Here is a 57,671-nt window from a genome sequence, read left to right as displayed (position 1 = left end):
CCAAAGGTCTGTTTGTCCCTCCCGCTTATTAAAAAAACAGTAGTATTTTCTTGGTTGTGCAAGGCATCTAAAAGTTGGTACAATTCTTCATCTGGAGATGCCTTTTGTGGGTCTTTGTGGAAACCTGCCAAGGTCCCGTCATAATCCAAGAACAATAATCGTTTCTTGGATTTTTCATATTCATTTTGAATGGAGGACAATATGCCGGATGACATTTTTTCGGAAATAAAAGCTTTGCCCAGATCTCTGTTCTCTTGCAATGCACTCATAAATTCATTGGCCCAAACCTCTACATTGTAGCGTTCCAATCTTTTCTGAAGAAAAGTGTTACGGGATATTTGCTCTTCCAAAGGCATGTTAAAGGCTTGCTTAAGTGTATCTGCTTGTTGTTCAAAGTTATTCGGATTTATCAACAGAGCTTCGTTCATTTCGTAGGCCGAACCGGCCATCTCGCTTAGAATCAGTACCCCAGACTTATCTGTTCGGGTAGCAATATACTCTTTGGCCACCAAATTCATTCCATCTCTAAGGGGTGTCAGCCATGCAATGTCGCTGGATGTATATAGGTCGATCAGGCTTTCAAAGGGAAGGGAACGATAGAAGTACCAAATAGGTGTCCAGTTCACCGTGGAAAGCTCACCATTTATTCTTCCTACCAGTTCGTCCACCTCTTTTTTTAATAATTGATATTGCGGAACGTTGGAGCGGGAGGGAACGGCAAGTATGATCAATCGGACTTTTTCCTTGTATTCTGGATACTTTTGAAGAAAGTACTCGAATGCGTTGATTCGCTTTGCTATTCCTTTACTATAATCGAGTCGATCTATGGATAGGATCAATTTGGTATCCGGGGCCGATGCTTTGTGGTTGTCCAAACGAACTTGTAGATCACTTCGGTTTTCTTTACTTTTTGAATCATGGTTAACAGCGGCATCCCTAAACTTTTTGTAGTCGATTCCCATGGGGAAAGAATCCACTTTTATGACTCTATTGTCCAGATAGATCTCGTTGAAGCTTACATCCAGACCGATCAATCTGCGGACGGAGCTCAAAAAATGCCTTTCGTAATCGTACGTGTGGAAACCGATAAGGTCCGAGCCCAACAATCCTTCCAGGATTTCTTCACGCCAAGGCAGGGTCCTGAAAATTTCGAAAGAAGGAAAAGGAATGTGCAGAAAGAAACCAATGGTCGTATCCGGTCGTTTTTCGCGGACCATTTGGGGAACCAACATCAATTGGTAATCGTGGACCCAAATAGTATCGTCTTCACTTGAGTTTTCTATAATGGCATCGGCAAACTTTTGGTTTACGGCCTTGTAGGTTTCCCAATAGGTTAATTCAAACTCGGAATATTCCAAAAAATAGTGGAACAAGGGCCAAATGGTACGGTTACTGAATCCATAGTAGAAACCATCCACTTCCTTTGCATTTAGTTTTACCTTGGCACACCCATTATCCTGCAATGCTTTGTCTATTTCATCCTCGAGCCCATCGGGAATATCCTCGTCCGTGAGCCCGGACCAACCGATCCACAGACTTTCGCCACCACTGTGCACAGATTTCATTCCAGTGGCCAAACCTCCAACACTTGGTACTGCATTGAGCGATCCATTGCTAATTTGTAATTGAACGGGTAGCCGATTTGAGATTATGATAGTTTTGCCCATAAAAGGATGATTTTTGAGGTGTTTTAATTTTTTGTTTCTTTAAAAATCGGGAAATTAGATCGCAAAACCAATTCATAAGAACCCTTTTGATACTTTTTGACCTATGGACAACTTGAATTACGGAATTATTGGAAATTGTAGGAGTGCGGCATTGATTTCCAAAGAAGGCTCCATTGACTGGTGCTGTTTGCCGCAATTTGATTCAGCTTCGGTGTTTGCGAAGCTACTGGATGAAAAAAAGGGTGGGAGTTTTGAGATATTAACGGGCGATAATTATAAAATTGATCAACAGTACCACAAGAACACCGCAATATTGGTAACGCGGTATGCCGATGGCGAAAATGTATTTGAGGTACACGATTTTATGCCCCGTCACCATAAGATGAACGGGAAATACATGGCCCCTCCGGAAATAGTCCGGTACATAAAGTATGTGTCCGGAAGTCCCAAGGTTCAATTTAAGTACAATCCAAAATTGGAATATGCTGTAGGCGAGACCGAGCTTTATATTAAAGAAGATTTTATTGCCAGTCTAACCCATGAGAGTAAATACGACACATTGTTCCTCTATACTTCTTTTAATAAGAAACATATATTGGAACAAAAAGAAACCACGCTTAAGGAAGATGGGTATTTTTTGATTTGTTACCATGAGAAAATATTAAAACCTACCACCCAAAAGATTGCTTTGGAACTGGAACGGACCAAAGTTTACTGGTTGGATTGGGTGGATAAGACCCCTACTTACAAGAAATTTAAGGATCAGATAATTCGAAGTGCCATCACTTTAAAAATGTTGACCTACGACAAAACAGGAGCAGTGTTGGCGGCAGCCACTACGTCGCTTCCCGAGACCATAGGGGAGGTTCGTAATTGGGATTACCGATTTTGTTGGATTCGCGATGCTTCAATGGCAATCAAGGTTGTATCCGAATTGGGACATAAAAATTCCGCCAAAAGATTTTTACAATTCATAATCGATTTAATGCCGGATAAGGATGAGAAGCTCCAGATCATGTATGGCATCAACAAAGAAAAAAAGCTGACCGAAATATCCTTGGACCATTTGGATGGTTATAAAGGATCCAAACCGGTAAGGGTGGGTAATGCAGCTTATATGCAAAAACAGAACGATATCTATGGGATTCTGATGGATGTGATTTACGAGCAGCTTCGAAATTTTAGCAATGATTTGGAAAATGGCGAGGAGTTATGGAACATTACCAAAGGTATTGTTTGGATTGTTGGCAAACACTGGCAGGAGCCGGACAAGGGCATTTGGGAGTTTAGGGGAGAGGATAGACATTTTACCTTTTCCAAGGTGCTCTGCTGGGTAGCTATAGATAGGGCTATAAAGGTTGCCAAAATGTTTGGTAAAACCCGAAAATTGGAACGTTGGACCGCCCTTGAACAAGAAATTAAGGAAGATATCCATAAAAATGCCTGGAACAATGACATTAATGCTTTTGTACAATCTTACGGTTCAAGACATTTGGATGCCTCCGTTCTATTGATGGAACCTTATGGGTTTATCCATGCAAGGGACCCAAAATATGTGAGCACGGTTAAGGCCATAGAAGATGGTCTTAGCAATGATGGTCTGTTGTATCGTTATAAGAACGAAGATGATTTTGGACTTCCTTCATCATCCTTTACCATTTGCACCTTTTGGTTTATCAATGCATTGTTCAAGATAGGCGAGGAAGAAAAGGCTCTCGAGTATTTTGAACGACTTTTGAGCTATAGCAACCATCTAGGGTTGTTTAGTGAGGATATCGATTTTAAGACCAAGCGGTTGTTGGGCAATTTTCCACAGGCCTACTCGCACTTGGCACTTATTGAATGTGCCATCAATTTTTCCAATAAGCAAAAAGATGAGCGGATATTGGAATCCATAGGGTAATAAAAAACGCCCCGATCGGGGCGTTTTCCAATTGTGGGTTCAAAGATCCCGGCAATTATTTGAATTAGTCAAAGGTATACCCATTGTCCGCGGCAACTTTGTCGGCAATCTGAGTCCTTAGATCGACCACGTTGGGTTGGTTCGTGTACTTGGTAAAGCGTTTTAGCCCCATAAGCATCATACGTTGCTCATCTCCTTCGGCAAAAGAAACTATAGCCTCTTTGCCTTTTTGTTGAATAATGTCCACCGCTCTGTACAAATAGAGTTTGGACATTGCTATTTGTGCTTTTTGGGAATCTTCACCAAAGCGTTTTGCGTTTTTCTCTGTTCTTAAAATTGCGGATTCGGCCATATATACCTGAATCAAAATATCGGAAGCTGCCATCAACAACATTTGATGTTTTTCCAAATCCGGTCCAAATTTTTGAACGGCGCTACCGGCAATCATCAAGAACACTTTTTTTAATCGAGCCACTAGGTCTTTTTCTTCTGAAAAAAGTTCTGAAAAATCAGGTGTATCGAAAGATGGAATACCCATAAGCTCTTCACCAACAGCAGTTGCTGGGCCCAACAGGTCCACATGGCCTTTCATGGCCTTTTTAACCAACATTCCAACGGAGAGCATTCGGTTGATTTCGTTGGTACCTTCATAAATTCTGGCAATACGCGCGTCTCTCCACGCGGATTCCATTGGGGTATCGGCGCTAAAGCCCATTCCCCCGAATATTTGGATACCCTCATCCGTGGTGTGCTGAACATGCTCGGAAACAGCTACTTTCAGAATAGAGCACTCGATGGCATATTCTTCAACACCTTTAAGTTCTGCTTCTTGGTGTGAGTTGCCACTGGCTTCGCGAATCGCAATTCTGTCTTCAATATTTTTTGCAGCCCGGTAGCAAGCGGCCTCGTCCACGTAGGCATTGGTGGCCATGTCGGCAATTTTAGCTTTGATAGCTCCAAAATTGATGATGGGTGTTTTGAATTGAATGCGTTCATTGGCGTATTTGGTTGCTTCTCCGATTACTCTTCGTTGTGCTTCCAAACATGCCGCGGCCAATTTAATTCTACCTACGTTCAAAGCATTCATGGCAATCTTGAATCCATTGCCTCTTTCGGACAGCATATTTTCGACCGGAACCTTGGTCTCGTTGAAAAATACTTGGCGGGTAGAGGAGGAGTGGATACCCAACTTCTTTTCTTCATCACCTAAACTGATACCGTTTTCAGGGTCGTTCTCAACAATGAACCCGGTAATGTTCTTGTCATCCTCGATACGAGCGAATACAATGAACAGATTACAGAACCCTGCATTGGAAATCCACATTTTCTGTCCTGAAATGCTGTAATATTTACCGTCTTCGGATAACACAGCCTTGGTTTTGCCGGAATTGGCGTCGGAACCTGCTCCAGGTTCTGTTAAGCAATAGGCCCCAAACCATTCTCCCGTGGCCAATTTGGGAACGTATTTTTGTTTTTGCTCTTCGGTCCCGTACAAGGTGATGGGCATGGTCCCGATACCAGTATGTGCGCCAAAAGCTGTACTAAAGGATCCTGTTGCACCGGAAATGTAGTCGCAGACCAACATAGTGGATACAAAACCCATTCCCATACCACCATAGGCTTCAGGAACCGCTATGCTTAAAAGTCCAAGTTCCCCCGCTTTTTTCATACACTCCTCGGTATAGGCGTAGTCTTTTTGCTCGAACCGCTCCCAATGTGCCCAAAGTTCGCGATCTACAAACTCCTTGGAGCTTTCGCGCATCATTTTTTGTTCTTCGTTCAGATCCTCAAGGGTGAACACGTCCTCACATTTGGTCTCCTTGACCAAGAATTGACCTCCTCTCAGTATGTCTTTTTCTTTAGTATCGCTCATGATTTTTTGTTGTTTAGTATTTTTAATTAAGAAATTCGAATATACCTGCAGCACCTTGTCCGGTACCTACACACATGGTCACCATACCATATTTACCTTTCATGTCCCGCTTTCTCATTTCATCAAAAAGCTGTACCGATAGTTTGGCACCTGTACATCCAAGTGGGTGACCCAGGGCAATGGCCCCTCCATTAACATTAACGATATCTTGGTTGAGTCCCAACTCACGGATTACGGCCAAAGATTGTGAAGCAAAGGCCTCGTTCAGTTCGATAAGTTCAATGTCATTTTGTTTTAAGCCTGCCTGCTTCAAAGCTTTTGGAATGGCTTTTACCGGACCAATACCCATAATTCTTGGTTCTACACCTGCTGCAGCATAGTTTACCAATCTAGCTATGGGTTCCAAATTGAGCTCTTTGACCATATCCTCGCTCATTACCATCACAAAAGCGGCACCATCGCTCATCTGCGACGAATTCCCGGCAGTAACGCTTCCATTTGCAGCAAAAACAGGTCTTAATTTGTTCAAAGTAGGAATGTTGGTACCTTTTCTTGGTCCTTCATCCTTGTTTACTGTGTATGTTTTGGTTTCCTTTTTTCCAGTTTCGTTCACAAAGGTATGTTCCACTTCAATGGGCACGATTTGATCTTGAAAACGATTTTCTGCTTGCGCCTTCAATGCTTTCATATGGGAGTTGTATGCAAATTCATCTTGGTCCTCTCTGGAAACCTTGAATTGTTGGGCAACGGCTTCTGCCGTAAGTCCCATTCCCCAATAATAGTCTTCGTGGCCTTCTTTTGCCGTGGCGTAATCGGGTGTTGGTTTGTAACCTCCCATAGGGATGTAGCTCATACTTTCAGCCCCTCCGGCTATGATGCAATCCGCCATTCCCGATTGTATTTTGGCTGTTGCTATGCCTATGGTTTCCAATCCGGATGCGCAATAACGGTTTACGGTAACGCCGGGAACATCTTCAATGTTGAGCCCCATTAATGAGATCAATCGTCCCATGTTCAATCCTTGTTCGGCTTCTGGCATGGCGTTTCCTACGATAACATCATCGATGCGTTTTTTGTCCAATTGGGGAAGCTCCGTCATCATATGCTCTATGGTCTCTGCGGCTAGTTCATCTGGTCGTTTAAACCTGAACAGACCTTTTGGGGCTTTGCCCACGGCTGTTCTATATCCTTTTACTATATATGCTGTTTTCATTTTTACTTTTGATTTTTAGGTTCAAGAAACAAGAGTCAGGATTTTGTGCCTTGGCCCTTTTGTCTTGATTCCTGTGTCTAGTTTCTCAATGGTTTTCCGGTTTTCAACATGTGTTGGATACGTTCCAGCGTTTTTCTTTCAGTACAAAGCGATAGAAATGCTTCTCGTTCCAAATCCAAAAGATATTGTTCGGTCACCATGGTAGCTTCAGAAAGGTCGCCACCGGCCATAACGTAGGCCAGTTTATCGGCAATCTTTTTGTCGTGCTCAGAAATATAATGTCCGGCTTCCATGGAATCGGTTCCTACCAAGAACATACCCAAAGCTTGTTTGCCCAGAACTTTTACATCTTTACGTTTTACAGGTTTGGTGTAGCCTGCATCTGCCATAATTTTGGCGTGTGCTTTGGCAGTTGCTATTTGTCGGTCTTTGTTTACGACGACTACGTCCTTTCCTTTTTGTAGGATGCCCAAATCAAAGGCTTCGTAAGCCGAAGTGGATACTTTGGCCATACCAATGGTCAAGAAATACTCTTGTAGCACGTTGAGTTCTACGTCATTTTTCCTGAAAGTATCGGAAGCGCGGAGTGCCATTTCTTTAGATCCACCACCGCCAGGGATCACACCTACGCCAAATTCGACCAAACCAATGTAGGTTTCGGCAGCGGCCACAACTTTATCTGCATGCATTGAAAGCTCACAGCCACCACCCAAAGCCATTCCGTGCGGTGCGGCTACGGTTGGAATGGATGAGTATCGCATGCGCATCATGGTATCTTGGAAGTATTTTATGGCCATGTTCAACTCATCGTATTCTTGTTCCACTGCCATCATAAAGATCATACCGATATTGGCCCCTACGGAGAAATTGGCAGCTTGGTTCCCTATGACCAACCCTGCAAAATCCTTTTCGGCAAGGTCAACGGCTTTGTTCAAGCCAGAGAGCACATCACCTCCAATGGTGTTCATTTTGGATTGGAACTCGCAATTAAGGATTCCATCGCCTAAATCTTCTATAACAACACCACTGTTTTTAAAAACCTCCTTGGTTTTTCGGATGTTGTCCAGAATAATGAATGCATCTTGACCTGGAACTTTTTCCATTGTCTTTTTGCTGATATCATAATAGTAGGTTGCCCCATCTTTTACGGTGTAGAATGAATCCACACCTGCAGATTTCATGTCGGCAACCCATGAAGCGGGCTCCAAACCTTCGGCTTTGATGAATTCCAATCCCTTTTCAAGGCCAACGGCATCCCAAATTTGAAACGGACCATGTTCCCAGCCGAAACCGGCCTTCATGGCATCATCTATTTTGTATAGCTCATCCGAAATTTCAGGAATACGATGGGTTACATAAGCAAAAAGGGCTCCAAAACTCTTTCTGTAAAACTCTCCGGCCTTATCTTTACCGCCTACCAATACGGGAAAACGCTCTATGACTTTATCAATGGTCTTGGTTAGCTCTAAAGTTGCAAACTTTGCACTTTTTTTAGAACGATAATCCATGGTGTCCAAATCCAAAGTGAGGATTTCGCTTTTACCATTGTCGCCTTTTACTTTTTTATAGAATCCTTGACCTGTTTTGCTTCCCAACCATTTGTTGTCCATCATGGTTTTGATGAAATCGGGCAGCTGGAACAGTTCGTGACGCTCATCGTCCTTACAGTTCTCACTGATTCCGTTGGCCACATGTACCAAAGTATCCAAACCAACCACATCCACCGTACGGAAAGTAGCAGATTTTGGACGACCGATTACGGGGCCTGTCAATTTATCCACTTCTTCCACTGTCATGCCCATTTCTTTTACAGCATGAAACAGACTTTGAATGCTGAAGATTCCGATTCGGTTCCCGATAAATGCGGGAGTATCTTTAGCCACCACGGAGGTTTTGCCCAAGAATTGTTCACCGTATCCGTTCAAGAAATCCAAAACCTCTTTTGAAGTTTTAGGTCCAGGAATGATTTCGAAAAGTTTTAGATATCGAGCAGGGTTAAAGAAATGTGTTCCGCAGAAGTGTTTCTGGAAATCCTCGCTTCTTCCTTCGCTCATAAATTTAATAGGGATACCGGAAGTGTTTGAGGTAATCAAGGTTCCCGGTGTGCGGTGTTTGTCCAGATTCTCGAACACTTGTTTTTTAATGTCCAAGCGTTCAACGACCACTTCAATGATCCAATCCACATCCGCCACTTTGGAAATATCGTCTTCCAAGTTTCCTGTGGTAATACGATCTGCGAATTTTTGATGGTAAATAGGAGAGGGTTTGGATTTTAAGGCAGCGGTCAAAGAATCGTTTACCAAACGATTACGAACCGCCTTGTCTTCCAATGTTAGTCCCTTGGCTTTTTCCTTGTCGTTCAGTTCGCGAGGAACTATGTCCAACAATAGTACCTCGACCCCAATGTTAGCAAAGTGACATGCAATGCCACTGCCCATTATACCGGAACCGATTACGGCAATTTTGTTTATATGCCTTTTCATGTGCGAGTTTGAAATTTAATTATTAGTTGTTTTTGAATATATTTTTTTGTCGGTAATAAGCTTGTTTATTGTGCTCATGGTCTTAAAAAAAACATTTAGATCTTCTTCTGGTACATGCTCTTTGACAACCTCGTTGAACCTGAGAACTACCTCTTTGGATTCCTCCCGTTTTTCAAGGCCCAAAGGGGTTAGAAAAATCAGGACTCCGCGCCCATCCTTTGGGTTTCGTTTTCTTAAAATGTATCCTTTTTGCTCAATATTCTTTAAGATTCTTGACAAACTTGTAGCTTCCATTCCCATTTTAGGGCCTAATGTGGTACTTGGAGTACCCCCTTTTGGATCCATGCTCAAAAGGGTAAACCCGATGGCCATGGTAAGATCATAGTTTTTAGCTTCCTCATTGTACATTTTGCTTACCGCCTGCCAGGTAGCCCTAAGGGCGTGATCAATGGTCAAATCTTTCATAGAACTGGTTTGGTGTTCTCAAATATATAAAAATTTATTATGCATGCATAATAAATTTAGGTTAAGTGTACCTTAATAAATTAGAGTTGAATTAAATAGAGGGTAATTGTAAGCTAGTTACAATTTTTTTGCTTGGAACTAGTGTTTTTTTGACTTTATATTCCTATTGCCAACTATATGGAGCACTTTTAAAACCAAACAATCTCAGCTTTTGCCGAAGTATAAACCGTGAATTAGGTTTTTATATTATTATGATATGAAGTACGGTCTGCTCATCTAACATCCAATCTTTATACAATATTTGGGTGTTGATTGTCCAACTCATTGAAAAAATTAGATTCTGAACCTAGTTCAGGGTGACGGTTCTCAGATATACTCAGAACACCATACCGATTATTGATCATTGCTAATTGAACATTGTAGTTTGATCAATGCCCATAAATATCATTATAAAGTGCTAGATATTTTTCTTTAACAATTTTGCGCTTCAATTTTAGGGTAGGGGTCAAGTGTCCTTCATCGATGCTCCAAACATTAGAAGTAAGCCTAAACTGTTTTACTTTTTCCCATTTGGCAAACTCCTCATTGGCCAAATCCACTTCTTCCTGCATTCTTGCTATGACCTTTTCGTTTTTCACCAATTCTTCATTTGAGTTTAGCACTATATCGTGCCTTTTGGCCCATTCGTGCATAAACTCAAAATTAGGTTGAATTATGGCCGCCGGCATTTTTTCGCCTTCTCCAACAACCATTATCTGTTCAATAAAGCGAGATTGCTTAAATCGATTTTCCAGGATTTGTGGAGCTACATATTTACCGCCCGACGTTTTGAACATTTCTTTCTTACGATCGGTAATGCGCAAAAAGCCATCGGCATCCACTTCACCGATATCGCCAGTATGGAAATAATCGTCGGTCATAACCTGTGCGGTTTTTTCAGGATCTTTGTAGTAGCCCAACATTACATTGGGACCTTTGCAAAGGATTTCACCATCTTCGGCAATTTTGACTTCAACACCATTTATAATTTTTCCAACGGTGCCAATCTTCCAACCTTTGTTACGTTGATCGTTCACGGCAATCACAGGAGAAGTTTCCGTAAGCCCGTACCCTTCCATTACGGGCATTTGAGCTGCTCCAAAAACGCGTGCCAATCTAGGTTGTAAAGCGGCACTGCCCGATACCATTACGGATAAATTTCCACCAAGACCTTCTTTCCACTTACTAAAAATCAATTTACGGGCGAGCCCAAGTCTTTTCTCGTACCACCAACCGTTGGCACCATAGGGCTCAAACTTGAGTCCAATTTCTACCGCCCAAAAAAACAGTTTCTTTTTTATGCCTGTTAGATTGGCTCCTTTTGCTATTATCGCATCGTAAACCTTCTCAAGCAGACGTGGCACCACTGTCATTACATCGGGTTTTACCTCTTTTATGTTGTCACTGATCTTATCCAGTCCTTCTGCAAAATGAATTTCTATACCACAATATTGGTACAGATAAAGAATCATCCTTTCAAAAATGTGACAAACCGGTAAAAAACTGAGAGCAACACCGCCAGTCTCAAAAGGCACTCTGGCCTCACTGGAAATAACGTTGGACACAATATTATCGTGAGAAAGCATTACGCCCTTTGGTCTTCCTGTTGTGCCCGAGGTATATATAAGGGACGCCAGGTCTTTGGGTTTTACCGTGGCTTTTAATTCTTCTACGTTTTCTTGATTGGAAGGATCGGCGCCCTTTTCCAGGACTTCCTTCCAGTTTTTGCAATTTTTAAGCTCGTCAAACGAATAGACTTCTTCGATCTTTTTGATTTTTGAACTTATGGCAAGCACTTTTTCCAACACATCTTCACACGAAACAAAGCAATACTTGGCTTCTGAATGGTTAAGGATGTATTCGTAGTCGTCTTCGGAAATGGTGGGGTAGATCGGAACGGTTTGTGCCCCGATTTGAAGTACGCCAATATCCATTATGTTCCACTCTGTTCGGTTGGTCGTGGATATAATGGCGATTTTATCATTCGGCTTTACGCCCATCCGTAACAAAGCCCTGCTCACCGCATTGGCCTTGTCGATGTATTCCTTGGTGGACGTAGCTATCCATTTACCGTCACTTTTGGTGACCAATGATTTTTCTAAGGGGTATTTTTCAAGTTGATAGTATGGGAAATCAAATAATCGGGTAATAGTTTGCATAGTAAGTTTTATGTAAAGCGATTGCAAATTAGCAAATCAGACCTTAACAATGAAACAGATTTAACAATTACCTAATGTGTTTTTTGAAAAATCCCCAATTATCAACCTATATCAGCAATAAAAAATATTACTTCCTCAAGTTGTCCAACCATTCTTTTGCGTTCACAAAAGCCTGAAGCCACGGGGACACCTTGTCGTTTCTATCTTTTGGATAGTGGGCCCAGTTCCATGGGAACGTTGAACGTTCAATATGGGGCATGGTCACCAAGTGCCTACCTGTTTTGTCACAAAGCATTGCCGTATTGTAATCACTTCCGTTTGGATTGGCAGGATAAGTCTCATATCCGTATTTGGCCACAATATTGTATTGATCTTCGGTATGTGGAAGGCTAAATTTACCTTCTCCATGGCTGATCCATACACCAAGAGTTGTGCCGGCCATATTGGACAGCATAACCGAGTTGTTTTTTTCGATTTTCACCGAAGTAAAATTGCTCTCGTGCTTATGGGAGTCATTGTAGGTCATTCTACCGTGCGTTTCGTGTTCTGGGTTAATAAGATCTAGCTCCATGAACAACTGGCAACCATTACAAATACCAACAGAGAGGGTATCTGGCCTGGCAAAGAAATCTTTTAAGGCTTTATTGGCTTTTTCGTTGTATTTGAAAGCACCTGCCCAACCTTTGGCACTTCCCAACACATCGGAGTTGGAGAATCCACCAACGGCACCAATAAATTGAATGTCCTCCAGTGTTTCCCTGCCCGAGATCAAGTCTGTCATATGCACATCCTTTACATCGAACCCGGCCAAGTACATCGCATTTGCCATTTCACGTTCGGAATTGCTTCCTTTTTCACGAAGAATAGCTGCTTTGGGTCTGTTGCTGAACTTTGGTTCCTGAGCGGAGTCGAAGGAAGTCGCAACCGTTGGAAGTTTTCCATCAAAATTTTCAGGAAAAACATATTGCAACGGTTGTTTTTTGTAATTATCAAAACGGTCTTTGGCCAAACCGTTCGCAGTTTGCTTGCTGTCCAATAAATAGGAAGTTTTGAACCAAGTGTCACGCAGCGAAGCAATGTTCAAACCTATTTCGATGCCATTGTTTTTGATTTTCAAGGTACTTTCGGAAGTTGGAACACCAATTTTTGTGAAATTTACCCCGGAATCGGATAAAACTTTCTCCACTGTTTCATCTTTGGCTTGGAATACCACCCCGATATTTTCTGAGAACAACAGTTTGATGCTGTCTTCCTCCCCAATACCGGAAAGATCTAATTTGGCCCCTAGGTTATTGTCGGCAAAGCAAAGTTCCAACAAGGTAGTTATCAACCCTCCTGAAGCCACATCGTGACCGGCTAAAATCTGGCCCTTTTTGATGAGCTTTTGCAAAGTGTTGAAAGTGGTCTTAAAATATTCAGCATCCATAACAGATGGAGCTTGGTCACCAATGCCGTTTAAAATCTGCGCAAAGGAAGAACCACCTAATTTATGGCTGTCCTTGGATAAATTGATGTAGTAAATATCGCCACCGTTTTTCTGCAAAACAGGCTCCACAACTTGGTCAATGTTGTTGCAATTGGCAGCAGCAGAGATGATTACCGTTCCAGGGGAAAGTACTTCACCATCCTTATATTTTTGTTTCATGGAAAGTGAATCCTTTCCGGTGGGCACATTTATTCCTAGATCGATCGCGAATTCCGACAAAGATTCCACTGCACAGTATAAACGGGCATCTTCACCTTCATTTCTACAGGGCCACATCCAGTTTGCTGAGAGCGATACGGATTTCAATCCATTCTTTAACGGTGCCCAGACAATATTTGTCAACGATTCTGCAACACTGTTTCTACTTCCTGCAACGGGGTCTATCAATGCCGATATGGGGGAGTGGCCTATACTGGTGGCAATCCCTTCCTTTCCTTTAAAGTCTAGGGCCATAACCCCACAGTTGTTCAGTGGCAATTGCAATGGTCCGGCGCATTGTTGCTTTGCAACACGACCTCCCACACAACGATCAACCTTGTTTGTTAACCAGTCCTTGCTGGCTACCGCCTCCAATTGGAGTACTTGTTCCAAATAATCGTGGAAATGCTCCAGCGAATAGGATAGGGCAGGATACTTTTGTTGTGCCGATTTATCGGCCATTATGGTTTTTGGAGAGCTCCCGAACATATCGGACAACTCCAAATTCATTGGTGTCTCTCCTGTTTGTCCGGATGTAAATTTAAAGGTGTGGTCGCCCGTTACCTCACCAACGTTGTACATAGGGGAGCGTTCACGTGCAGAAACCCGGTTCAATAGGTCCAAATCTTTTTCCCTGATCACCAAGCCCATACGCTCTTGGGATTCGTTTCCGATCAATTCTTTTTTGGAAAGTGTAGGGTCGCCAACCGGTAATTTATCCGTATCTATGGTTCCTCCTGTTTCTTCCACCAATTCTGATAAACAGTTGAGGTGTCCACCAGCTCCGTGGTCGTGAATGGAAACGATGGGGTTATCGTGACTTTCGAACAATCCGCGAACGGCATTCGAAGCTCTTTTTTGCATTTCAGGGTTGGAACGTTGTACGGCGTTTAATTCAATAGCCGAACTGAACTCGCCCGTGTCCGCACTGGATACGGCAGCTCCACCCATCCCGATTCTGTAATTATCACCACCTAGAACAACTATTCTGTCTCCCTTCTTGGGTGTGTCTTTTAAGGCTTGGTCTGTTTTTCCATAACCAATACCCCCTGCCATCATTATCACTTTGTCGAAGCCCAATTTACGGACCTCTTCTTGGTGTTCGAATGTTAAAACAGAACCGGCGATCAAAGGTTGACCGAATTTATTTCCAAAGTCGGATGCACCGTTGGATGCCTTGATCAGGATATCCATTGGAGTTTGGTACAGCCAGTCCCTTTCTTGCATACCTTTTTCCCAAGGACGATTTTCTTCCAATCGGGAATAGGATGTCATATAAACAGCGGTTCCAGCCAAGGGCAACGATCCTTTTCCACCAGCCAAACGATCACGAATCTCACCGCCGGACCCTGTAGCAGCACCATTAAAAGGCTCCACGGTGGTCGGGAAATTGTGGGTCTCCGCTTTAAGCGATAATACGGAATCGAATTCTTTTTCTTCGTAAAAATCGGGTTTGTCGGCACTTTTTGGTGCAAACTGAATTGCTTTTGGCCCTTTTATAAAAGCAACATTGTCTTTGTATGCGGAAACAATATCGTTTGGATGTGCTTCCGAAGTCTTTTTGATCAGTTTAAATAGGGAAGAAGGCTTTTCTTCTCCGTCAATCACAAAGGTGCCGTTAAAAATTTTGTGGCGGCAATGCTCGGAATTCACTTGGCTGAACCCAAAGACTTCGGAATCCGTCAACTTGCGACCCAATTTCTTGGCCAGACCTTCCAAATAGGCCACCTCTTCATCACTTAGGGCCAATCCTTCTTTTTCGTTGTACGTTGCAATATCATCGATTTCCATAATGGGTTCTGGAACAATATCGATAGTGAAAATATCTTGTCCCAAAGCGGTGTATTTTTGGGAAAGCATGGGGTCAAAATTGGTAAAATCCTCGGCAATGGCATGGAATTCCTCTATTCTGATGATTCCTGGGATGCCCATGTTTTGGGTGATTTCGGTCGCATTGGTACTCCAAGGTGTAACCATGGCGGCACGTGGCCCAACAAAAAAGGCGTCGAGAGACGCCGCTTCAATCTTAGGTTGGTCGCCAAACAACCAAGTTAATTTGTCAATATCTTCCTGAGCGATTTCCTGAGCGGTTTGGACGGCAAAAACCTTGGTCGCCTTGTCCCCAAAAAAATGGATCATACAGTCTATGAGTTGAACGGTTTAAGAAAGTGCAAAAATACGATTTTGTGCCAGAATTCATCCTACGGTATAAGTGTTTTGTTAACGATGTATTGTTGATAGTATATATGTTTGAAAATAAACTGTCAGGATTTTGTCAAATTGCTAAAAGTGTCTTTTTAAAAACTTAAGCATAAATGAATTGAAGATGTTTTTCCTATCTTAGAAGAATATAGTTAACTCAAAACCAACCTTATGAAAACGACCAACCTCTTGTGCGGGATACTTCTTTTCGCGGGCATAATTACTGCAACAGCACAAAAAAAATATTCCAAAAGCCAGGTTAAAAAGTTAAAAGAAGAAGTAGAAACTCTTGTGGAGGCCAATAGAAAGCAGACACAGGTTATGGTGGATAAAATTTTCAGTTTTGCAGAATTGGGCTTTCAAGAAGAGGAGAGTTCCAAATATCTTACCGGTATTTTAGAGGAAAATGGATTTACCATAGAGCATTCCATTTCCAATATTCCAACGGCTTGGTTTGCCACATGGAGCAATGGCGATGGTCCGGTTATTGCCTTGGGGAGCGATGTTGATTGTATTCCCAAAGCCTCACAATACCCTGGTGTCGCGTACCACAAACCTATAGTGGAAGGCGCTCCTGGGCATGGAGAAGGACATAATGCGGGCATTCCTTTGAACATTACCTCGGCATTGGCCGTTAAGGAAGTAATGGAGAAAGAGGGCATTGGCGGTACCTTGATTCTTTGGCCGGGTATTGCAGAAGAATTGGTCGCAGCAAAAGCATGGTACGTCCGCGATGGTCTTTTTGATGATATTGATATGTGCATTTTTACCCATGTAAGCAGTAATTTCAGTGTTTCTTGGGGACCAACAAGGGGAACAGGGCTCATTTCCGTGGAATATATGTTTGAAGGCGAAGCAGCTCATTCGGCCGGGGCGCCTTGGCGAGGAAGAAGTGCTCTCGACGCTGCAGAACTTATGAACGTAGGGTGGAATTACAAAAGAGAGCACCTGCATCCATTAAAACGTTCACATTCCATTTTTACCGATTCCGGGGACCAACCCAACGTAGTGCCTTCCAAAGCCGCTATTTGGTTTTATTTTAGGGATGTTACCTACGAAGGGATTATGGAAATGTATGCCGAAGCCAACGATATTGCGAAAGGTGCGGCTTTGATGACGGGTACTAAAATGACCTCACGTGTATTGGGAACTGCCTGGCCAAGACACTTTAATAAGATCATTGCGGAGACGATGTACGAAAATATAAAGCAAGTTGGTCTCCCAACATGGTCAGAGGCCGACCAAAAACTAGCAAAAGCGGTGCAAGCTGAAATACAATCCAAGACCGCGACCGGATTACCTACCGAATTGTCAAAAATAGGACTTCCGGTATTGGAACCGGTAAGTGGAGGTTCTGACGATATCGGGGATATTTCATGGAAAATACCCACGGTAACCATGCGTTTTCCTTCAAATATTCCTGGTTTGCCGGGGCATCACTGGGCAAATGCCATAACTATGGCGACACCGATTGCCCATAAGGGTGTAACGGCCGGAGCCAAGGCCGAGGCCCTGACGGTCATGGATTTTTTATTGAAGCCGGAACTTTTGGCGCAGGCTTGGGATTATTTTAACAACGAACAGACCAAGGAAACCAAATATCGGCCTATGATTGCTGCGGATGATATGCCTCCCACGTATTTGAACAAGGATAAGCAGGATATGTTCCGATCTGCATTGAAGGAATTTTACTATGATGAGACCAAATACGATACCTATTTGGAGCAATTGGGTGTTGATTACCCCACGGTCAAGCAATAAGTTGTTGCTTCAAGATAAATCGGGATCCTGAGAATCATTTGGATTTTCAGGATTTCTTTTTTAACAAGGCCATATAAAAACCATCGAACCCTGTTTCCGAGGCAAAAACATTTCGTTCCCGAACAAATTCAAAATCTTTCCCGTTCTCCGAATCTAAAAAGTTCTTAACCTGATCCGAGTTTTCTTGGGGCAGAATGGAACAGGTGGCATAGACCATTTGACCTCCTTTTTTTACCATTTTGCTATAGTTCTGCAGAATATCTTGCTGAACCCCCATAATGCGGTCCACGAATTCGGGTTCCAATTTCCATTTTGAATCAGGATTACGTTTGATTACTCCCAATCCAGAGCAAGGTGCATCAAGCAACACTCGGTCGGCACTGTTGTGCAATTTTTTTATGACTTTAGTGGAGTCTATAGCCCTGGTTTCCACATTGTGTACACCGTTGCGACGGGCTCTCTTCTTCAGCTTTTTCAATTTACTTTCATAAATGTCCAAGGCGATCAATTGCCCTTTGTTCTGCATTTGCGAAGCCAAGTGAAGCGTTTTTCCTCCGGCACCCGCACAAGCATCGATTACACGCTGACCGGGCTCTACCTCCAAAAATGGGGCAACCAATTGGGAAGAGGCGTCCTGTACCTCGAACAATCCATCTTTAAATGCTTCGGTAACAAAAACATTTTTGCGTTCCACAAGTTTCAATGCATCTGGATAGCCATCTATAAACTCGGTAGCTATATCTTCTTTAGTCAAAAAAGCCTTCAGTTGAGGTTTTGGTATTTTAAGGGTATTTGTTCTTAGAATCACCTCTGCTTGTTGGTTTTGAGCGGCTATCTCTTTGGTCCAAAGTTCGGAACCCAACGATTTTTCACCTAGTTCGTCCATCCAATCAGGAATTGATTCCCTGAATTTGCGAATTTTGGACAATTCATCGAACCTGCCCTTAATGCGACGTTCCGGAGTACCTTCCAGTTGTTTCCAATCAGGAATCCGGATACCTCTCAGCACGCACCAAACCCCGAACAAACGAAATAAATGTGGTTTGCTGTACGGTTCGTGTACCTCGGCAATTTCCGAGTATAGGCGTTTCCATCGAACTATATCATACGTGGTCTCGGCAATAAATCCGCGATCGCGGGCACCCCAACGTTTGTCGTAACGCAATACTTTTTCGATTACCTTATCGGCATATTCCCCTTCGTTAAAAATCATGTGTAGGGCATCAATTACGGCAAATACCAAGTTTCTGTGTAAACGCATCTTGTAGAATAAGGTTGCAAAGGTATGATTTCTCCTTACTTTTGAAGAAAATAAATACAATGAGATACATATGCTCCCTGATAATGGCTCTAGTTTTATTTTCTTGTGCAGAAGAACATAAAAAGCTACCCTTTACCTCCGTTGAAATAACTCCAGTTTTTAATGATTCCGTCAGCATTCGTGCTATTACATTTTTGGATGGCAGAACACTGGCCTTTGCGGGAAGCAATGGTGTTTATGGTACGGTGGACGTAAATTCGTTGCAAGTTCGCAGTAATGTGCAGACCTACGATTCGCTGACCCCTAGTTTTAGGGCGGTAGGCAGTACCTCCGAGGATTTTTTTATGCTTTCTATTGAAAGTCCCGCTTTGTTGTACAAAACCGGGGATAAAGGAAAAATGGAAGTGGTGTACAAAGAGGAGGGCGAAGGCGTTTTTTATGATAGCCTTACTTTTTGGAACAATCTGGAAGGGGTTGCAGTTGGGGATACTGTGGACGGTTGTCTTTCCGTAATCATTACAAGGGACGGGGGGAACAGTTGGACCAAAGTACCTTGTTCAGACCTGCCCGAAGGAGTAGAAGGTGAGGGGGCATTTGCGGCGAGCAATAGTAACATTGCCGTAAAAGGAGATAAAGCTTGGGTCGGTACTACCGAAGGACGGGTCTACTTTTCCGATGATAAGGGCATGACCTGGGAAGTACAGGAAACCCCAATAATAGCGGACGAACCGACCCAGGGTATCTATTCAATGGATTTTTTTAATGAAAATATTGGGTTTGCCATAGGTGGGGACTATACACAACCCAAATCCAATAAGGCCAATAAGGTCAAAACCATTGATGGTGGCAAGACATGGCAGTTGGTTGCTGATGGTCACGAGCCCGGCTATAAGAGTTGTGTGCAGTTTGTGCCCAATTCCAATGGGGAAGCCCTGGTAGTAGCCGGATTTACGGGAATTTCCTATTCCTCCGATGGGGGTGAGAGCTGGAAGGAATTGAGTGAAGAGCCTTTCTTTACTCTTCGGTTTTTAAATGATTCCACAGCTTTTGCAGCTGGGAACAAGAGAATTGCCAAGTTGTTGTTCCGGTAAAAAAAAGCGGCGAATCAATCGCCGCTCATCAACCAAAAAACAAACAAAAACCAAATAGGGTTAAACGTTTACCACAATGTAATTGCGCCCTCTTTTTTTATACCAAACGCCCCGGTATTGGTAAAATCGACGTCCATTGCTATATACTACTTTACTGCCCCGGGGCAATGTCCTTACTTTGACTCCGGCAGGAACGGCCGTAACGATATACTTTTTTCCTTGAGCTCTGTACCAAACTCCATCAGCGTAGTAATAATTGGTCTTTTTGTGCACAATTGTCCTTGGGTTGGATATGTGGGTGACCACTGTACCATGTTTTGGGTAGACCTTTACGACTGTTGTTTGTGCTTTGCAGGAGGTGAGTGCGCCTGCTATTACTGCTATCATTAAAAATGTCTTCAAACTTTTCATATTATCGGATTTTAATGGTTTCCTGTAAATAAGACACGAGATTTACAAAAAGGTTTAATCAAAAAAGAGGAGCCTTATCGGGACCCCTCTTTACTTTCTTGTATTTAAATTAAGTTATCCGCCACCTCCCTTACGCTTACGGAATTGGTGTATCATTTGCTTTTTAAAGTCCTCTTCTGCCTTAAGCAAAAGAAGAACCTTTTGGGCAGGAATTATTTTTCGCATTTTTAACAAAAAACTTTCTTCGGCCTTTAGTTTTTCTTGTTGCAGCGCCATGATATTGTCCAACAATGTTTCGGACTCACTGTTTGTGAGATTTTGTGCATTGGAAATATTCGAGAACAGTTCAAACCGTTCTTTTTTACGAATGCGTTCCAATGTCTCTTCGTGCTCATTGTACACCGGCCAAAATTGTTGTGCCTCTTCACTTGTTAGATCAATACGTTCGGTAATAAAGGCAACTTTCAAGGTCTTTACACGTTCCCAAATTGGTCTTTGGGCATGCATGGCCAATGTAACCAAAAGTAAGGTGCTAAATATGAGTGTTCTTTTATTCATAGTCAAGGTCATCTAAATATAAATGTTCAATTTCGTCTACGTTTTCGTCCAAATAATCCAAAATGGCATCATCTTCCAGAACTTCGTTAAAAATATTGTTCAGTTCAATATCCTTTAAAGGGATAATTTCCGCAATTTCGTAGGTGGTCATCTCAAGATCGGTATTCTCCAGATAAGCTTCAATATCCGAGCTTGCCAGATCATCAAAAGAGATCGGTTCTGCCGAGGAACTCTGGTTTAGACTAAAAATCAGCACAAAAATGGCAGCAACCGCGGCAACGGTATAATAGAGTTTTTTGTTTGCTATTAATGGGATTACCTTGGTTTCTTTTGTATTGAGTTCAGATGCTACCGAGGAACTTATTTCATCAAAATAGCCTTCTGGAACGCTAAAGCCATCATGTTTGGGAATCAAGGATTCGGTGTGGCCCGCTTCTTCCTTTTTGATTTTATCCATCAAACGACTATTAAAGTCCTCAAAATACCCTTTGGGTGTATTGAAACTATTTTTTTTGTCTTTTTTCATTGCTCTTGTTTGACTTTCAAAATGGTCAAAGGTTTAATTGTCTCTAAGATACGTTTCAATTTTTTTAACGGCCAAGTGATAGCTTGCTTTTAAAGCGCCTTCCGAAGTTTCCAGCACCTCGGAAATCTCACTGTATTTCATTTCCTGATAATACTTCATGGTAAACACCAATTTTTGCTTGTCTGGAAGGGTAGCCAATGCTTTTTGTAGCTTTAACTGGATCTCACTGCCCTCAAAATAAACGTCTGCCTGAAGATTATCTACCATTCGGTCCTTTAACTCTTGATCGCTTATCCCTATTTTTTTGGACTTTTGTTTTAAAAAGGTCAGCGATTCGTTGGTAGCTATTCTGTACATCCAAGAGTATAATTTACTTTCACCTTTAAAGTTATCAATGTTTTTATAGACTTTTATAAAAGTGTTCTGGAGTACGTCATCTGCGTCGTCGTGATTAAGCACAATTCTCCGAATATGCCAATACAGACGTTCTTTGTAGGTATTTACCAATACCTCAAAGGCCTGCGCTCGACTTTCTTCCTGCTTAAGCTCTTGTACTAGGGTTTCCTCAGCGATCAATGTTCTTGTTGTTTGATGCTAGGACTAAGGTAAGGGGAAAAGGTTTAATTGTTCAATAAATAATTTTAAGAACCAATTAGTAACTAGGAATTTGGCTGAAGGTGCAGAGTGGGTTAAAAGAGGAAATGTGTGGAAGCCAGTGTCATTTTGAACGAAGGTGATAAATCTTTTGTTTAGCAGTTGGCAGTTGGCAGTTGGCAGTTAGCAGTTAGCAGATGGCTGCCTGCGGTCCAGAATCCAGCCCTTGTTTCAATGTAGCCATAGTTAACGAGCGAATGTGAACAATCCTTTTGCCTCAGAATTTGGTATATAGCCACTAAAGGTCTGGGTAAATTAAAAATTTCAATAATCCACTCCCGTGTTCGCCTTCCTACTAGGAAAACGATTGCATTTCTACCAGTTTCTTGTAGTTTTTGGCAGATTTCATCAATTCCTCGTGTGTTCCTTGTTCTACAATTTCACCTTTGCTCATCACTACGATCATATCCGCATTTTGTATTGTAGAGAGTCGATGTGCAATTACTACCGAGGTGCGGTTCTGCATCATTTTTTCCAATGCATCCTGCACCAAACGTTCACTTTCGGTATCCAATGCCGAAGTGGCCTCGTCCAAGATCATTATGGGTGGATTTTTAAGGACGGCTCTTGCAATGGATAGCCGTTGTTTTTGTCCACCGCTCAATTTGTTGCCGCTATCACCGATATTGGTCTCGTAACCTTGGGGCAGCTCCATTATGAAATCGTGTGCGTTCGCAACTTTGGCCGCTTCCATAATTTCATCCATGTTGGCATTTTCTTTACCAAGTGCTATATTGTTCTTTACCGAATCATTAAACAATATGGAATCTTGTGTAACCAAGCCCATAAGTCCACGGAGCGATTTTTTTGTTATGTTCTTTATATTGGTGCCATCTATCAAGATCTCACCTTGGTTTACGTCATAAAAGCGGGTCACCAAATTGGCCACTGTGCTTTTTCCACTTCCAGATTGACCCACCAAGGCCACGGTTTTGCCCTTGTCCACCTTTAGGTTAAATGCTGAAAGCACATAATCATCTTCATATTTAAAGGCAACATTCCTTAGTTCAATTCCCGTATTAAAATCGGATTTATTTTCGGCACCCTCTATATTTTTGATGGGGTTTTCCGATTCCAATATTTCCAGAACACGTTCTGCTGCGGAATTTCCTTTTTTAACACCGTAAGATGCTTTACTGATGGCTTTGGCCGGGGTTAAAATATTGAATGCCAATCCCATATAGGATATGAACGATGCGGCGTCCAGAGAGCCTTCCAAAAGAACCATTCGCCCTCCGTACCATAGCAATACACCAAAAACAACAATCCCAAGAAATTCGCTAGTGGGTGATGATAGGTTTTGCCGATTTAACAGTGAATTGGAGAATTTGAAAAAACGCGAGGTAGAATTCTGAAAAATTTTAAAGAATCTGGATTCGGCATTGAACGCTTTAATTACCCGAAGCCCTCCCAAAGTCTCCTCGACAATGGAAAGAAATTCACCTTGCTCTTTTTGTACCTTGTCCGATTTCTTCTTCAAGGATTTACCTATCCGGGATATGATCATTCCGGCTATGGGAATAAATATGAAAACAAAAATGGTAAGCTTGGCACTTATCAAGAACATTACAATGATGGTAAAAAGTATGGTAAGCGGCTCCCTTACGATCAATTCCAAAATAGATAGAAAGGAGTGTTGGATCTCCAATACATCCGATGTGATCCTTGCGATAACATCCCCTTTCTTCTTTTCTGAAAAATAGGAGATGGGCAGATCTACTATCTTTTGGTACATTTTGTTTCGTATGTCCTTAAGTACCCCATTTCTCAAAAATGTGATAAAATACATGGCCAGATAATTGAAAATGTTCTTAAAAAAGAACAAAAAGAGGATCAAGCCAATGGCCAAGAACAGTCCTTTCATGGGGTCGTCCCCCGAGTGAAGGGTTACCTGATAGTTCATATAACCTTCAAAATACTCCTTTAATTTACCGATACCTTGAAAGGTCGGTGGCTCGCTTACACGTTTGGTCTTGTCGAAAAGGACATTGAGCATTGGTATCAGCGCGGCGTAGGACAACGCACTGAACAATGCATAAAGGATATTGAAAAATATATTTAGAAAACCGTATTTGCGATATGGCTTCGCAAATCGGAGAATCTTTTTAAAGTAGTTCATTCACTTATAAATTCAGCTCGGATAGGATACCTTCCAATTTGGTTTCCAACTGCGAATTTACGGATTTATAATCGGCTGCATTCTCCAATTTTGAATTTGTACTGATGTAGAACTTTACTTTTGGTTCCGTGCCACTTGGCCTTGCTGCAATCCGGGTGCCATCTTCGGTTTCATAGATCAATACGTTGGACTTTGGCAAATGTAGGGTGAACTCGTCCCCGGTCTGCACATTTTTAACGATCGACGTATTATAATCCTCGATGTACAGTAATTTTGAGCCTTGCACCGTATCCACTGGGTTTTCCTTGAAATCTTTCAGCATTTGTTTAATTTCCTCTGCTCCGCTCATTCCTTTTTTGGTAATGGATATTAATTTTTCCTTGTAGAAGCCAAACTGAACGTAGGCATCGACCAATTCTTTAAAGAAAGAGCTACCGTTGGCTTTGGCATCGGCGGCAATTTCACAGGCCAAAAGGGTAGAGGTGACGGCATCTTTATCGCGTACAAAATCACCAACCATAAACCCAAAGCTTTCCTCACCTCCACCAATAAATGTAGAGTTAGGAAAATCCTTGATCATTTTACCGATCCATTTAAACCCTGTGAGCGCAGTTTTGTACTCAACCCCATAAGCTTTGGCCATTTGCTGCATCATTGGGGTGGAAACTATTGTGGAAGCAATAAATTCGTTGCCTTTAAATCCTTTTTTCTTGTATTGGTCCAATAGGAATTTGGTCATCAGCACCATAGTTTGATTCCCGTTCAATAATTCCATTTTCCCATCCAAGTTTCTTACAGCAATACCTAAACGGTCGCTATCCGGGTCGGTTCCGACCACCATATCCGCACCGATTTCCTCAGCTTTGGCAATGGCGATGGACAAAGCTTCCGGCTCTTCCGGGTTGGGCGACTCAACGGTAGGGAAATCCCCGTCAGGTTTTGCTTGTTCTTCTATAATGGTGACATTGTTGTATCCGGCACGCTTCAATACTTCCGGAATGGCCGTGATCGATGTTCCGTGCAAGGAAGTAAAGACGATGTTAAAGTCATCTTTTCCTTTTGCTCCAAAATTTCCGTTTTTAACGGATGCTTCAAAAAAGGCTTCGTCCACATCTTCATCTATCATGCTTATCAAACTGTCGTCTTTTACAAATTTGATATCCTCAAAAGAAAGTGCATTGATCTCGGCTATGATTTCCCCATCCTGTGGTGGTACGATCTGCCCACCATCTGCCCAATAAACTTTGTAACCATTGTATTCCGGTGGGTTGTGGGAGGCCGTTAGTACAATTCCGGCGTGACACCCCAAATATTTGACCGCAAAGGATAATTCTGGAGTTGTTCGCAGATCTGAAAATAGGTGAACTCGAATACCGTTGGCCGAAAATACCTCTGCCACGGTCTTTGCCAAGGATTTGGAATTGTGCCTGCAATCGTATGCGATAACTACTTGAATATCGTTATCGGTATAGCACTTTTTTAAATAATTGCTGAGTCCCTGGGTGTTTTTGCCCAAGGTGTATTTGTTTATTCGATTGGTTCCAACGCCCATTACACCGCGCATTCCACCGGTTCCGAACTCTAAATCCTTATAAAAGCGCTCTTTGAGCTCTTCTGGATTTTTTTCCATAAGGTGTTTGATCTCTTTTTTTGTGTCGTTGTCAAAAAAATCGGTCAACCAAGTCTGTGCTGTCTTTGTAATGGAATCCATAGTGTTTAGAATTGTTTGCTTCTTTAAAAATACAAAGTTTATAAGGTTTGAAAATGGCTTAAAGGTTAATTTTATCGGAGATATTGTAACGGGTGTCATTTTTTCGTGACCTCACCATGATCTCTCCGATAAAACCGGCCAAAAAAAGTTGTGTTCCAATGATCATTGCTGTTAAAGCAATGTAAAACTGCGGTCTTTGGGTAATTAAACGTCCGGTCGGGTTCAAGAATAGTTTATCGATCCCCAAATACAGGGAAAAACTAAACCCGACAAAGAACATGAGCACCCCCAAGGCTCCAAAAAGATGCATGGGCCTTCGACCAAACTTTGATACGAACCAAATGGTGATCAAATCCAAAAAACCATTAATAAAGCGTTCTGCCCCAAATTTAGTGGAACCATATTTTCGGGCTTGATGCTGTACCACTTTTTCGGTAATGTCCGAGAAGCCTGCATTTTTGGCCAATACAGGAATGTAGCGGTGCATTTCCCCGGAGACTTCGATGGTCTTTACCACATTTTGGTTAAAGGCCTTGAGGCCACAGTTGAAATCGTGCAGTTTTACACCGGAGGTTTTCCGGGCGGCCCAATTAAAGAGTTTGGAGGGTATGTTTTTGGTGATAACCGAATCGTACCGTTTCTTTTTCCAGCCCGATACCACATGGCGCCCTTCTTGGGTGATCATTCGGTACATATCCGGAATTTCTTCTGGGTTGTCCTGTAGGTCGGCGTCCATAGTTATCACTACATCGCCTGCGGTGGCTTTGAACCCGGCGTGCAGTGCCTGCGATTTGCCAAAATTCTTAAGGAAACGTATCCCTTTTACATTTTTGTTTTGCTCGGACAGTTTGGAAATAGTTTTCCAAGAATCATCGGTACTGCCATCATCAATGAAGATGATTTCATAAGAAAAATGATTGGATTGCATCACTTGCACAATCCAATCATGAAGTTCTATTAGCGATTCTTGCTCGTTAAGTAAAGGAATTACAATGGAAATCTGCATTGTTCGATTCTGGAATTCCCTCCAAAAGTAGCATTTTTTGTTTTAGTATTCCGCTTTGGACTTTTTCAAGATCAATCCGGTAATGAGACCGATAATCAATCCGATCACACAGTTAATGATCAACCCAACGGGATATTGTATCCAAGCAAAGCTTTTTTGCATTTCCACACCTTGCTCCCATTGTTCCTCGGTCATGTTCGGGTTTTGGGCCATGGCCTTGGGCTTTGCAATTTCCATGGCCTTGTCCATAAAGTCGGGTTCAATAAAATTTGTTAGAACATATTGATATGCAAGGGACAATATGGTGCCTACCAGGGCAACTCCAACAGCAACCTTTAAAGCTTCTGAAATGGCCAGGTATCCGTCGTTGGCCTTTTTAAAGGAGTTTACGGCAATAAATATAGCAGCTGCCATGAGTACAATGGAGATTACCATTACCGCGGTGCTCATCTCGTAATGCATTTTTTGGGTGTAGAGCATTATGCCGAACACCACAAAAATAGCACCTAACAAAAGCCCATAGTTAAGTGCAATTTTTCCCGTTTTAACTTGTTGTTCTTCCATTTTTTTAAAATTTGTTTTTATTATAGTTGGTTAGTGCAATATTGCCTAAATTTGTTACATATAAATTTACTTTTATTTTTTTAGTGATTTAAAGTTGGCAATATCAAAGAAATCATTAAATTTGCACCCTGAAAATTCTGAGATTAAGCATTTAAGACGATGAGAAAAGATATACACCCAGAAAACTATAGATTGGTTGCTTTTAAAGACATGTCCAACGAGGATGTTTTTATTACAAAGTCCACTGCTGAAGCGAAAGAAACCATCACTGTGGATGGTGTTGAATATCCTTTGGTAAAATTGGAAATTTCAAGAACTTCGCACCCGTACTATACTGGTAAGACTAAATTGGTAGATACCGCTGGTAGAATCGATAAGTTCAAGAACAAGTACAAAAAATTCAAGAAAGAAGAGAAGAAGGCCGAGTAGGTCGAACTTTTCAACGAAATATATGGACGCTCTCGATGGTTTTCGAGGGCGTTTTTTATTTTTACAGTATTCAAAGTTGAGCAATGAACTATATCCTTTCTGACGGTAACCACCGCGAAGACCTGTTCCCCTTTACCTTAACGCGTCCCGTAGCTGGAATCCGTATAGGTATTTTGACCATAGCCGAAAAATGGGAAAGATGGTTGAAGGCCCCAGTTAGTTTTCGAACCGAAGATTACCTGTCCGAAAAGTTTCCTTTAAGGACCAATGATCAAAATATAGTGATCAATGGGAGTTATCTTCCGAACAGTGCCTTGGTGCAGGCTGTTCAAAAACTTAAAATGGGGGAGGTGCTTATGGATAACGATGGGTATATTGCCTATGTAACCGATAGGCCCGAAATGCAATTTGAGGCTTCCAGTTATATCGCTGTACCGTTTACTGGTAGTGTTTTGGCCATTCGGAAAACATGGGATATCTTTTCCAATAATGCGGTTGTCCTCCAATCTGATTTCGATTTGGTTACCAAAGGCAGAAAAAGTGAGCCCATACCCGATACCAACCAAGTTAAAAACCCTGAAAATATATTTATAGAGGAAGGCGCTGTAGTGGATTTCTGTATTTTGAACGCTTCCACCGGCCCCATATATATTGGCAAAAACGCTTTAATGATGGAAGGTTGCACCGTTCGTGGAGGATTGGCACTCTGCGATAACGCCATCTTAAAAATGGGAGCAAAAATTTATGGTGCCGTAACCGCGGGGCCAGGAAGTAAATTAGGTGGGGAAGTGAACAATGCCGTGTTGTTCGCCAACTCCAACAAAGGACACGATGGCTTTTTGGGCAATTCGGTATTGGGGGAGTGGTGCAATATTGGGGCGGATACCAACACCTCCAATCTAAAGAACAACTACGCACCTGTACGCCTGTGGAACTACAAAATAGAAGGCTTTGAAAAAACAGGGCTTCAGTTTTGTGGCTTAATGATGGGCGACCATTCCAAATGTGGTATCAATGTAATGTTCAATACCGGAACTGTGGTAGGCGTAAGCGCCAATATTTTCGGGAGTGGTTTTCCTAGAAACTTTATCCCAAGTTTTAGTTGGGGAGGTGCATCGGGCTACACCACTTTTAGGACCAATAAGGCATTTGAGGTAGCCGAGGCCATGATGAAACGTCGCAATATGGAGTTCAACGGGACCGAGGCCAAAATTTTGGAACATGTCTTTGAGTTGACCCAAAAATGGCGGAATTTTTAATCCTTATTCCAACTTTCCCGTTAGTCCCCAACCATTGGCTCTATCGATAACCACACAGTGCAGGGTGTTAAACCCCTTTTTAAGTTTAAGCGGAATTTTGTTGGCAGTTAGGCCTAAATGCCCTTGAAACTGATTGTTTTTTGACCTGAAGGCATTATTGCCATAAAAAATGGCTTCCCCATTTAAATACACAATGATTTTATCGCTAAAATCAAACGAGAATAAACGGGTCTGGGCGTTATCCACCGCTATGGTTGCGGATGCTACTGTATAAGCTTCTTGGTTGCGTTCAAAGTTGCCCGATGTAGGCTTTGACAAATATCTGGAAATGGGCAATATGCCAGATTGCTCAGTGTAAACAGTGGTGGTCTTTGCATTTTCAAAATCTTCGAAGCGTATTTCGCCTTCTATATAAGGTTGGGCCTCAGTTATGTCCCATTCGCCTATAATACCTTTCTCGGGAGTTAGTATAGGATATGGCTCTTTAACCACGGCCTCACCGGTTTTGGTAATTTTTAAGTTGGCGAACCTATTTCCGAACAGGGCAAAAAGACCAATTTCCCCTGTTAAATTGCCCGACCTTAATCGATCTATCCGCATCACCTCTTCACCATTGATAAACAAGGTGGCGGCTAAATCTTCGACCTCTATCCGGAACAGATTCCAACCTTCGGTCTTAAAGGCGACATTCGCTTGAAATTCAGGATACAACTGCCAGTTGCTCTCGTTGTTGTAGGTAGGGGTGTATTGTACCGCATCCACTTGCCTCGACTTGTGCATGCGCATGTACACCTCTTCAAAATTTCCTTCTGATTTACGGAAGACTACGCCCGCAAAGCTACGTTTTTGGTTGGCGTACACTTCTATTTCCATAACGCCGTTGGAAAATTCGAATCCTTTGGCAAAAGCAGTGCCATTGACTATAATGGTCTCTTTACCATCAAAATTTTCAAAATTTACCGAGCTACCTTGGGCCGGAGTCCAATAATCGGGTTGTAAAGGGATATTTTGTGTAGTTTGGGCATTTATCGGTCGCATAAAGAGTAACGCGCCAATTATCAATGGGATACGTGAAAGTTTCATTGTATATCTGTTTTTTTGATTGATGATCAACACCTATGTTGTCGGAGGTAACCGGTGTTCCTAACGCTTTAAAATTAAAAAAAGCAGGGTTGGTATAGGGCTCTTTAAACAACAGCACCGTTATTTTTAACAGGCTTATAGATTGACCACAAGTTACATGGATGTCCTAAATAGTCTAAAATTGAATTTAGCTTGGTGAATAGGATGGTGTTAGGGGATATATACCTGTTGGTGAGGGTTCAAATTAAAATGTTAAGGTCATGATTATTGTTTCTTTCTGCCGGCGAACCTAGCCATGCTGTTCAAGATAGCTTTAATAAGATAGTATGGATTAAAATGTAGGTATCAAATACCTACTCCTCCAATTGTAAAAAACGTACTGCGTTTTCGTAGAAAATTTTTCTTTTATCGTTTTCGGTCAAGAAATCGTAACTGTTCAATTGATCGATACTTTTTTTAATGGCATGTGGCCACACCATTTGGTCCGAGCCGTACATAACCCTATCGATAAGGCCATATTTTTTGGCTTTACGTAAAAATTGTTCTGCATAGTCCTTTGGTTGTTCGTCCACCCATAATATCACTCCCAAATCCGAATATAGTTGAGAATATTGTAGCATTAGACGAAGAGCGTTTTCATAAAACACCTCTCCGGCATGCATCAAATAGATACGTAGATTTGGGTGTTTGGCCAGAACATCTTCCAAGGTAAGAGGGTCTCCCAATTTTAATCTAAAGTTGGGACAGCATCGGGTCGTAATATCGGAAGGACCGCCACCTGTATGCACTGCAACGGGAATATCGTAGCGCTCACAAATGTCCAAATAAGGTTCAAACTCGGGGTCGGATAGGGTGTAACCATCATAAACAGCGCCTATTTCCCCAAAGACTTTGAGTTTGCCAGAGGTTATCAATGCTTTGAAGGCCACAGTGTCTTTTGGCGGAGAGTTGGTGTAGTAGCCAGGAATCAAAATGCCTTCATCATCCAAGGTGTTGGCTCCCCCAATAGTGCTTACAACAGCTTTTGTAATGTTGTTTTCTTTTAAGGCCTTAATTAGCTCAGTTTTGAAGGTTTCATAATCTTTGGGCGAGAAAACACCATCACGGGCCGGGGCCACGAAATATGTCTGTGGGGTATAATCGTGTAGGTGCATATCAATAATAGGCGGCCCATAGTTTTGAGCGAAAGCAAAGAGTGGCAGCAGTAGTGCCATTACCATTTTTCTCATTTTGTGCATAATTTAGGTATAGCTATGAGGCAATGTGTTTCAATGCCCATGTATGCGGGGGAAGTATTTACAAGTAACAAAAAAATAATGGAATTTGTATCTATTCCGGCGGTTAGTTTAAAATTTTGGGACCTGCTGCAGAAAAAAGCCAGTGAGATTGTTCCACTGGCCTTGTAACTTATAAATAATTAGTTTATTCCGAAATCTGGGGCTTTTCGGTAAACGGGGTTATTCCAAAGGCGGGATATACCTCGGAGGGGTAGTAAATTGTTCCTCCGCGAGATACCATGGCGATACTTTTTATGGCCTTGATATTTTCCACAGGGTTTCCGGGCACTAGGAAGAAATCGGCCAATTTACCAACTTCTAAGCTTCCCAAACTTTCATGTCCTAGGTATTGTGCCATATCATAGCTGGCAAGTTTAAGTACTTCGGCGGGAGTATAGCCCAATTGCTCAGTATAGAGCTCTAGTTCGCGATGTAAGTTAAATGCACCCCCCAAATCGGTTCCAGGAACAATGAGTATTCCTTTATCTTTCATTAATTTTAGTGTTTCCACAATTTTATCGTAGGCATCCCGGTAGGCCTTATCCTCTTCATCGTCGGCAATTTGAGCCAGGGCTACTTTTAGGCTTCGCTGTTCATTGGGCGGCATGTGGTCCACATAATCCAAGGCGCCAGGCGTAACTTCGCCGTTCCGTGAGAGCATTAGGCGTTCATGTATTGACAATGTGGGGTCCATTGCTGTTTGGTTGGCCACGAACAGGTCCAAGGTTTCCTGTACTTTATCGCTGTTCAAATCCAATTGGGGAAAGCGTTTCATGGCGGTGAGGCGCAATAGGGTCCGGGTGTCTTCTTCGGGTTCCAGTACCCATCCAAGCATGGTTTGGTTAATGTGCGTCATCTCGTCGTAGCCTGCTCTTAGCATATCGTTGGCATTGGAAAATGCAGGAACATGTCCTGTAACGAACAAGCCTTGTTCGTGTGCTTTTTTTACAATGGCGGGTGCCCATTCGCCGTTCATACTATTGTACAGTTTTATACCATAAAAGCCAAGGCTGTCGTAACTGTCCACTGCGGCCAAGGCTTCCTCTTTTGTTTCCACCAAAATACCGTTATTGCTACTGTATGGACTTTTTCCTTCGATGAATCCGAGTCGGGTTATCCGTGGACCTGCCAATTCACCAGAATTGATTTTATCGATAAGGTTGCTAAGTACTTCGGTGTTGTTGCCCATATCTCTGAAAGAGGTAACTCCGGCCAAAACATTCAATAAGGCACCATTGTCCCCCGTGTGGGCGTGCATTTCATATAATCCAGGAACTAGGGTTCCACCGTTTCCTTGGATAAGAACTTCGTTGTCGCCAGTCGCATCTGCAGCTTCTATGGCCGTGATTTTTTCATTTTCCACCACAACGGATACAGGGTCGGTCAAAGACAATGTTTTAGGATCAAAAACCTTGACATTGACAATGCGTACCTTTTTAGTGTAGTTGTGGGCAAATTCTTTTTGTAGCTTTTCGTAGCGTTCTGCAGAATAGTTTTCGGCAAGTTCCCTTAAACTTTTTTCTTCGGCTTCGTATCCATCCCTGATTACAATATATCGTGGTGAGATAGCGGCGAAGAATTTGTTGTTTTCATCCACAATAAAGTAAGATGGATTCATTTCGGCACCGGATAGGGCATAGGTGGTCAAGGCCAATTCACCGTCACCTGATGCATTCGGTACATTTACCTCTTCCATTTTGGTCAAAGTAAGATTACCGGCAGGAAGCACGGGTAAGGTGTTATTGGGGGCATCCATCAATAATCGAGCAGCCAAGACTGCGGTGTACGGGCTGCCAAATTGGTTTACATAAAGCTTTGGGGCATCCAAAACAGTATTGCCCGAACCGGTGGCATCGGTCCATGAAGCACCATCGCCCTCCATGGAGAATTTTTCGTTCACTGCATTTCCAAATGTGGTGTTACCTGTTACTTCCCAGCTAACCGGGAAGCCTTTGGAGTCGAGGACAAGGGTCTCTTTTATTGTTGGTCCACGGCCATTGTTCTTATAGTCGTAATCTATATTAATGGTATCTCCAATGGTATTCACTTTTAGGTACCCTACTTTGGTATCGCTTATGATCACGGAATAGTTTTCTTCTCCTTGATAATCTGCCAAGGACGAGTTGGTTTCGGTTTTACAAGAATAGGAGGTCAATACGATCAATCCTATTAGAAGTAATCTGATTTTCATTGAGTTGATTTTAGTTTATGGTTCAAGTTAACTAATTTTATGCTTTTTTCTATTTTTTGGTAGGCAGTAAACAGTTGACAGCGGGCATTTTACAGTTGGGTTATCAACAATGCGATCATTTTCGATAACTCACAACAAATCGTTATCTTTGCGCCCCCTAAAATTAAGGCAGGCAAATGAGCAAAAAGGTCGCATTTTACACATTGGGTTGTAAACTCAATTTCTCCGAAACTTCTACAATTGCCAGAGGTTTTGAAAAGGAGGATTTTCAGCGTGTGGACTTTTCGGATAAAGCAGATGTATACGTAATCAATACCTGTTCGGTAACGGAAAATGCGGATAAACGCTTTAAAACTATTGTAAAACAGGCCCAAAAGTCGAATCCCGATGCTTTTGTAGCGGCTGTGGGCTGTTACGCCCAGTTAAAACCAGAAGAATTGGCCGAGGTGGATGGTGTTGATTTGGTGCTGGGTGCAACGGAAAAGTTCAAGATCACGGACTATTTGAACGACCTTACCAAGAACGATAAGGGAGAAGTGCACTCTTGTGAAATCGAAGATGCCGATTTTTATGTGGGGAGTTACGCCATTGGCGACCGCACACGTGCCTTTTTAAAGGTGCAGGACGGCTGCGATTACAAATGTACATATTGTACTATTCCCTTGGCACGCGGTATTTCGCGCAGCGATACATTGAGCAATGTATTGAACAACGCCAGAAAAATAGCCTCGCAGGATATTAAGGAGATCGTACTTACCGGGGTAAATATTGGCGACTACGGGAAAGGTGAGTTTGGCAATAAAAAGCATGAGCATACCTTTTTGGATTTGGTAAAAGCGTTGGATACCATCAATGGTATCCATAGATTGCGCATATCTTCCATAGAACCAAACTTGTTAAAGAACGAGACTATCGATTTTGTTGCACAGAGCAACTCCTTCGTTCCCCATTTTCATGTGCCTTTGCAGAGTGGGAGCGACGATATTTTAAAGAAGATGCGACGTCGATATTTGTCCAATTTGTATGTGGATAGGGTGAAACGCATCAAATCTGCTATGCCCCACGCCTGTATTGGTGTAGATGTGATCGTTGGGTTCCCTGGGGAAACGGACGAACACTTCTTGGAAACCTATCACTTTTTGAACGATTTGGATATTTCTTACCTGCATGTATTTACCTATTCTGAAAGGGACAATACAGTAGCGGCCGAAATGGAAGATGTGGTGCCCAAAAAGGTACGCAACAAACGTAGTAAAATGTTAAGGGGACTGTCTGCCAAAAAAAGAAGGGCTTTTTACGAGAGCCAATTGGGTACTGTACGGACCGTACTGTTCGAAGGGGAGAACAAGAAAGGCTATATTCATGGCTTTACCGAAAACTACATCAAGGTAAAGGCTCCTTGGGACCCTGCTTTGGTGAACACCTTGCACCAAGTAGAGTTAGAAGATATCGACGCGGATGGACTGGTTCGCTTCAAGTTTGTTTCCAGTGAGATTGTGGCATAAAAAAACCTCCTGAAAAAGGAGGCTTGGATGTTTTTGATCATTGATCAAATCAGATTCGGATACCTACGGGCAACATTTCCTTGTACTGCCTGTTTTTTCTTAAGAAACCTGCAATTTGCGGACTTGTAGGCACAACTCTTAGATTTTTCTCTTGGATTTCGTTCAATACAGCTTTAATAAAATCCTCTTTAAAGCCTTCTTTTGTAATTTCTTCCGGAATAACCAGTTTGGTCAAAAATACTTTACGCTCTTGTGAAGAGTACTCAATTTTGGCTAAATGCCCATTGACGGTAGTTTCAAATTGGCGTAGGAAACTATTGTCAGTGATTTCCAATGTTGTCATATAGAACTTGTTTTTTTAATGACTCGCAGAAATACCTTAAGGTATCTCTAATTCCCCCATCATATAAATAATGTATCGGTTAGGTGGGGTCGGCTGCAAAAGGGCTACAAAAGTAGTGAAAATATTGCTAATTTCCTAGTCCTTATCGATATTTGGTGTACTATGACCGATAACAAAACCCATCTCTACCTAATGCCAGGAATGGCTGCCAATTCTTCGATTTTTGAGGGGATCAAGCTTCCGGAAGACCAATTTACTTGCCATACCTTGGAGTGGTTCGTGCCCGAAAAAGGAATGGATTTGGAAGCATATGCCAAAAAAATGTGCAAAAAAATAAACGAACCCAACCCAGTTTTGTTGGGGGTTTCATTTGGTGGTATGTTGGTACAAGAGATGGCCAAGATCATGCCCGTACGAAAGCTGATCGTGGTATCGTCGGTAAAAAGTAAGCACGAGCTACCTAAAAAAATGATTTTTGCCAAGTACACCAAAGTCCACAAACTGCTACCAACGGGTTTGGTGAACAATGTGGAATTGTTGGCCAAATATGCCTTTGGCGAAACCGTGACCAAGCGTTTGCACTTGTACGAAAAATATCTGTCCGTTCGCGACAAATATTATATTGATTGGTCCATTGATCAAATTGTGAACTGGAAACAGGAAACTCCGCTAAAAAATACGGTTCATATTCAAGGGGAGAAAGATGCAGTTTTTCCAACATCCCATATAAAGGACTGCATTTTGGTAAAAAATGGCACACATACCATGATCATTCACCGTGCTCGTTGGTTCAATGAGCACCTCTCCACAATTATTTTGGAATAATTTCGTCTATATAATAGTATCTTTACATTGATAATAAATTAGGGAAGACATGAAACAAGTAAAAAACATATTGGCCTTTATTGGATTAATGGCCGTAGTGAGCACGTTGATTTTTGCCGTGCAGTCGAATGAAGTGGATGAAAAACCAGAATTGCAAGAAGTTGAAACAACGGAATCGGACAAAAATGTTGCGGATACATATCAAATAAGCGCCATTGAAATCCCTGAGGACCTGAATTTTGCCGGAGAAGCGGTTCCACAGGAAGATCCAGAGATCATGGAGCGCGTGGACCGGGAGTTTTTGGTGAACACCTATTGGCAATCCAATGCCCTTTTATTGATGAAAAGGGCCAACAAATACTTTCCAATCATTGAACCCATTCTTAAAAAGAACGGAATCCCGGATGATTTTAAATATTTGGCCGTGGCCGAAAGTGGTTTGCAAAATGTAGTTTCCCCAGCAGGGGCTACCGGTTTTTGGCAGATAATGCGCGCCACGGGCAAGGAGTACGGTCTGGAGGTCAATTCCAATGTGGATGAACGCTATCATGTGGAAAAAGCGACTCAGGTCGCTTGCGACTATTTAAACAAATGGAAAAATCGTTTTGGTAGCTGGACCCTTACCGCAGCCGCGTACAATGCCGGACCTGCCGGGGTTCAAAAATATATGGATATTCAACAAGTGGACGATTATTACGATCTATTGTTGGGGCAGGAGACAGGCCGCTATGTGTTCCGCATTTTGGCCATTAAGGAAATTCTATCCCATCCAGAGAAATATGGTTTTCAGTTAGATCAGGACGATATGTACGAAAAGGTGCCCACTTTTACCGTTGAAATTGATACTGCGGTATCCAATTGGGCGGATTTCGCAGAACAGTACGAAATAAACTATAAGATATTAAAACGGCACAACCCTTGGTTGCGCGAACCTCATTTAAACAATGCTTCCCGCAAAAAGTACACCATAGAAATACCGAACAAAGGATATTACCGAGTGGGGAATGTGGGGAAGTAATTGGTATTGGCCCTAATATTTTTGGTTACACTGGTAAATTGCTTTTTGTTTGGGGTTATCTATCTCAATACCTAACACTCCAAAGCAAAACAAAAGAATAGTTTTATTCGGGTCTACTTGCAAATTTTGCAATCCTCTTTGTCCTGTAATTGGCCTACTAGATAGCCTTGTTCACTCATTTCGTAACCACAGCAATCCATAAAGCCTTCGGCAATTTTTTGTCGTCCACGTTGTATTTGCGATTTTACGGTGGGTAACGGTAAACTTAATTTTTTTGCAACCTCTTTTTGTTTTAATCCCATTATATCGGCCAAAAAGATAGGTTCTCTGTACTTTTTAGGTAGATTAACTAAAATACCTCTTAAACAATCTTTTTCGGTATGTTCATGGGTTTCAGGAACATCCTCTGTATCAAAATCATTAAATTCAATTTTTACTTTACTGGTTTTTAAATAATCCATCAAAGTATATCGCGCTACGGAAAACAACCAAGATTTTAGCTTGTTGCTATCTTTTAGGGTGTGCAGCTTGGTGTGTACCTTTATAAAGGTGTCTTGTAAAATATCGTTTGCAACAGTTTCATCTTTGGTTTTACTGAGAATAAAACGTTTGATGTCTTCCGAATATGTCTCCCAAATCTGTGTTGTGGTCATACTTAAAGATAAAAAATCAGCTTGAATTATGATGTTCAAGCTGATTCTTGGTTTAACAATTACAATTGGTGCATGTACAGTTGTTGCATGTACAATCTGAACATCTTTCGTTGTTACAAGGTTCGCAATTGCAATTACAAGATTTATCTGTTTTCATAAGTGAATGAATTTTATGGTTCACTTAATAGACGATAGAACTTTAAAAAAGATGCATTCGAAATACAGAAATTTTTAAGGGGCCTCTTAATAACAAATTATGGAGCGGAGGCATCCCAAATCAAGTGTGCAATACCACCAAAATAAAAAGATAAAGTAAAAATTAAATCTTTTTCATCTGCTGCTGCATCATTTTGATTTGATCGGTAAGCATATTGTTTTTATCCAATTTTTTGGCTTCTTGCAACAATTGTGTTGCTTCACGCTTTCTGCGCTTTTGCATGGCAATACCGGCCAAGCTCAATTTGGTCATGGCCACATCGTAATCCATGGTCAAACCAAATTTTAGGGCCTTTTTAAAGTATTTCTCGGCCTGGGTCAGATTTTTCTGGGAGTAGATGATACCGTGCAAATAATTGTAATATCCCACTTGCTTTTTGATCAAAGCAGACTCAGGGTTCTTAATTTTATCCAACCAGCCCTGTACACCGTCCAAATCCTGTTTTCTCATTTTAAGAAACGCCAAAAGAATGAACTCGTTCCGGAAATAAAGAAAAATGAAAACAAGGGAGAGCAAGATCAGTGCAATTCCATTGCCAATATTGCCCTCAATAAACTGAAATACGGCATAGGCTATAATAAGAACGGCAATAACGAGCTTGATATTTTTATTGAACATGTGGTCTAGAGTTTTTACCTTTAGTTAAGCGCAGGCAAAAGTACTAAAAACTTAATTAAATATTTTAAGTTTGGGCTTGCCAAAGTAAAAAGTCTTTGTATATTTGCGCCCAGAATTTTTTAGGGAAGAGTAACTTCCCATCAACAAATCCATAAAACAGTTCGGAAATGAAAAGAACGTATCAACCATCCAAAAGGAAGAGAAGAAACAAGCATGGTTTTAGGGAGCGCATGGCGACTGCCAATGGTAGAAAAGTTCTTGCGAGAAGAAGAGCCAAAGGAAGAAAAAGATTAACTGTTTCCTCTGAGCCAAGACATAAAAAATAATGATAGTATTTATTATTTAAATTAAAGGTGTTACTTTTCTAGGTAACACCTTTTTTTTGACATATAAGCAGATAACCGAGAAACCCCTTAAGAAAATGCCCAAAAGAAAAGATTTAAATTCCATTTTGATCATTGGTTCTGGTCCGATCATCATCGGTCAGGCATGTGAGTTCGATTATTCCGGTTCCCAAGCACTTCGCTCCCTACGGGAAGATGGTATAGAAACCATTTTGATAAATAGCAACCCCGCCACCATTATGACGGACCCAGCTATGGCAGATCATGTTTACCTTAAACCGTTGACCACTAAGTCGATAATCGAAATACTTAAAAAGCATCCCAATATTGATGCGGTTTTACCGACCATGGGCGGGCAAACAGCGCTGAATCTTTGTATCGAAGCAGATGATAAAGGGATATGGGAAGATTTTGGAGTGGAGATCATCGGGGTTGACATTGATGCCATCAACATAACCGAAGACCGAGAAAAGTTTAGGGAATTAATGCTGAAAATTGGAATAGGCATGCCTCCCCAGGCCTCGGCGACCTCGTTCCTAAAAGGAAAGGAAATTGCCCAAGAATTTGGATTTCCATTGGTAATCAGGGCTTCTTTTACCCTTGGTGGAGCAGGTGCGGCCATAGTTCACGACCCGGAGGATTTTGATGGTCAGCTGAGCCATGGGTTGGAAGTGTCCCCAATTCACGAAGTGATGATCGATAAGGCCCTAATGGGGTGGAAGGAATATGAATTGGAACTGCTACGTGACAAAAACGACAACGTAGTCATCATCTGTACTATCGAGAATATGGATCCAATGGGTATCCACACAGGGGATTCCATTACGGTGGCTCCCGCTATGACCCTATCGGACAGGACGTTTCAACGAATGCGTGATATGGCCATCCATATGATGCGCAGCATTGGGGATTTTGCCGGTGGATGTAACGTACAGTTTGCCGTTAGCCCGGACGAAAAAGAAGACATTATAGCCATTGAAATTAACCCGAGGGTTTCCCGTTCCTCTGCGTTGGCATCCAAGGCCACGGGGTATCCGATTGCAAAAATCGCTGCTAAATTGGCCATTGGTTATACGTTGGATGAGTTGGACAACCAGATTACCAAGTCGACTTCAGCTTTGTTCGAACCAACATTGGACTACGTAATCGTAAAAATACCACGCTGGAACTTTGATAAATTCGAAGGTTCTGACAGAACCTTGGGACTCCAAATGAAGTCGGTAGGAGAGGTGATGGGAATTGGGCGTTCGTTCCAAGAAGCCCTACACAAGGCTACACAATCCTTGGAGATTAAGCGTAATGGTCTGGGAGCCGATGGTAAAGGATACAAAGATTACGAAACCATCATTGAGAAATTACGTGTACCCAGCTGGGATAGGGTTTTTGTAATCTATGACGCCATTCAACTGGGAATACCATTAAAACGTATCCACGAGATCACCAAGATAGATATGTGGTTCCTTAAACAATACGAGGAATTGCACTTCTTGGAGATGGAAATATCAAAATACACCATAGAAAGCTTGCCAAAAGCACTGTTGTTGGAAGCAAAACAAAAAGGTTTTGCGGACAGACAGATTGCCCACATGTTGGATTGCTGGGAAAGCGAAGTGCACAGCAAACGTATGGACTTGAACATCAACCGAGTATACAAACTGGTGGATACCTGTGCTGCGGAGTTTAAAGCGGTAACACCTTATTATTACTCTACTTTCGAAGAAGAAATCGAAACACCGACCGGAGAACGCTACGTGGCCAATGATAGTGTGGTGACCGACAAGAAAAAGATTGTTGTTTTAGGGTCTGGTCCCAATCGAATAGGGCAAGGAATCGAGTTCGACTACTGCTGTGTACACGGAGTTTTGGCGGCTGCCGAATGCGGTTACGAGACCATTATGATCAATTGCAACCCGGAAACCGTTTCCACCGATTTTGATACAGCGGACAAACTATACTTTGAACCCGTGTTCTGGGAGCATATTTACGATATTATCCTTCACGAAAAGCCAGAAGGCGTAATTGTGCAGTTGGGCGGACAGACCGCGCTCAAACTTGCCGAGAAACTGGATAAGTATGGTATCAACATCATCGGAACCAGCTTCCAGTCTCTCGACTTGGCCGAGGATAGAGGTAGTTTTTCCACCCTGCTGAAGAACAACGATATTCCTTACCCGAAATTTGGCGTGGCCGAAACAGCGGACGAAGCTTTGGATTTGGCCGAGGAATTGAAATTCCCATTATTGGTAAGGCCTTCTTATGTATTGGGTGGCCAAGGAATGAAAATTGTGATCAATAAAGAGGAACTGGAAGCCCATGTGGTGGACTTGTTGCGCAAGATACCGAACAACAAGCTGCTGTTGGATCATTACTTGGATGGCGCTATCGAGGCAGAGGCAGATGCCATTTGCGACGGTGAGGATGTGTACATTATTGGGATTATGGAGCATATTGAACCTTGTGGAATCCATTCAGGTGATTCCAATGCAACATTGCCACCCTTTAATTTAGGCGAGTTTGTGATGCAACAAATAAAAGATCATACCAAAAAAATTGCGTTGGCACTTAATACCGTTGGTTTGATCAATATTCAGTTTGCTGTAAAAGATGATACGGTTTATATTATTGAAGCGAACCCTAGGGCATCGCGTACAGTACCATTTATTGCCAAGGCATACAAAGAGCCTTATGTGAATTATGCCACTAAAGTAATGTTGGGAGATAAAAAGGTGAAGGATTTCAACTTTAATCCACAATTGGAAGGCTATGCCATTAAGCAACCCGTTTTCTCTTTTAATAAGTTCCCTAACGTAAATAAAAATCTGGGGCCCGAGATGAAAAGTACAGGAGAGAGTATTTTGTTCATCGACAGTTTAAAAGATGATGAGTTCTATAACCTGTATTCCAGAAGGAAAATGTATTTGAGCAAGTAATTCATTACTGATCGAGAATAAAAAAGGGCCGCAGATAGCGGCCCTTTTTATGTTTAACGATGTGTTATTTTACTCCTGTTTTACTGACTCCAACTTTGCTAATCTTTCCTGTAGCAATAAGAGTACTTTATTCTGATCGGATAGCTTTTGGTTAATTTCTTTTAAGCTTTCTATTTCTTTTTGCTGCTGAATGGAATGTAGGGTGAGCTCTTCGATTTTTTGTAACAAAGTTGCGTCCATTTCCCCAAGATCTATACCATTGTTTTTTATCTCTTCGGCACTTGGAACATTGGGTAGATGTCCATTCTTATTGATAAATGCTTCAACTTCTTTTAAACTTAAAAGCGTGTAATTTTTTTCAAACACAAAATCAGGCCAATTTCCCTCAAGTTCCACTTTAACAGATTCGGCGACCATGCTTCCAGCTACGGCAAACATATATCCTTGTGTGTTGGAAGTTCCGATTCCCACATTTCCGGTTGCATAGGAAATGTCATTGCCGGATGTGGTCCATGGTGAAGAGCCAGAAGACAAAGGTGCCCCATTTACCAAAAAGTTGGTAGCATTGATTGTACCTGCCACATCTAAAGCATATCCTGAAGCAGCAGTTCCGATTCCCACATTTCCAGTTGCATAGGAAATGTCATTGCCGGATGTGGTCCATGGTGAAGAGCCAGAAGACAAAGGTGACCCATTTACCAAAAAGTTGGTAGCATTGATCGTACCTGCCACATCCAAAGCATATCCTGAAGCAGCAGTTCCAATGCCAATATTTCCAGATGTATATGAGAGGTCGTTGCCAGAAACAATCCATGGTGAAGAAACCAATGTGGTTCCGTTCAATAGGATTTCTGTGGCGTTCAAGGTAGCAACATCCACATCTCCCGTTGTAAATGAAATATCACTGCCGGTGGTTGTCCAAGGTGAACTGGAATTCTCCAAAGGAGTGCCGTTGACCAAAATATTGGACGCGTTAAGTGTACCTGCAATATCCAATTCGTAATTAGGGGTATTGGTGCCTATACCTACATTTCCACTTGAATAAAATATATTATTTCCGTTCAGGTTCCAAGGAGAGCTTTGCATAGGGCTTCCACCAACCAATAGGTTGGTTACGTTTATTTCCGTGGCATTTAACGAGCCGTTAATATCCAGGGCATAATTCGTGTCGGGGGTTAATGTCCCAATTCCAACAGTGCCGGATGCAGGGAAAGAGTTTTGCCCGTATGCAATTGCACCAAGCAATAGAGCGAATACGGTGTAAAATGGGGTTAGCTTTTTCATGTTTTGTTGTGTTAGTGCAGTAATATTGCTTTGGTAAAATATTTTATTCATATTCCCTTAGTTCAAAGGAGAGATTATCAAAATTGTCCGCAAAAGCGTTTATCCCGTTTTGGAGCTCCAACCTTATTTCCGTAGTGCTTTCCAAAGTTCCCCTTACACTTGTATGGGTGGTTGGGGTGCTGAAAAAGATAACGGTTTTACTAATGTCGATAGGGCTATCGAGTGTTCCTGTGTAAATGCCCTGGGCCTCCCGTGTCCAGGTAATGGTAATATTGATATTGTTTTCTAGGACTTGTTCGGTCGGGTCATTGGTGCCCGATTGGCTTATTAGGGAAGTATAACTTTGATATGTAAAGTCGCCAGCTTCTCCATTACAAAGGTATTCGGAGGTGGTTACTTCATTAATATCCAAAATGCCATTTGAGTTGTTGTCGATACCAACATCCAGCTTGTATCCTCCGTTTGAGCAATTTTCACCAGGTAGTTCAATTGCCGTACTCACCAAGCTGGACAACCCTGTTGATGATTCTGTGTTACAAACATATTGGGAAGAGGTAACCTCGCTCGCCTCCAGTGTTCCATTACTATTGATGTCCAAACCAAAATCCAATCGAAAGCCTCCATTTGCACAATTAGTACCGGGGTCTTCAACCGCAGTATTTACTAAACTATTTAAACCGTTTTCTCCATCTAGTCCATCAATGCCGTCTCTGCCATCCAGTCCGTTGGTGCCGTCTTCTGAACTACAGGCTATGAGGGTTAAAAGAAATAAAAATAAAGATGTAAACTTCAGGGGTAAATGTTTCTTCATGGGGCTAAGTGTATTGAACATTAATTTCCCAAATGTAGATAAATCAGCTATTGAAACTAACTGACAGTAGATAGAAAGTATGAAAAATCAGATGAAATGCACGGAGTACAGGCTCAGAATCAGTGAATAAGTTTAAACGATTCGGCAATCGTTTTAAAGGTTTTTTTGTGCTCTTGTTTTTTGCTATTTAAAGTCCATGCCATTATCATGTAAACATGATCGTTTCCTTCTACAAATGTTATAAAATATGAGATTTCGTTGTCCACATTTCTCAATGTAGCGTCAACTTCTTGGTATATTGAATTCAAGTTGTTGATTTTAAATGGTTTTGGGTTGGTCTTACTGTTTACTTTTGTGGTTCTGGAAAGGATTTGTAGCCTGGCCTGTCTGTAGTTTTCCAAAAGGGATAGATTTTTATCGTATTGTCCTAAATCCTCATAAACTTGCTTAAATCCAGATTTGGGTTCATCAATGATCAAAAGGTAAGCTTCGTTGAGTAGGCTTTGGTATTGTAATGAAGCTTCTTCGTTCAGACCTGTAGTGGTTGTCATAAATCTAGGTATGTCAACACTGTAATTCCCTTTAACGGTCACGGTATGGAAGGCATCCATATCTAAAGATGAATCTCTTTTCTTTTGTTTAGAGTCCAAACAAGATGCTAGCGCAAGTACAATCGGAATTAAAACAATAGGTGCATTTTTCATATAGAGCGCGTTGTTTATATTCAATGGAAATGAAAATATAAATAAAATATCAGATGCGAACCTTGAACTATCAATTTTGACGAATTATACAGTGCCCTCAATATTCATAGAATTGAAGCGTTTGTAAGGCATTAAAAGCCCAAATTTCCATTTTTTGCTATCTTGGTTTTATGTTTGACCATGAATTGCTAAACTATCTGGAAGGGTACCTTACCGAAGAACGTAAACAGCGTTTTTGTGATGTATTGCAAAAAAGGACCCGACATATTACCGTAGCGGTTGAAGATGTTTACCAGTTGCACAATACTAGTGCTATTTTACGAAGTTGCGATGTTTTTGGGGTCCAGGATCTACATGTGGTGGAAGATCGTTTTGGAAAACGGATGGACAAAAATATTGCCATGGGCGCCGAACAATGGGTGGATGTGAACCGATATCAAACCACAACGGATTGTATCTCAAAACTGAAGAATGAAGGGTATCAGATTGTAGCAACCACTCCACATGACGATTCATCACTGCTTCATGATTTCTATCCGCAAAAAAAATCGGCCATTTTTTTTGGAACAGAAAGAGAGGGGTTGTCCAAAGAGGTTATGCAACGGGCGGATGGGTTTTTAAAAATACCCATGGTCGGATTTTCAGAAAGCCTAAATGTTTCTGTTTCCGCCGCTATAATTATTCAAGAACTGGCGCAAAAAGTACGCAGTTCCAATCTTGATTGGCAATTAACCCCTATGGAAGTTCTCGATAAGCGGTTGGACTGGACCAAAAAATCCATCAAAGATGTTGAGGGAATCATTAAAAGATACCGGAACACGTAAAATAATTTTGTACTTTTAATTGTAAATCAATCAATTACAGTTATGTTGCTATTATATATCCTCCTCGCTTTGGTGCTTTTGATCGGTATTCTTGCCATGATCGCACCTAAAAATTACGATGTTTCCCGATCCATAGAAATTCACAGGCCCAAGGCTATTGTTTTTAAGTATTTAAAATTCTTGAAGAATCAAGATGAATGGTCTCCATGGGGCAAAAAAGACCCCAATATGCAAAAAGAGTTTACTGGAACGGATGGTGAAGTAGGGGCAACCAGTTATTGGAATGGAAATAAAGAAGTAGGGGAAGGGGAGCAGGAGATTATCAAAATAGTCGATGGGGAACGTATAGAAAGTGAACTCAGGTTCTTAAAGCCATTTAAATCCACTTCGGATGCATACATTACCACCAAAGAAATAGAGGCTGATATCACCAAGGTGGTCTGGGGATTCTCAGGAAAGAACAAATTCCCGATGAGCATTATGATGTTGTTCATGAATATGGACAAAGCTGTGGGAAAGGATTTTGAAGAAGGATTGGCAAGCCTTAAAGAGATTTTGGAAAATCAATAGCATATGGAAAATAATTTGGTGGGCTGGTTCGAAATACCGGTAACGGATATGGATCGGGCGAAAAAATTTTATGATACTGTCTTTCAGATCGAGATACAATTACAGGACCTTGGCGGAACCAAAATGGGCTGGTTTCCGCGGACCGAGGGTAAACAGGGATCTTCCGGGTCGCTCATTCAAAATAAAGATTGGTACACACCTAGCGAAACCCATGGTGTGCTTATTTACTTTTCCAGTGCGGATGTAAACAACGAACTGGGCCGTATCGAGGATGCCGGGGGCAAAATATTACAGAACAAAACACAGATAAGCCCGGACATTGGTTATATGGCCTTGTTTAGCGATACCGAGGGCAACCGGTTGGCCCTTCACTCCAGACAATAGATTTTATTCTACAAGTTCGAGCAGGGCAATGTCAAAATCGTTGTCCAAAACTACTTTACCATTGGTTACGATTACTTCGGTTTCGGAGTAAGTGTCGAACAATTTGGTGCCATCGCCAAAGAAACCTTTTACGGAAAGTGACTTTTTTCCTTTGGGCAGATCCAATCCTACTGCCACTTTATCCTTGTAATCCCCATTTATGTAGGTTCTGGAAAATACATAAGGGGATTTTGACAATCGGTTGTGTTTGCCGGCACCTACAGCAGGGTGATTATTTCTGAACCTGCCCAATTTTTGCCAGTGTTCATGTATTTTCTGTGTCTCGGGAATACTGTCCAAATCCTCCCAATTCATAAACGAGCGAAGGGTGGCGTCTCCTTGTGTGCCTTCAATGGTAAGGCTTCTTGCTGTTTCGTCCCCATAATACACCTGGGACGCCCCTGGGGTCAATAAAAGTACATTGGCGGATCGGTACGGCTTGGTTCGGTCCTTGTCGTAAGGGGCGCCATCGTCATGCGATGTTAAATAATTAAGTACACTTTTGCCCTTAAGTTTGGTGTTGAGCAATTTGTTGTACTTTTTAAAAATGGTCTCGTAGTTGTTGTCCGCATCATTTTTTAGCTCAAAATTGATGAGGCTTTTAAACCCGTGATCAAAAAAGTCTACCTTTTTATTTCCAAAATCAAACTCGCGACCTCCGGAGACTCCGTAATTGTATACTTCCCCGACCATGTAAAATGGATTGTCGTCCAAGATTTGATCTTGGTGTTTTTTCTTCCATGTTTCAAAAGCGTAGGAAGCCTCGGTATACAGATCGGTCCAAGCATTTTCGTTTACGTGTTTTACCGTGTCCACTCTAAAACCATCAATTCCTAGGTCGTTGATGTAGTCCGTAAGCCATTTGATAATATAATAACGGGGCGCACGGGGATATCCGGTTCGCTCAAAAAATAATTGAAGTTCATCTAGCTCTTTGCTCAGCCTGCCCTCTTTTTTCCATTTGGCCAAAAGCGCGTCGGGCAATTCCACAGCGGTATCGGATTCTGTTAATATATCCGGTAAGTTTTCCACCAAGGTGCATGCGGTGGTGTTCTCGTATGTTGTAAACTCACAGTTGGGTCCGGTTCTCACCCAATCGTCCGGCCAAACAGGATCCTTTTCGGTTACAGGTCCGGTATGGTTCAGAACTACATCCAAAAGAATTCGGATTCCATGTTTGTGGGCGGTCTTCACTAAATTTTCCAGGTCTTTTTTAGTACCAAAATTAGGGTCTACCGAAGTCCAGTCCTTGGCCCAATAGCCGTGATAACCATACGTATTTCCCGTTCCTTCGTCGGTCGCTCCATGAATTTGTTCCACTACCGGGGTAAACCAGATGGCATTTATGCCCAAATCGGTAAAGTAACCTTCTTCTATTTTTTGGGTAATTCCTACGATATCACCTCCCTCAAAGCCTCGTAGCACTCCAGTCTCTTCGGTTCTATCAAAATTTACATCGTTATTGGGATTTCCGTTGTTGAAACGGTCGGTGAGCAAAAAGTACACGTTGGCACCTTCCCATACAAAAGGAGCTTCTTTCTTGGTTGTTTCCTTTACAATTGTTGGCGGGGCTTGCTGCTTTTTTTGAGTCTTTTTGCAGCCAGTAAATAGGGATAGTATAGACAAAACAACAAGCAATTTTTTCATGAACCGGAATTTTGTTTAAAGCTAGAAATTCTATACGTAAAGATAAAAATTATTTATCGTGGTATAGTTGTTTCCAGATTATTGGTTTAAGCGCTTGATTAGTTCCTGTTTAGGACTTTGTATTCCTCGTAGCAGCTGGAAATTGCGTCCAAAATTTGAAGGTCGTTTGCTGTTTTTATAAAGGATTTTGAATAATTGCAATTGTTGAGTATGTCCTCGATATCGACTTTTTCCAATTGAAGAAGTTCGGTTAGTGTTTCTCTATCGAATTTTGAAGCCAGCAGGTCCCGAATGTTGTCATCTTCTTTAATTTGGCGGAGCTTTCGCATTTGCCGCGGTTTTTTACCAAACAGATTTCTGAGCAGGTCTGCAGGATTTAAAATAGCACCCAACACCTTGGTAACTGCACTAGGACTTTTGTTTCCTGCCTCGTAGCTGGTGTTTAGTCCAGAAATACTGTATTGGTATGCATTGTTGATCGGCAGATTTTTTACGTCAATTTCCAAATAGCCTGTTAGTTGGTATGGGGTTACAATAACCTCTTCAAGGGCGTAAGCAAGCTCTGTCAACGCAATCTCGGTATTCCCAAAACGGATCATATCGTTGGTCACCCTTACTTTTTGGGTCTTAAAGCCCAAGTAGGAAAAATACAAAGTATCGTTCACTGCAGCAGGAATGGTAAACTTACCTTCAGGATTGGTAATGGTACCCTTGACCTGATTAAGGTTGACCACGTGCACACTTTCTAAAGGAAACTCGGTCTGGGCATTGATCACCGTTGCGGAAAACTCCTTTACTACTTGGTTTTCATCATCTTCAATTTGAGAAAAACCAAGTAGTGGGATTAGGGACAATAGTATAAGTAGTAATCTTCTCATGCAATCTTTGTAGCTATAAAAGTACTAAACAAAGAAAAATAAATAGCAGAGACGTGCCATTTAATATAGAATTAACTAATAAAAGCCCTGTTTTTTCTTGCCTCCTTTTTTGCCGTACCCTCCTTTTTTTCCTCCTTTGTAGGACTTGTTGCCTCCTCTTCGGCCACTGCCGCCGCCTTTTCGATTGCGACGTTTTTTACCTCCTTTTCCGCCGCCACCACCTGGGTTTTTGGACACTTCAACATTTATAAAACGTCCTTCCAATTTAAAGTCTGTAAAGGTTTGAAGAATAAACTCGGTAAGTTGCGCATCGGTGTTGAAAAAGGAGAAAGAATCCTTGGTATCCACATTATAGACGTCTTCTTTTTCCAAGTTCAAGGTATCTCTTAGGAAGTCTTTCAAGCTCATCCAATCATAACCATCGCGTTCACCAACATTGATAAAGTATCGTACGGATCCTTCGGATGGAATATCCCCGGACGCCCCACCTTTCTCCCTTCCGGAATCCTGGGTGTTTAGATCTTTGGTCTTACTGTAATAGTTGTAGAATTGGGTAAACTCTACCGAGAATATTTTTTTGATGAGTTCTTCGCGATCTATCCCTTCCAAAACATCGTTGATGGCGGGCAAATAACTGTCAATTTCTTGATTGACCTTGGTTTCTTTGATCTTATTGGCCAAATGGTATAATTGTATCTCACAGATTTCAATACCATCGGGAATTTTTTTGGAGATAAAATCCTGTTGTATTTTTTTCTCTATCGCCTTGATCTTTCTCAACTCCGAGCGGGTCACAATTACCATGGAGATTCCGGATTTGCCGGCGCGTCCCGTTCGACCACTACGGTGGGTATAGGTCTCTATTTCATCGGGTAACTGGTAGTTGATAACGTGGGTTACATCGTCAACATCAATTCCACGCGCGGCAACATCGGTAGCTACCAACATCTGTACTTGCTTTTTTCGGAACGAGTTCATGACCAGATCCCGTTGGTTCTGGCTCAAATCACCATGTAGTGCTCCGGCATTGTACCCGTCTTCGATCAATTTTTCCGCAACACGTTGTGTATCCCTTTTGGTTCTACAGAAAACTACGGAGAAGATACCTGGGTTGGCATCGGCCAAACGCTTTAGGGCTGCATAACGATCACGGCCTCCAACAACATAATATTCGTGCTGTACTGTGGAAGCTCCGGCATTTTTGGAACCAACTGTAATTTCCACAGGTTTGTACATGAACTTTTTGGCAATGGTTGCCACTTCTTTTGGCATGGTTGCCGAAAAGAGCCATGTTAGCTTTTCTTGCGGGGTGTTGGATAAAATGTCCTTAATATCTTCATAGAAGCCCATATTCAGCATTTCATCGGCTTCATCCAGAACACAATAATCAATTTTGGAAATGTCCACCATATTTCGGCCGATCATGTCCTTCATACGGCCAGGGGTAGCTACAACGATCTGTGCACCTCTTTTTATCTGTCGGGCCTGTTCGGTAATGCTTGCGCCACCGTAAATGGCCACCACATTGAGTCCTTTTATGTATTTGGAGTATAGTTTTAATTCGTTCGTTATCTGCAAGCAGAGCTCACGTGTAGGGGAGAGGATCAATCCTTGTGTGGTCCTGCTGTCCGATTGAATCTTCTGGATCATAGGAAATCCAAATGCAGCAGTTTTTCCAGTTCCCGTTTGGGCCAGGGCAACCAAATCGGTTTCCTGCTCCAATAAAATTGGGATTGATTTTTCTTGTACTTCGGAGGGGGATTCAAATCCAAGGTCGGAAATAGCATCCAATAGGGGTTTGTCCAACCCCAAGGCTTCAAATTTTGTCATAGCGGTGTAATACCTTTAATCGCAAATATGTTTGTGTTGTATAGAGCGATTATAGTATTTCCCGTTCAAGCCCATCACAACACCTTGCCCATACCGGCGGCGTTAATAAAGCGGCAAAGGTACACTTATTTTGATCGCTACAACCTAAGTGGCGTTCTTTTTTAAGAATTCCACCAATTTTCGAATGGCCCTACCACGGTGACTAATGGAGTTTTTTACATCGGAAGGCAGTTCGCCAAAGGTTTTATCGAATCCATTTGGTTTAAAGATGGGGTCGTAGCCAAACCCTCCCTTGCCTTGTTCTTTATCCGTTATGACGCCATCGACCGTTCCTTCAAAAGCGTGGACTTCTCCATTTAGATTAAGATGTACTACGGTCTTAAAATGTGCTTTCCGATTATTTTTTCCGTTCAACTCGTTTAACAATTTCTGCATATTGTCCGAGGCATCTTTTTGTTCCCCCGCATATCTGGCCGAGTATACTCCAGGAGCTCCGTTTAATGCATCCACAAGTAGGCCGGTATCATCCGAGAAACAGTTCAAACCATAGGTTTGGGTAATGTGATCTGCCTTAATTTTGGCGTTTTCTTCCAATGTATCCCCCGTCTCGGGAATTTCGTCAAAACAATCAATATCTTTTAATGACAGTAGTTGGATATTTTTTGGAAGCAATTGCTGAACTTCTTTCAGCTTATGGTCGTTATGTGTGGCAAAAACTAGTTTCAAATCAAAAGGTCTCTATTTTGAGATTCAAAAGTAGTAATTTCGGACTTTAAGTTATTTGTATGAAATTAAAAGTACCGCCAGCTTTGGTGATGTTGATTTTTGGAGGGACAATGTTCCTTCTGGATAGGTTTTTGCCAGTAGGTGAGTTTGATTTTTTTGGCAGGAACCAACTGGCTTGGATACTTTTTGTCTTAGGAGTAATAGTAGGATTATTGGCCGTGTTGCAATTTTGGACGGGAAAAACAAGTTTGGATCCCATGCACCCTCAAAAAACCAGCAGGTTGATGACCAAAGGGGTTTACAATTTTAGCAGGAACCCTATGTATTTGGGGCTTTTGCTACTACTATTGGCTTTAGGCCTTTGGCTGGGCAATGCTTTTAATACCCTTGTGGCGGCTGGTTTTGTGTCCTATATGAACCATTTTCAAATACAACCGGAAGAAGATATGCTCCAACAAAAGTTTGGTAAGGAGTACCGTTTCTACTGTAAATTAACCCGGCGATGGTTCTGATTAGGATACAGCCACTTTTTGACCTTTAGGGTACTGAGAGCTGGACTTTGATTTGCACATAACTGCAAAATGATGGTTTTTGGGTAGCATTTAAAACAAATCGTAATGGATTTTTGATTTATCCGTAAAAGTGTAAGGTTTTTGATAACTTCCAATTACAAGGATGGAATTAATGTTTAATTTTATGCCTTAATTTTTTTGAAGCGAATCATGGTAGAGACAGGGCGCAAATATGTGTTCGATTTTGATAGTACCCTCACAAGGGTTGAGGCGTTGGATGTTTTGGCGGAAATGACACTGCAAGGAAATCCAAAGAGAGATGAAATAGTGTCGGAAATCCAAAAAATCACCAATTTGGGGATCGATGGCGACATATCTTTTACGGAATCGTTGGAACGCAGAATCCGATTGCTGGATGCGAACAAAAAAGATCTGGAAGATTTGGTGACCGAACTGCGTCAGAAAATTTCCAAATCCATAGAAGCCAACAAGCAGTTTTTTTATGAATATTCCGAAGATATTTATGTAATCTCCTGCGGGTTCAAAGAGTTTATAGACCCAATTGTTAAAGAATACAACATTCCATCCGAAAGAGTGTTTGCAAACACCTTTACTTTTGATGAAGCTGGCAATATAACAGGTTTCGACGAAACCAACGTGCTTGCCACCCATAACGGAAAAATAGAATGTTTAAAAAACTTGGATTTAGATGGCGAGGTCCAGGTGATCGGCGACGGCTATAGCGATTATGTAATGCGCGAGGCCGGGATAGCCCATAAATTTTTCGCCTATACCGAAAATGTGCATCGAGAAAAGGCTGCCAATAATGCCGACCACGTAGCACCTAACCTAGATGAATTTTTATTTGTGAACGATTTGCCAAGAAACTTATCATACCCCAAGAACAGAATCAAGATCCTTTTATTGGAAAATGTCCACCCGGCTGCATTCGAAAACCTATCGGAAGAAGGGTTTTCAGTGGAACTGATCAAGACCAGTTTATCCGAAGAAGACCTCATCGAGCGAATCAAAGGGGTGCATGTACTAGGAATTAGGTCCAAGACACAGGTTACCCAAAAAGTGTTGGATGCCGCCGATAAGTTATTGGTGGTCGGAGCTTTTTGTATCGGAACCACCCAAATCGATTTGGAATACAGCAAAAAGAAAGGCGTAGTGGTCTTCAATGCACCGTACAGCAATACCCGTTCCGTAGTGGAACTGGCCATTGGACAGACCATTATGCTCATGCGGAGCATTTTTCCCAGAAGTACGGAAATCCATAATGGCGAGTGGAATAAAACCGCCGCCGGTTCGCAAGAAGTGCGTGGAAAAAATTTAGGTATAGTTGGTTACGGGAATATAGGAAAACAAATGTCCGTTTTGGCAGAAGCCATGGGGATGAAGGTGTATTACTATGATGTTAACGATCAGCTGGCATTGGGTAACGCAGTAAAATGTGACACCTTGGAGAGTTTGCTCAATGTTTCGGATGTTGTTACCCTGCATGTAGATGATAACAAGGCCAATAAAAATTTTATAGGTAAGCGTGAAATCGACCAAATGAAAGATGGAGCCAAACTTATTAATCTTTCCAGAGGGTTCGTAGTGGATATAGAAGCTTTGGCCGATGCACTGGAAAGTGGAAAATTGGGCGGAGCGGCGATAGATGTTTACCCATCCGAGCCACGTAGTAATGGAAGCTTTAAAACACCATTGCAAGGATTGTCCAACGTAATCCTAACCCCTCATATTGGTGGTAGCACCGAAGAAGCACAACGAGATATTGCCGATTTTGTGCCCAACAAAATAATGGATTACATAAATTCTGGAAATACCGTAGATGCGGTTAACTTCCCAAATATTAGGTTGCCTAAACAAAATGGGGTCCATCGATTTTTACATATACACCGGAATGTTCCCGGAATAATGGCCAAGATAAACGAAGTGTTGGCACAATATGGACTCAATATTTCTGGACAATATCTGTCTACAGATAGCGAAGTTGGTTACGTGATCACCGATTTGGACAAAGAATATAATAAGGAAGTGATCAAGGCGCTCAAGAAAATCGAGAACACCATTAAGTTTAGGGTTTTATATTAATTATTGGTGGTGATAGGGTTCGTTCCTGAGAATGGTGAACCCCCGATAAATTTGCTCAACTACGAACAGTCGCACCATTTGGTGGGAAAACGTCATTTTGGATAAACTGATTTTTCCGGCGCTTTTGGAATAAACGGCATCGCTGAAACCATAAGGTCCACCAATGGCCAACACAAGATTTTTAATGCCACTGTTCATCTTTTTCTGCAAGAACTGGGCAAAATCAACAGAGGTGTATTGTTTTCCTTTTTCATCAAGAAGGATCAAGGTGTCCGTAGGTTGCAATTGACCAAGGATAAGTTCGCCCTCTTTTTCTTTTTGCTGGGGTTCCGAAAGATTTTTTCTGTTTTTTATATCTGGAATAATATTCATTTGAAACTTGATATAATGCTTCAACCGTTTTTCGTATATGGCTATAAGTTCTTCAAGTTCAGACTTATCGGTTTTTCCTATGGCGATCAAAGTAATCTGCATGCCCAAAAATAATCCATTCCTCATAAAATTAAGCATGGTTTGTGCATGGACAAGGAACAATGTTTTTATTATTTTCGTTAAAATCCCAATTGAATGATTTCCGAAGCACAATTTCAAAAAGAACTAGATCTGATCATTGCCAATGCCGTTAGGGAAGACGTTGGCGACGGAGACCACAGTTCCTTGGCCTGTATTCCCTCAACTGCACAAGGAAAAGCCAAACTCCTTGTAAAAGACCAAGGTATTATTGCAGGTGTGGAATTTGCAAAAAAAGTCTTTACCTATGTAGACCCACAACTGAAAACGGAAATTTTGTTGGAGGACGGCACCCCCGTTAAATACGGTGATATAGTTTTTTATGTGGAGGGCAGCTCGCAAAGCATTCTAAAGGCCGAACGCTTGGTGCTCAATGCCATGCAGCGTATGAGCGCCATTGCCACAAAAACAAAAGGATATGTAAGTATTTTGGAAAGTACTGGCACCAAAATTCTGGACACACGAAAAACTACCCCGGGGATTAGGGCCCTAGAAAAATGGGCGGTAAAGATAGGAGGGGGAGAAAACCATCGGTTTGCCCTCTACGATATGATCATGCTCAAGGACAACCACATCGATTTTTCTGGAGGTATTACCAATGCCATTCAAAAAACAAGGGATTACCTTAAAGAAACAGGAAAGGACCTTAAAATTATCGTGGAGGCCAGAAATTTAGAGGAGGTGGACGAGATATTAAAATCCGAAGGGGTCTACAGAATACTCTTGGATAATTTTGATTACGATCAAACCCGCGAAGCGGTCAAAAGAATAGGAAATAAATGCCTTACGGAATCTTCCGGAGGTATAACAATGGAAACCCTGAGAAAATATGCCGAATGCGGCGTAAATTATATTTCTTCGGGAGCCTTGACCCATTCCGTACACAACATGGACCTAAGTTTAAAAGCCGTTTAAATGTCTGCAGCCATAGAAGAGCAGTTGGAGAAGATACCCGTGGTCAATTGGATTGTACAGGTTTTGAAAAAGATTAAGCTCAAAGCTTTTGAGGGCCTCTCCTTCTATGATTTGATCGAAATGTATTTGATGGGAATTGTCAAAGGAGCACTTTCTTCAAGGGCCAGTTCTATCGCTTTCAGTATTTTTCTAGCATTGTTCCCCCTACTGATATTTTTGGTGACCATGATTCCTTTTATTATTCCATATGTGAGCGTGGGCAACGAGAATTTTGATGCCCAGTTTTTGGATTTTTTGGAATCTTTCCTTCCCTCGGCGACAAGTGATTATTTTGGTGATATTTATCAGCAGATAAAGGATCAAAAGCAGGGCGGATTACTTTCCTCGGCATTTATTTTGTCTATTTTTTTAATGGCCAATGGCGTAAATGCGATATTTGGAGGTTTCGAAAACTCTTACCATGTGGAATTGACACGGAATTTTTTCCGTCAGTATGCCTATGCACTTATGGTAGGTTTAATTCTGTCCATTTTATTGATCGTGGGAGCGGTGGCATTTGTGTATTTTGAATTTTATATTGTAGAGTACACCAGTGAATATTTAGGCAAAACGTTGGGTTACGATGTGGAAAAAGGAGATACCATCGGAATACAGGTAGCCAAAGTGTTGTTTTTTCTAAGCCTTTCCTATTTTACAACGGCCATACTGTACTATTTTGGGACTGCAGAAGGCAGGCAAGCCCGATTTTTTTCCGCAGGTGCGTTAATGACCACCCTATTATTTTTATTGACGTCCTATTTGTTCGGAATTTATGTTGAAAAATTTGCTCGTTACAACGAACTCTATGGTGCTTTGGGTGGATTATTGATATTAATGGTGTTTATTTGGTTAAATTCCAATATCTTATTATTGGGCTTTGAACTGAACGCAACCCTGAACTCATTAAAAAAAAGACATGAAAAACAGAAAGACATACAATAAATGGATCGGTTTGGTGTGTTTTCTCTGCTGCCAGATAACCCTATCGCAAACAGTTTTTGGTAAATGGAAAACTATCGATGATCGAAATGGGGTAAATAAGGCAATCATCGAAATTTACGAGGAAGATGGATTGATGCACGCCAAAGTGGTAAAAATATTGGAAGAGGGCAAAAAAGATGCAAGGTGCACAAAATGTGAAGGAGAAAGAAAGGACAAGCCCGTTCTTGGAATGAAGATCATGGAGGATTTTGAAAAGAACAGCAAGGGCATATATAAAGGGGATACCCTTTTCGACCCTGAAAAAGCTATGACTTTTAAAGCTAAGGTCTGGTTGGACGAGGAGAACAAAAATAGGCTAAAAGTACGTGGATATTTAGCCTTTTTGTACCGTACACAAACATGGCACAGGGTAATCGAGGAATAATTTATGGAGTATTTTTTAGAGGTAGTTTTGCCAATTCCTTTGGAAAAGCTTTTCACCTATAAAATATCGGAAGCAGAAGCCGATTTTATTCAAGCGGGAATGCGAGTTGCCGTACCTTTTGGCAAGACCAAGATATACACCGCATTGGCCTACAAAGTGCATACCAATGCCCCAGAAGCCTACGAACCCAAAGAGATTTATCAAATTCTGGACGAACGGCCCGTAGTGGACAAAGTGCAGTTGAAGCATTGGGAATGGGTGGCCAATTATTATATGTGCACGTTGGGCGAAGTTGTTCGGAGCGCCCTGCCCAGTGCCTTTTTGTTGGAAAGCGAAACCCTAATTTTGCCCAACAAAAATGCAAAGGTAGACGAATTGCAACTCACCGATGACGAGTTTTTGATCTACGAAGCACTTCAACATCAAACCGCATTGAAAATCTCCGAGGTCAGCGATATCCTGGATAAAAAAAATGTGTTGAAAATAG

49 protein-coding genes (2 of these 49 running past the window's edge) are annotated in these 57,671 nt (G+C 41.8%); 19 read left to right on the top strand and 30 right to left on the bottom strand.

Annotated features, from left to right (window positions below; genetic code table 11):
* Nucleotides 1-1,667: the 5' portion of a bifunctional alpha,alpha-trehalose-phosphate synthase (UDP-forming)/trehalose-phosphatase gene (locus AB9K32_RS06675; RefSeq protein ID WP_338195690.1), read on the bottom strand. Its footprint begins 544 nt before the window's first position; only the first 1,667 of its 2,211 coding nucleotides appear in the window; the start codon lies at nucleotides 1,665-1,667; its stop codon lies beyond the left edge, outside the window.
* Between the two features lie 103 nt (nucleotides 1,668-1,770).
* Between AB9K32_RS06675 and AB9K32_RS06670 the strand changes: the two genes are divergently transcribed.
* Nucleotides 1,771-3,570, top strand: a complete 1,800-nt coding sequence (locus AB9K32_RS06670; protein ID WP_338195687.1) for a glycoside hydrolase family 15 protein — start codon at nucleotides 1,771-1,773, stop codon at nucleotides 3,568-3,570.
* 64 nt (nucleotides 3,571-3,634) lie between these two features.
* Here AB9K32_RS06670 and AB9K32_RS06665 read toward each other — a convergent pair whose 3' ends face one another.
* From AB9K32_RS06665 to purL, 6 genes are all read right to left on the bottom strand, one after another.
* Nucleotides 3,635-5,443: an acyl-CoA dehydrogenase family protein gene (locus AB9K32_RS06665; RefSeq protein ID WP_224836611.1), complete on the bottom strand. Its 1,809-nt coding sequence runs from the start codon at nucleotides 5,441-5,443 to the stop codon at nucleotides 3,635-3,637.
* Nucleotides 5,444-5,465: 22 nt separating this feature from the next.
* Entirely contained in the window at nucleotides 5,466-6,656 is a 1,191-nt protein-coding gene (locus AB9K32_RS06660; RefSeq protein WP_369884736.1) for an acetyl-CoA C-acyltransferase, read from the bottom strand.
* 77 nt (nucleotides 6,657-6,733) lie between these two features.
* Nucleotides 6,734-9,139 carry a 3-hydroxyacyl-CoA dehydrogenase/enoyl-CoA hydratase family protein gene (locus AB9K32_RS06655; RefSeq protein ID WP_369884735.1) on the bottom strand — a complete coding sequence of 802 codons (2,406 nt, stop codon included), beginning with the start codon at nucleotides 9,137-9,139 and terminating at the stop codon, nucleotides 6,734-6,736.
* A 15-nt stretch (nucleotides 9,140-9,154) separates the two neighbouring features.
* A complete protein-coding gene (locus tag AB9K32_RS06650; RefSeq protein WP_252079995.1) occupies nucleotides 9,155-9,604 on the bottom strand; it encodes a MarR family winged helix-turn-helix transcriptional regulator in 450 nt (149 codons plus the stop codon).
* 428 nt (nucleotides 9,605-10,032) lie between these two features.
* Nucleotides 10,033-11,802, bottom strand: coding sequence for a long-chain fatty acid--CoA ligase (locus AB9K32_RS06645; protein WP_369884734.1), 1,770 nt, complete (start codon nucleotides 11,800-11,802; stop codon nucleotides 10,033-10,035).
* 127 nt (nucleotides 11,803-11,929) lie between these two features.
* A complete protein-coding gene (purL, locus tag AB9K32_RS06640) occupies nucleotides 11,930-15,625 on the bottom strand; it encodes a phosphoribosylformylglycinamidine synthase (protein WP_369884733.1) in 3,696 nt (1,231 codons plus the stop codon).
* Between the two features lie 234 nt (nucleotides 15,626-15,859).
* Between purL and AB9K32_RS06635 the strand changes: the two genes are divergently transcribed.
* The gene (locus tag AB9K32_RS06635) at nucleotides 15,860-17,449 is read left to right on the top strand and encodes an amidohydrolase (RefSeq protein ID WP_369884732.1); all 1,590 of its coding nucleotides are present in this window, start codon (nucleotides 15,860-15,862) and stop codon (nucleotides 17,447-17,449) included.
* A 46-nt stretch (nucleotides 17,450-17,495) separates the two neighbouring features.
* Here AB9K32_RS06635 and AB9K32_RS06630 read toward each other — a convergent pair whose 3' ends face one another.
* On the bottom strand, nucleotides 17,496-18,710 hold the full coding sequence (locus AB9K32_RS06630) for an RsmB/NOP family class I SAM-dependent RNA methyltransferase (protein ID WP_224836618.1): 1,215 nt from the start codon (nucleotides 18,708-18,710) through the stop codon (nucleotides 17,496-17,498).
* A 59-nt stretch (nucleotides 18,711-18,769) separates the two neighbouring features.
* On the opposite strand from AB9K32_RS06630, the gene AB9K32_RS06625 reads away from it, so the two are divergent.
* Entirely contained in the window at nucleotides 18,770-19,801 is a 1,032-nt protein-coding gene (locus AB9K32_RS06625; RefSeq protein ID WP_369884731.1) for a WD40/YVTN/BNR-like repeat-containing protein, read from the top strand.
* 60 nt (nucleotides 19,802-19,861) lie between these two features.
* Here the strand turns inward: AB9K32_RS06625 and AB9K32_RS06620 are convergent, their stop codons facing one another.
* The 8 genes from AB9K32_RS06620 to AB9K32_RS06585 all read right to left on the bottom strand — a co-directional run bounded on the left by AB9K32_RS06620 (nucleotide 19,862) and on the right by AB9K32_RS06585 (nucleotide 27,350).
* Nucleotides 19,862-20,212 (bottom strand): DUF6515 family protein, encoded by a 351-nt coding sequence (locus tag AB9K32_RS06620; RefSeq protein ID WP_369884730.1) that lies wholly within the window; start codon nucleotides 20,210-20,212, stop codon nucleotides 19,862-19,864.
* A 114-nt stretch (nucleotides 20,213-20,326) separates the two neighbouring features.
* A complete protein-coding gene (locus AB9K32_RS06615) occupies nucleotides 20,327-20,770 on the bottom strand; it encodes a hypothetical protein (RefSeq protein WP_369884729.1) in 444 nt (147 codons plus the stop codon).
* Nucleotides 20,763-21,296, bottom strand: coding sequence for a hypothetical protein (locus tag AB9K32_RS06610; protein WP_293294922.1), 534 nt, complete (start codon nucleotides 21,294-21,296; stop codon nucleotides 20,763-20,765). Before AB9K32_RS06610 ends, AB9K32_RS06615 begins: the two co-directional genes overlap by 8 nt.
* A gap of 33 nt (nucleotides 21,297-21,329) precedes the next feature.
* Nucleotides 21,330-21,872 (bottom strand): RNA polymerase sigma factor, encoded by a 543-nt coding sequence (locus tag AB9K32_RS06605; protein WP_252079988.1) that lies wholly within the window; start codon nucleotides 21,870-21,872, stop codon nucleotides 21,330-21,332.
* A 373-nt stretch (nucleotides 21,873-22,245) separates the two neighbouring features.
* Nucleotides 22,246-24,069, bottom strand: coding sequence for an ABC transporter ATP-binding protein (locus AB9K32_RS06600; protein ID WP_224836624.1), 1,824 nt, complete (start codon nucleotides 24,067-24,069; stop codon nucleotides 22,246-22,248).
* Between the two features lie 4 nt (nucleotides 24,070-24,073).
* Entirely contained in the window at nucleotides 24,074-25,780 is a 1,707-nt protein-coding gene (locus AB9K32_RS06595; protein ID WP_369884728.1) for a phospho-sugar mutase, read from the bottom strand.
* Between the two features lie 58 nt (nucleotides 25,781-25,838).
* Entirely contained in the window at nucleotides 25,839-26,786 is a 948-nt protein-coding gene (locus AB9K32_RS06590) for a glycosyltransferase family 2 protein (protein ID WP_369884727.1), read from the bottom strand.
* A gap of 42 nt (nucleotides 26,787-26,828) precedes the next feature.
* Nucleotides 26,829-27,350 carry a DUF4199 domain-containing protein gene (locus AB9K32_RS06585; protein WP_369884726.1) on the bottom strand — a complete coding sequence of 174 codons (522 nt, stop codon included), beginning with the start codon at nucleotides 27,348-27,350 and terminating at the stop codon, nucleotides 26,829-26,831.
* Between the two features lie 159 nt (nucleotides 27,351-27,509).
* Between AB9K32_RS06585 and AB9K32_RS06580 the strand changes: the two genes are divergently transcribed.
* Complete coding sequence (locus AB9K32_RS06580; protein WP_224836628.1) at nucleotides 27,510-27,779, top strand: type B 50S ribosomal protein L31; 270 nt, start codon at nucleotides 27,510-27,512, stop codon at nucleotides 27,777-27,779.
* Between the two features lie 83 nt (nucleotides 27,780-27,862).
* Nucleotides 27,863-29,038 carry a GlmU family protein gene (locus AB9K32_RS06575; protein WP_369884725.1) on the top strand — a complete coding sequence of 392 codons (1,176 nt, stop codon included), beginning with the start codon at nucleotides 27,863-27,865 and terminating at the stop codon, nucleotides 29,036-29,038.
* Between the two features lie 3 nt (nucleotides 29,039-29,041).
* Here the strand turns inward: AB9K32_RS06575 and AB9K32_RS06570 are convergent, their stop codons facing one another.
* The 3 genes from AB9K32_RS06570 to AB9K32_RS06560 form a co-directional block, all read right to left on the bottom strand.
* Nucleotides 29,042-30,121 (bottom strand): family 16 glycoside hydrolase, encoded by a 1,080-nt coding sequence (locus tag AB9K32_RS06570; RefSeq protein WP_369884724.1) that lies wholly within the window; start codon nucleotides 30,119-30,121, stop codon nucleotides 29,042-29,044.
* Between the two features lie 353 nt (nucleotides 30,122-30,474).
* Nucleotides 30,475-31,350 (bottom strand): amidohydrolase family protein, encoded by an 876-nt coding sequence (locus AB9K32_RS06565; protein ID WP_252079984.1) that lies wholly within the window; start codon nucleotides 31,348-31,350, stop codon nucleotides 30,475-30,477.
* Nucleotides 31,351-31,543: 193 nt separating this feature from the next.
* Nucleotides 31,544-33,589 (bottom strand): amidohydrolase family protein, encoded by a 2,046-nt coding sequence (locus AB9K32_RS06560; RefSeq protein ID WP_369884723.1) that lies wholly within the window; start codon nucleotides 33,587-33,589, stop codon nucleotides 31,544-31,546.
* A gap of 176 nt (nucleotides 33,590-33,765) precedes the next feature.
* Here AB9K32_RS06560 and mtaB point away from each other — a divergent pair, with 176 nt between their 5' ends.
* Nucleotides 33,766-35,094, top strand: coding sequence for a tRNA (N(6)-L-threonylcarbamoyladenosine(37)-C(2))-methylthiotransferase MtaB (mtaB, locus tag AB9K32_RS06555; protein WP_369884722.1), 1,329 nt, complete (start codon nucleotides 33,766-33,768; stop codon nucleotides 35,092-35,094).
* Nucleotides 35,095-35,143: 49 nt separating this feature from the next.
* On the opposite strand, the gene AB9K32_RS06550 is transcribed toward mtaB, so the two are convergent.
* The gene (locus tag AB9K32_RS06550) at nucleotides 35,144-35,437 is read right to left on the bottom strand and encodes a GNAT family N-acetyltransferase (protein ID WP_224836634.1); all 294 of its coding nucleotides are present in this window, start codon (nucleotides 35,435-35,437) and stop codon (nucleotides 35,144-35,146) included.
* 162 nt (nucleotides 35,438-35,599) lie between these two features.
* Here AB9K32_RS06550 and AB9K32_RS06545 point away from each other — a divergent pair, with 162 nt between their 5' ends.
* Together AB9K32_RS06545 and AB9K32_RS06540 are read left to right on the top strand one after the other, a co-directional pair.
* Nucleotides 35,600-36,262, top strand: coding sequence for an alpha/beta hydrolase (locus tag AB9K32_RS06545; RefSeq protein ID WP_369884721.1), 663 nt, complete (start codon nucleotides 35,600-35,602; stop codon nucleotides 36,260-36,262).
* Between the two features lie 49 nt (nucleotides 36,263-36,311).
* Entirely contained in the window at nucleotides 36,312-37,280 is a 969-nt protein-coding gene (locus tag AB9K32_RS06540) for a lytic transglycosylase domain-containing protein (protein ID WP_369884720.1), read from the top strand.
* Between the two features lie 113 nt (nucleotides 37,281-37,393).
* Here AB9K32_RS06540 and AB9K32_RS06535 read toward each other — a convergent pair whose 3' ends face one another.
* Both AB9K32_RS06535 and AB9K32_RS06530 read right to left on the bottom strand, forming a co-directional pair.
* Nucleotides 37,394-37,972, bottom strand: coding sequence for a sigma-70 family RNA polymerase sigma factor (locus AB9K32_RS06535; protein WP_369884719.1), 579 nt, complete (start codon nucleotides 37,970-37,972; stop codon nucleotides 37,394-37,396).
* Between the two features lie 280 nt (nucleotides 37,973-38,252).
* Nucleotides 38,253-38,768: a DUF2892 domain-containing protein gene (locus tag AB9K32_RS06530; RefSeq protein ID WP_224836638.1), complete on the bottom strand. Its 516-nt coding sequence runs from the start codon at nucleotides 38,766-38,768 to the stop codon at nucleotides 38,253-38,255.
* A gap of 167 nt (nucleotides 38,769-38,935) precedes the next feature.
* On the opposite strand from AB9K32_RS06530, the gene rpmH reads away from it, so the two are divergent.
* Nucleotides 38,936-39,094: a 50S ribosomal protein L34 gene (gene rpmH / locus AB9K32_RS06525; RefSeq protein WP_072882462.1), complete on the top strand. Its 159-nt coding sequence runs from the start codon at nucleotides 38,936-38,938 to the stop codon at nucleotides 39,092-39,094.
* 95 nt (nucleotides 39,095-39,189) lie between these two features.
* Nucleotides 39,190-42,042, top strand: a complete 2,853-nt coding sequence (gene carB / locus AB9K32_RS06520; RefSeq protein WP_369884718.1) for a carbamoyl-phosphate synthase large subunit — start codon at nucleotides 39,190-39,192, stop codon at nucleotides 42,040-42,042.
* 69 nt (nucleotides 42,043-42,111) lie between these two features.
* Here the strand turns inward: carB and AB9K32_RS06515 are convergent, their stop codons facing one another.
* The 3 genes from AB9K32_RS06515 to AB9K32_RS06505 all read right to left on the bottom strand — a co-directional run bounded on the left by AB9K32_RS06515 (nucleotide 42,112) and on the right by AB9K32_RS06505 (nucleotide 44,841).
* The gene (locus AB9K32_RS06515; RefSeq protein ID WP_369884717.1) at nucleotides 42,112-43,326 is read right to left on the bottom strand and encodes a hypothetical protein; all 1,215 of its coding nucleotides are present in this window, start codon (nucleotides 43,324-43,326) and stop codon (nucleotides 42,112-42,114) included.
* Nucleotides 43,327-43,369: 43 nt separating this feature from the next.
* Nucleotides 43,370-44,137: a hypothetical protein gene (locus AB9K32_RS06510; protein WP_224836641.1), complete on the bottom strand. Its 768-nt coding sequence runs from the start codon at nucleotides 44,135-44,137 to the stop codon at nucleotides 43,370-43,372.
* Between the two features lie 119 nt (nucleotides 44,138-44,256).
* Nucleotides 44,257-44,841, bottom strand: a complete 585-nt coding sequence (locus AB9K32_RS06505) for a hypothetical protein (RefSeq protein WP_224836642.1) — start codon at nucleotides 44,839-44,841, stop codon at nucleotides 44,257-44,259.
* 170 nt (nucleotides 44,842-45,011) lie between these two features.
* Between AB9K32_RS06505 and AB9K32_RS06500 the strand changes: the two genes are divergently transcribed.
* The 3 genes from AB9K32_RS06500 to AB9K32_RS06490 are packed head-to-tail and all read left to right on the top strand — an operon-like array spanning nucleotide 45,012 to nucleotide 46,619.
* Entirely contained in the window at nucleotides 45,012-45,665 is a 654-nt protein-coding gene (locus AB9K32_RS06500; RefSeq protein ID WP_369884716.1) for a TrmH family RNA methyltransferase, read from the top strand.
* A 42-nt stretch (nucleotides 45,666-45,707) separates the two neighbouring features.
* A complete protein-coding gene (locus AB9K32_RS06495; RefSeq protein WP_369884715.1) occupies nucleotides 45,708-46,235 on the top strand; it encodes an SRPBCC family protein in 528 nt (175 codons plus the stop codon).
* 3 nt (nucleotides 46,236-46,238) lie between these two features.
* Nucleotides 46,239-46,619, top strand: coding sequence for a VOC family protein (locus AB9K32_RS06490; protein WP_252079974.1), 381 nt, complete (start codon nucleotides 46,239-46,241; stop codon nucleotides 46,617-46,619).
* Nucleotides 46,620-46,622: 3 nt separating this feature from the next.
* Here the strand turns inward: AB9K32_RS06490 and AB9K32_RS06485 are convergent, their stop codons facing one another.
* The 4 genes from AB9K32_RS06485 to AB9K32_RS06470 all read right to left on the bottom strand — a co-directional run bounded on the left by AB9K32_RS06485 (nucleotide 46,623) and on the right by AB9K32_RS06470 (nucleotide 51,739).
* On the bottom strand, nucleotides 46,623-48,305 hold the full coding sequence (locus AB9K32_RS06485) for an alpha-amylase family glycosyl hydrolase (protein WP_369884714.1): 1,683 nt from the start codon (nucleotides 48,303-48,305) through the stop codon (nucleotides 46,623-46,625).
* 98 nt (nucleotides 48,306-48,403) lie between these two features.
* Nucleotides 48,404-49,183, bottom strand: coding sequence for a carboxypeptidase-like regulatory domain-containing protein (locus tag AB9K32_RS06480; RefSeq protein WP_224836647.1), 780 nt, complete (start codon nucleotides 49,181-49,183; stop codon nucleotides 48,404-48,406).
* 75 nt (nucleotides 49,184-49,258) lie between these two features.
* On the bottom strand, nucleotides 49,259-51,013 hold the full coding sequence (locus tag AB9K32_RS06475) for a DEAD/DEAH box helicase (RefSeq protein ID WP_224836648.1): 1,755 nt from the start codon (nucleotides 51,011-51,013) through the stop codon (nucleotides 49,259-49,261).
* A 144-nt stretch (nucleotides 51,014-51,157) separates the two neighbouring features.
* On the bottom strand, nucleotides 51,158-51,739 hold the full coding sequence (locus AB9K32_RS06470; RefSeq protein ID WP_369884713.1) for a non-canonical purine NTP diphosphatase: 582 nt from the start codon (nucleotides 51,737-51,739) through the stop codon (nucleotides 51,158-51,160).
* A gap of 59 nt (nucleotides 51,740-51,798) precedes the next feature.
* On the opposite strand from AB9K32_RS06470, the gene AB9K32_RS06465 reads away from it, so the two are divergent.
* A complete protein-coding gene (locus AB9K32_RS06465) occupies nucleotides 51,799-52,251 on the top strand; it encodes an isoprenylcysteine carboxylmethyltransferase family protein (protein ID WP_369884712.1) in 453 nt (150 codons plus the stop codon).
* 210 nt (nucleotides 52,252-52,461) lie between these two features.
* Nucleotides 52,462-54,354 (top strand): phosphoglycerate dehydrogenase, encoded by a 1,893-nt coding sequence (gene serA / locus AB9K32_RS06460; RefSeq protein WP_252079969.1) that lies wholly within the window; start codon nucleotides 52,462-52,464, stop codon nucleotides 54,352-54,354.
* Here the strand turns inward: serA and rlmH are convergent, their stop codons facing one another.
* Nucleotides 54,355-54,828 (bottom strand): 23S rRNA (pseudouridine(1915)-N(3))-methyltransferase RlmH, encoded by a 474-nt coding sequence (gene rlmH, locus AB9K32_RS06455; RefSeq protein ID WP_224837039.1) that lies wholly within the window; start codon nucleotides 54,826-54,828, stop codon nucleotides 54,355-54,357.
* A gap of 93 nt (nucleotides 54,829-54,921) precedes the next feature.
* On the opposite strand from rlmH, the gene nadC reads away from it, so the two are divergent.
* The 4 genes in view from nadC to priA are tightly spaced (at most 3 nt apart) and all read left to right on the top strand, a layout consistent with a single transcriptional unit that may run on beyond the window.
* Nucleotides 54,922-55,779, top strand: coding sequence for a carboxylating nicotinate-nucleotide diphosphorylase (gene nadC / locus AB9K32_RS06450; RefSeq protein WP_369884711.1), 858 nt, complete (start codon nucleotides 54,922-54,924; stop codon nucleotides 55,777-55,779).
* Complete coding sequence (locus AB9K32_RS06445; protein WP_224836653.1) at nucleotides 55,780-56,760, top strand: YihY/virulence factor BrkB family protein; 981 nt, start codon at nucleotides 55,780-55,782, stop codon at nucleotides 56,758-56,760. It begins immediately after the preceding gene.
* Nucleotides 56,735-57,184: a DUF2147 domain-containing protein gene (locus AB9K32_RS06440; RefSeq protein ID WP_369884710.1), complete on the top strand. Its 450-nt coding sequence runs from the start codon at nucleotides 56,735-56,737 to the stop codon at nucleotides 57,182-57,184. The genes AB9K32_RS06445 and AB9K32_RS06440 overlap by 26 nt, the downstream gene beginning before the upstream one ends.
* 3 nt (nucleotides 57,185-57,187) lie before the next feature.
* Nucleotides 57,188-57,671: the beginning of a primosomal protein N' gene (gene priA, locus AB9K32_RS06435; RefSeq protein ID WP_369884709.1), read on the top strand. 1,973 nt of this gene lie beyond the right edge of the window; 484 of the gene's 2,457 nt are visible here — the first part of the coding sequence; its start codon is at nucleotides 57,188-57,190; the stop codon falls past the right edge of the window.

The organism is Allomuricauda sp. XS_ASV26 (assembly GCF_041224615.1).
Lineage (GTDB): Bacteria > Bacteroidota > Bacteroidia > Flavobacteriales > Flavobacteriaceae > Flagellimonas > Flagellimonas alginolytica.
The sequence above is the reverse complement of the archived record's forward strand: the minus strand, read 5'-3'. Positions and strand labels throughout refer to the sequence as shown.

Excerpts from the sequence above, each read along its gene's own strand:
- AB9K32_RS06670 (WP_338195687.1), top strand. The coding sequence starts at position 1,771 with ATGGACAACTTGAATTACGGAATTATTGGAAATTGTAGGAGTGCGGCA.
- AB9K32_RS06665 (WP_224836611.1), bottom strand. The coding sequence starts at position 5,443 with ATGAGCGATACTAAAGAAAAAGACATACTGAGAGGAGGTCAATTCTTG.
- AB9K32_RS06660 (WP_369884736.1), bottom strand. The coding sequence starts at position 6,656 with ATGAAAACAGCATATATAGTAAAAGGATATAGAACAGCCGTGGGCAAA.
- AB9K32_RS06655 (WP_369884735.1), bottom strand. The coding sequence starts at position 9,139 with ATGAAAAGGCATATAAACAAAATTGCCGTAATCGGTTCCGGTATAATG.
- AB9K32_RS06650 (WP_252079995.1), bottom strand. The coding sequence starts at position 9,604 with ATGAAAGATTTGACCATTGATCACGCCCTTAGGGCTACCTGGCAGGCG.
- AB9K32_RS06645 (WP_369884734.1), bottom strand. The coding sequence starts at position 11,802 with ATGCAAACTATTACCCGATTATTTGATTTCCCATACTATCAACTTGAA.
- purL (WP_369884733.1), bottom strand. The coding sequence starts at position 15,625 with ATGATCCATTTTTTTGGGGACAAGGCGACCAAGGTTTTTGCCGTCCAA.
- AB9K32_RS06635 (WP_369884732.1), top strand. The coding sequence starts at position 15,860 with ATGAAAACGACCAACCTCTTGTGCGGGATACTTCTTTTCGCGGGCATA.
- AB9K32_RS06630 (WP_224836618.1), bottom strand. The coding sequence starts at position 18,710 with ATGCGTTTACACAGAAACTTGGTATTTGCCGTAATTGATGCCCTACAC.
- AB9K32_RS06625 (WP_369884731.1), top strand. The coding sequence starts at position 18,770 with ATGAGATACATATGCTCCCTGATAATGGCTCTAGTTTTATTTTCTTGT.
- AB9K32_RS06620 (WP_369884730.1), bottom strand. The coding sequence starts at position 20,212 with ATGAAAAGTTTGAAGACATTTTTAATGATAGCAGTAATAGCAGGCGCA.
- AB9K32_RS06615 (WP_369884729.1), bottom strand. The coding sequence starts at position 20,770 with ATGAATAAAAGAACACTCATATTTAGCACCTTACTTTTGGTTACATTG.
- AB9K32_RS06610 (WP_293294922.1), bottom strand. The coding sequence starts at position 21,296 with ATGAAAAAAGACAAAAAAAATAGTTTCAATACACCCAAAGGGTATTTT.
- AB9K32_RS06600 (WP_224836624.1), bottom strand. The coding sequence starts at position 24,069 with ATGAACTACTTTAAAAAGATTCTCCGATTTGCGAAGCCATATCGCAAA.
- AB9K32_RS06595 (WP_369884728.1), bottom strand. The coding sequence starts at position 25,780 with ATGGATTCCATTACAAAGACAGCACAGACTTGGTTGACCGATTTTTTT.
- AB9K32_RS06590 (WP_369884727.1), bottom strand. The coding sequence starts at position 26,786 with ATGCAGATTTCCATTGTAATTCCTTTACTTAACGAGCAAGAATCGCTA.
- AB9K32_RS06585 (WP_369884726.1), bottom strand. The coding sequence starts at position 27,350 with ATGGAAGAACAACAAGTTAAAACGGGAAAAATTGCACTTAACTATGGG.
- AB9K32_RS06580 (WP_224836628.1), top strand. The coding sequence starts at position 27,510 with ATGAGAAAAGATATACACCCAGAAAACTATAGATTGGTTGCTTTTAAA.
- AB9K32_RS06575 (WP_369884725.1), top strand. The coding sequence starts at position 27,863 with ATGAACTATATCCTTTCTGACGGTAACCACCGCGAAGACCTGTTCCCC.
- AB9K32_RS06570 (WP_369884724.1), bottom strand. The coding sequence starts at position 30,121 with ATGAAACTTTCACGTATCCCATTGATAATTGGCGCGTTACTCTTTATG.
- AB9K32_RS06565 (WP_252079984.1), bottom strand. The coding sequence starts at position 31,350 with ATGAGAAAAATGGTAATGGCACTACTGCTGCCACTCTTTGCTTTCGCT.
- AB9K32_RS06560 (WP_369884723.1), bottom strand. The coding sequence starts at position 33,589 with ATGAAAATCAGATTACTTCTAATAGGATTGATCGTATTGACCTCCTAT.
- mtaB (WP_369884722.1), top strand. The coding sequence starts at position 33,766 with ATGAGCAAAAAGGTCGCATTTTACACATTGGGTTGTAAACTCAATTTC.
- AB9K32_RS06550 (WP_224836634.1), bottom strand. The coding sequence starts at position 35,437 with ATGACAACATTGGAAATCACTGACAATAGTTTCCTACGCCAATTTGAA.
- AB9K32_RS06545 (WP_369884721.1), top strand. The coding sequence starts at position 35,600 with ATGACCGATAACAAAACCCATCTCTACCTAATGCCAGGAATGGCTGCC.
- AB9K32_RS06540 (WP_369884720.1), top strand. The coding sequence starts at position 36,312 with ATGAAACAAGTAAAAAACATATTGGCCTTTATTGGATTAATGGCCGTA.
- AB9K32_RS06530 (WP_224836638.1), bottom strand. The coding sequence starts at position 38,768 with ATGTTCAATAAAAATATCAAGCTCGTTATTGCCGTTCTTATTATAGCC.
- rpmH (WP_072882462.1), top strand. The coding sequence starts at position 38,936 with ATGAAAAGAACGTATCAACCATCCAAAAGGAAGAGAAGAAACAAGCAT.
- carB (WP_369884718.1), top strand. The coding sequence starts at position 39,190 with ATGCCCAAAAGAAAAGATTTAAATTCCATTTTGATCATTGGTTCTGGT.
- AB9K32_RS06515 (WP_369884717.1), bottom strand. The coding sequence starts at position 43,326 with ATGAAAAAGCTAACCCCATTTTACACCGTATTCGCTCTATTGCTTGGT.
- AB9K32_RS06510 (WP_224836641.1), bottom strand. The coding sequence starts at position 44,137 with ATGAAGAAACATTTACCCCTGAAGTTTACATCTTTATTTTTATTTCTT.
- AB9K32_RS06505 (WP_224836642.1), bottom strand. The coding sequence starts at position 44,841 with ATGAAAAATGCACCTATTGTTTTAATTCCGATTGTACTTGCGCTAGCA.
- AB9K32_RS06500 (WP_369884716.1), top strand. The coding sequence starts at position 45,012 with ATGTTTGACCATGAATTGCTAAACTATCTGGAAGGGTACCTTACCGAA.
- AB9K32_RS06495 (WP_369884715.1), top strand. The coding sequence starts at position 45,708 with ATGTTGCTATTATATATCCTCCTCGCTTTGGTGCTTTTGATCGGTATT.
- AB9K32_RS06490 (WP_252079974.1), top strand. The coding sequence starts at position 46,239 with ATGGAAAATAATTTGGTGGGCTGGTTCGAAATACCGGTAACGGATATG.
- AB9K32_RS06485 (WP_369884714.1), bottom strand. The coding sequence starts at position 48,305 with ATGAAAAAATTGCTTGTTGTTTTGTCTATACTATCCCTATTTACTGGC.
- AB9K32_RS06480 (WP_224836647.1), bottom strand. The coding sequence starts at position 49,183 with ATGAGAAGATTACTACTTATACTATTGTCCCTAATCCCACTACTTGGT.
- AB9K32_RS06475 (WP_224836648.1), bottom strand. The coding sequence starts at position 51,013 with ATGACAAAATTTGAAGCCTTGGGGTTGGACAAACCCCTATTGGATGCT.
- AB9K32_RS06465 (WP_369884712.1), top strand. The coding sequence starts at position 51,799 with ATGAAATTAAAAGTACCGCCAGCTTTGGTGATGTTGATTTTTGGAGGG.
- serA (WP_252079969.1), top strand. The coding sequence starts at position 52,462 with ATGGTAGAGACAGGGCGCAAATATGTGTTCGATTTTGATAGTACCCTC.
- rlmH (WP_224837039.1), bottom strand. The coding sequence starts at position 54,828 with ATGCAGATTACTTTGATCGCCATAGGAAAAACCGATAAGTCTGAACTT.
- nadC (WP_369884711.1), top strand. The coding sequence starts at position 54,922 with ATGATTTCCGAAGCACAATTTCAAAAAGAACTAGATCTGATCATTGCC.
- AB9K32_RS06445 (WP_224836653.1), top strand. The coding sequence starts at position 55,780 with ATGTCTGCAGCCATAGAAGAGCAGTTGGAGAAGATACCCGTGGTCAAT.
- AB9K32_RS06440 (WP_369884710.1), top strand. The coding sequence starts at position 56,735 with ATGAAAAACAGAAAGACATACAATAAATGGATCGGTTTGGTGTGTTTT.